44 protein-coding genes are annotated in these 49592 nt (G+C 64.3%); 17 read left to right on the top strand and 27 right to left on the bottom strand.

Annotation, left to right across the window (positions count from 1 at the left end; genetic code table 11):
- Positions 1–313: 313 nt before the first annotated feature.
- Positions 314–877, top strand: coding sequence for a calcium-binding protein (locus SPHV1_RS15180; protein ID WP_054946874.1), 564 nt, complete (start codon positions 314–316; stop codon positions 875–877).
- Between the two features lie 102 nt (positions 878–979).
- On the opposite strand, the gene SPHV1_RS15175 is transcribed toward SPHV1_RS15180, so the two are convergent.
- The gene (locus tag SPHV1_RS15175; RefSeq protein WP_054946873.1) at positions 980–1210 is read right to left on the bottom strand and encodes a hypothetical protein; all 231 of its coding nucleotides are present in this window, start codon (positions 1208–1210) and stop codon (positions 980–982) included.
- A gap of 346 nt (positions 1211–1556) precedes the next feature.
- Between SPHV1_RS15175 and SPHV1_RS15170 the strand changes: the two genes are divergently transcribed.
- Both SPHV1_RS15170 and SPHV1_RS15165 read left to right on the top strand, forming a co-directional pair.
- Positions 1557–2615, top strand: a complete 1059-nt coding sequence (locus tag SPHV1_RS15170; RefSeq protein WP_231634695.1) for a sulfotransferase — start codon at positions 1557–1559, stop codon at positions 2613–2615.
- Entirely contained in the window at positions 2612–4051 is a 1440-nt protein-coding gene (locus SPHV1_RS15165) for a hypothetical protein (protein WP_054946871.1), read from the top strand. Before SPHV1_RS15170 ends, SPHV1_RS15165 begins: the two co-directional genes overlap by 4 nt.
- Positions 4052–4087: 36 nt before the next feature.
- Here the strand turns inward: SPHV1_RS15165 and SPHV1_RS15160 are convergent, their stop codons facing one another.
- The 6 genes from SPHV1_RS15160 to SPHV1_RS15135 form a co-directional block, all read right to left on the bottom strand.
- A complete protein-coding gene (locus SPHV1_RS15160; RefSeq protein WP_054946870.1) occupies positions 4088–5347 on the bottom strand; it encodes a glycosyltransferase family 4 protein in 1260 nt (419 codons plus the stop codon).
- Between the two features lie 10 nt (positions 5348–5357).
- Complete coding sequence (locus tag SPHV1_RS15155; RefSeq protein ID WP_231634694.1) at positions 5358–5873, bottom strand: polysaccharide biosynthesis/export family protein; 516 nt, start codon at positions 5871–5873, stop codon at positions 5358–5360.
- Positions 5818–7077, bottom strand: coding sequence for a glycosyltransferase (locus SPHV1_RS15150; protein WP_054946869.1), 1260 nt, complete (start codon positions 7075–7077; stop codon positions 5818–5820). The genes SPHV1_RS15155 and SPHV1_RS15150 overlap by 56 nt, the downstream gene beginning before the upstream one ends.
- Positions 7074–9308 carry an AAA family ATPase gene (locus SPHV1_RS15145; RefSeq protein WP_082431026.1) on the bottom strand — a complete coding sequence of 745 codons (2235 nt, stop codon included), beginning with the start codon at positions 9306–9308 and terminating at the stop codon, positions 7074–7076. Before SPHV1_RS15145 ends, SPHV1_RS15150 begins: the two co-directional genes overlap by 4 nt.
- 238 nt (positions 9309–9546) lie before the next feature.
- Positions 9547–10908, bottom strand: coding sequence for an HlyD family type I secretion periplasmic adaptor subunit (locus SPHV1_RS15140; RefSeq protein ID WP_082431025.1), 1362 nt, complete (start codon positions 10906–10908; stop codon positions 9547–9549).
- Positions 10905–12707 carry a type I secretion system permease/ATPase gene (locus tag SPHV1_RS15135; RefSeq protein ID WP_054946868.1) on the bottom strand — a complete coding sequence of 601 codons (1803 nt, stop codon included), beginning with the start codon at positions 12705–12707 and terminating at the stop codon, positions 10905–10907. Before SPHV1_RS15135 ends, SPHV1_RS15140 begins: the two co-directional genes overlap by 4 nt.
- Before the next feature lie 275 nt (positions 12708–12982).
- Between SPHV1_RS15135 and SPHV1_RS15130 the strand changes: the two genes are divergently transcribed.
- The gene (locus SPHV1_RS15130; RefSeq protein ID WP_231634693.1) at positions 12983–14455 is read left to right on the top strand and encodes a TolC family protein; all 1473 of its coding nucleotides are present in this window, start codon (positions 12983–12985) and stop codon (positions 14453–14455) included.
- A gap of 13 nt (positions 14456–14468) precedes the next feature.
- Here the strand turns inward: SPHV1_RS15130 and SPHV1_RS15125 are convergent, their stop codons facing one another.
- Complete coding sequence (locus tag SPHV1_RS15125; RefSeq protein ID WP_197277734.1) at positions 14469–15452, bottom strand: endonuclease/exonuclease/phosphatase family protein; 984 nt, start codon at positions 15450–15452, stop codon at positions 14469–14471.
- 344 nt (positions 15453–15796) lie between these two features.
- Here SPHV1_RS15125 and SPHV1_RS26055 point away from each other — a divergent pair, with 344 nt between their 5' ends.
- The 3 genes from SPHV1_RS26055 (at position 15797) to SPHV1_RS15110 (ending at position 17879) form a co-directional block, all read left to right on the top strand.
- Entirely contained in the window at positions 15797–16246 is a 450-nt protein-coding gene (locus tag SPHV1_RS26055) for an acyltransferase (protein WP_054946878.1), read from the top strand.
- Positions 16247–16389: 143 nt separating this feature from the next.
- Positions 16390–17298, top strand: a complete 909-nt coding sequence (locus SPHV1_RS15115; RefSeq protein ID WP_054946866.1) for a glycosyltransferase family 2 protein — start codon at positions 16390–16392, stop codon at positions 17296–17298.
- Positions 17299–17489: 191 nt separating this feature from the next.
- Positions 17490–17879 carry a PilZ domain-containing protein gene (locus SPHV1_RS15110; RefSeq protein WP_342743662.1) on the top strand — a complete coding sequence of 130 codons (390 nt, stop codon included), beginning with the start codon at positions 17490–17492 and terminating at the stop codon, positions 17877–17879.
- A gap of 31 nt (positions 17880–17910) precedes the next feature.
- On the opposite strand, the gene SPHV1_RS15105 is transcribed toward SPHV1_RS15110, so the two are convergent.
- From SPHV1_RS15105 to SPHV1_RS15090, 4 genes are all read right to left on the bottom strand, one after another.
- Positions 17911–18927: a MarR family transcriptional regulator gene (locus tag SPHV1_RS15105; protein ID WP_054946864.1), complete on the bottom strand. Its 1017-nt coding sequence runs from the start codon at positions 18925–18927 to the stop codon at positions 17911–17913.
- Positions 18928–19011: 84 nt separating this feature from the next.
- The gene (gene hemH, locus SPHV1_RS15100; protein WP_054946863.1) at positions 19012–20034 is read right to left on the bottom strand and encodes a ferrochelatase; all 1023 of its coding nucleotides are present in this window, start codon (positions 20032–20034) and stop codon (positions 19012–19014) included.
- The gene (locus tag SPHV1_RS15095; protein ID WP_054946862.1) at positions 20034–22289 is read right to left on the bottom strand and encodes a xanthine dehydrogenase family protein molybdopterin-binding subunit; all 2256 of its coding nucleotides are present in this window, start codon (positions 22287–22289) and stop codon (positions 20034–20036) included. Before SPHV1_RS15095 ends, hemH begins: the two co-directional genes overlap by 1 nt.
- Entirely contained in the window at positions 22289–23275 is a 987-nt protein-coding gene (locus SPHV1_RS15090) for an Mrp/NBP35 family ATP-binding protein (protein WP_054946861.1), read from the bottom strand. The genes SPHV1_RS15095 and SPHV1_RS15090 overlap by 1 nt, the downstream gene beginning before the upstream one ends.
- 143 nt (positions 23276–23418) lie before the next feature.
- On the opposite strand from SPHV1_RS15090, the gene hflK reads away from it, so the two are divergent.
- The 3 genes from hflK (at position 23419) to SPHV1_RS15075 (ending at position 27090) form a co-directional block, all read left to right on the top strand.
- Complete coding sequence (gene hflK / locus SPHV1_RS15085) at positions 23419–24573, top strand: protease modulator HflK (RefSeq protein ID WP_054946860.1); 1155 nt, start codon at positions 23419–23421, stop codon at positions 24571–24573.
- Positions 24573–25412, top strand: coding sequence for a protease modulator HflC (gene hflC, locus SPHV1_RS15080; protein WP_054946859.1), 840 nt, complete (start codon positions 24573–24575; stop codon positions 25410–25412). The genes hflK and hflC overlap by 1 nt, the downstream gene beginning before the upstream one ends.
- A 91-nt stretch (positions 25413–25503) precedes the next feature.
- The gene (locus SPHV1_RS15075; RefSeq protein ID WP_231634691.1) at positions 25504–27090 is read left to right on the top strand and encodes a Do family serine endopeptidase; all 1587 of its coding nucleotides are present in this window, start codon (positions 25504–25506) and stop codon (positions 27088–27090) included.
- A gap of 171 nt (positions 27091–27261) precedes the next feature.
- On the opposite strand, the gene SPHV1_RS15070 is transcribed toward SPHV1_RS15075, so the two are convergent.
- The 5 genes from SPHV1_RS15070 to SPHV1_RS15050 form a co-directional block, all read right to left on the bottom strand.
- Entirely contained in the window at positions 27262–29472 is a 2211-nt protein-coding gene (locus SPHV1_RS15070) for a transglycosylase domain-containing protein (RefSeq protein ID WP_054946858.1), read from the bottom strand.
- A gap of 132 nt (positions 29473–29604) precedes the next feature.
- Positions 29605–30006, bottom strand: a complete 402-nt coding sequence (msrB, locus tag SPHV1_RS15065) for a peptide-methionine (R)-S-oxide reductase MsrB (protein ID WP_054946857.1) — start codon at positions 30004–30006, stop codon at positions 29605–29607.
- Between the two features lie 92 nt (positions 30007–30098).
- Positions 30099–30545 carry an NfeD family protein gene (locus SPHV1_RS15060; RefSeq protein ID WP_054946856.1) on the bottom strand — a complete coding sequence of 149 codons (447 nt, stop codon included), beginning with the start codon at positions 30543–30545 and terminating at the stop codon, positions 30099–30101.
- Entirely contained in the window at positions 30545–31483 is a 939-nt protein-coding gene (locus SPHV1_RS15055) for an SPFH domain-containing protein (protein ID WP_054946876.1), read from the bottom strand. The genes SPHV1_RS15060 and SPHV1_RS15055 overlap by 1 nt, the downstream gene beginning before the upstream one ends.
- Before the next feature lie 230 nt (positions 31484–31713).
- Positions 31714–32586 carry a dienelactone hydrolase family protein gene (locus SPHV1_RS15050; RefSeq protein ID WP_054946855.1) on the bottom strand — a complete coding sequence of 291 codons (873 nt, stop codon included), beginning with the start codon at positions 32584–32586 and terminating at the stop codon, positions 31714–31716.
- A 95-nt stretch (positions 32587–32681) separates the two neighbouring features.
- Between SPHV1_RS15050 and SPHV1_RS15045 the strand changes: the two genes are divergently transcribed.
- Positions 32682–33146 carry a protein tyrosine phosphatase family protein gene (locus SPHV1_RS15045; RefSeq protein ID WP_054946854.1) on the top strand — a complete coding sequence of 155 codons (465 nt, stop codon included), beginning with the start codon at positions 32682–32684 and terminating at the stop codon, positions 33144–33146.
- Positions 33147–33149: 3 nt separating this feature from the next.
- On the opposite strand, the gene SPHV1_RS15040 is transcribed toward SPHV1_RS15045, so the two are convergent.
- The 4 genes from SPHV1_RS15040 to SPHV1_RS15025 form a co-directional block, all read right to left on the bottom strand.
- On the bottom strand, positions 33150–34220 hold the full coding sequence (locus tag SPHV1_RS15040) for a GGDEF domain-containing protein (RefSeq protein WP_054946853.1): 1071 nt from the start codon (positions 34218–34220) through the stop codon (positions 33150–33152).
- A gap of 202 nt (positions 34221–34422) precedes the next feature.
- Positions 34423–34824 carry a VOC family protein gene (locus SPHV1_RS15035; RefSeq protein WP_054946852.1) on the bottom strand — a complete coding sequence of 134 codons (402 nt, stop codon included), beginning with the start codon at positions 34822–34824 and terminating at the stop codon, positions 34423–34425.
- Between the two features lie 68 nt (positions 34825–34892).
- Positions 34893–35747 (bottom strand): formyltetrahydrofolate deformylase, encoded by an 855-nt coding sequence (gene purU / locus SPHV1_RS15030; protein WP_054946851.1) that lies wholly within the window; start codon positions 35745–35747, stop codon positions 34893–34895.
- 11 nt (positions 35748–35758) lie between these two features.
- Positions 35759–36784, bottom strand: a complete 1026-nt coding sequence (locus SPHV1_RS15025; RefSeq protein WP_054946850.1) for a nitronate monooxygenase family protein — start codon at positions 36782–36784, stop codon at positions 35759–35761.
- A 198-nt stretch (positions 36785–36982) separates the two neighbouring features.
- Here SPHV1_RS15025 and SPHV1_RS15020 point away from each other — a divergent pair, with 198 nt between their 5' ends.
- Entirely contained in the window at positions 36983–38281 is a 1299-nt protein-coding gene (locus SPHV1_RS15020) for an acetyl-CoA hydrolase/transferase family protein (RefSeq protein WP_054946849.1), read from the top strand.
- 121 nt (positions 38282–38402) lie between these two features.
- Here the strand turns inward: SPHV1_RS15020 and SPHV1_RS15015 are convergent, their stop codons facing one another.
- Positions 38403–39647: an aspartate kinase gene (locus tag SPHV1_RS15015; RefSeq protein WP_176168005.1), complete on the bottom strand. Its 1245-nt coding sequence runs from the start codon at positions 39645–39647 to the stop codon at positions 38403–38405.
- Positions 39648–39727: 80 nt separating this feature from the next.
- On the opposite strand from SPHV1_RS15015, the gene ubiG reads away from it, so the two are divergent.
- Together ubiG and SPHV1_RS15005 are read left to right on the top strand one after the other, a co-directional pair.
- Complete coding sequence (gene ubiG / locus SPHV1_RS15010) at positions 39728–40492, top strand: bifunctional 2-polyprenyl-6-hydroxyphenol methylase/3-demethylubiquinol 3-O-methyltransferase UbiG (RefSeq protein ID WP_054946847.1); 765 nt, start codon at positions 39728–39730, stop codon at positions 40490–40492.
- Between the two features lie 26 nt (positions 40493–40518).
- Positions 40519–41736 carry a hypothetical protein gene (locus SPHV1_RS15005; RefSeq protein ID WP_054946846.1) on the top strand — a complete coding sequence of 406 codons (1218 nt, stop codon included), beginning with the start codon at positions 40519–40521 and terminating at the stop codon, positions 41734–41736.
- A 13-nt stretch (positions 41737–41749) separates the two neighbouring features.
- Here the strand turns inward: SPHV1_RS15005 and SPHV1_RS15000 are convergent, their stop codons facing one another.
- Positions 41750–42097: an arsenate reductase gene (locus tag SPHV1_RS15000; protein WP_054946845.1), complete on the bottom strand. Its 348-nt coding sequence runs from the start codon at positions 42095–42097 to the stop codon at positions 41750–41752.
- Positions 42098–42099: 2 nt separating this feature from the next.
- Complete coding sequence (locus tag SPHV1_RS14995; protein ID WP_054946844.1) at positions 42100–42405, bottom strand: antibiotic biosynthesis monooxygenase; 306 nt, start codon at positions 42403–42405, stop codon at positions 42100–42102.
- A gap of 125 nt (positions 42406–42530) precedes the next feature.
- Between SPHV1_RS14995 and aroC the strand changes: the two genes are divergently transcribed.
- Entirely contained in the window at positions 42531–43613 is a 1083-nt protein-coding gene (gene aroC, locus SPHV1_RS14990) for a chorismate synthase (protein ID WP_054946843.1), read from the top strand.
- Between the two features lie 39 nt (positions 43614–43652).
- Here the strand turns inward: aroC and SPHV1_RS14985 are convergent, their stop codons facing one another.
- Positions 43653–44633: a sulfotransferase gene (locus SPHV1_RS14985; protein WP_231634688.1), complete on the bottom strand. Its 981-nt coding sequence runs from the start codon at positions 44631–44633 to the stop codon at positions 43653–43655.
- 317 nt (positions 44634–44950) lie between these two features.
- Between SPHV1_RS14985 and ahpC the strand changes: the two genes are divergently transcribed.
- Together ahpC and ahpF are read left to right on the top strand one after the other, a co-directional pair.
- A complete protein-coding gene (ahpC, locus tag SPHV1_RS14980) occupies positions 44951–45517 on the top strand; it encodes an alkyl hydroperoxide reductase subunit C (RefSeq protein WP_054946842.1) in 567 nt (188 codons plus the stop codon).
- A gap of 137 nt (positions 45518–45654) precedes the next feature.
- Positions 45655–47253: an alkyl hydroperoxide reductase subunit F gene (gene ahpF / locus SPHV1_RS14975; RefSeq protein WP_054946841.1), complete on the top strand. Its 1599-nt coding sequence runs from the start codon at positions 45655–45657 to the stop codon at positions 47251–47253.
- Between the two features lie 451 nt (positions 47254–47704).
- Here the strand turns inward: ahpF and SPHV1_RS14970 are convergent, their stop codons facing one another.
- On the bottom strand, positions 47705–48283 hold the full coding sequence (locus tag SPHV1_RS14970; RefSeq protein ID WP_054946840.1) for a Smr/MutS family protein: 579 nt from the start codon (positions 48281–48283) through the stop codon (positions 47705–47707).
- A complete protein-coding gene (locus SPHV1_RS14965) occupies positions 48280–49545 on the bottom strand; it encodes a murein transglycosylase A (protein WP_054946839.1) in 1266 nt (421 codons plus the stop codon). The genes SPHV1_RS14970 and SPHV1_RS14965 overlap by 4 nt, the downstream gene beginning before the upstream one ends.
- Positions 49546–49592 lie beyond the last annotated feature (47 nt).

Genomic DNA, 49592 nt, shown 5'->3' with positions numbered 1-49592 from the left:
TCCTAAAGCGGGACGCTAAATTGGATTATGGGCGCGCAAGCGGCGTCCCGTCCTCCATGGCGGAAATCCCGCGCCAAAAGCAGTTCAAGTCTCGCGATCGGGGCGAGGTCGCCTAAAGAGGCCCCTCCGATACCGAGCCATCTAATCAGACAAAATATCGCGAATTTAAGAGGGTTGGGCGCGTTCAACAACGCGCCTTGTTTCGTGACGGATCGTCGCAAGACGGCCCGGCTCGCCGAAAAGACAAAAGGGACGCCGGCACCTCGAAGTCGGGGCAAATCAACTGACGGATCGATTGGAAAGGAATGTTCCCATGGCAGAAGTTCTTGGCACAGACGGCGGCGACAATATCGCCGGCACTGCGGATTCCGATGTCATCTTCGCCGGTGGCGCGCGCGATGTCGTGAAAGCCGGAGCGAGCGACGACGAAATTCATGGCGGTGCCAATGCAGACCGCCTCTACGGCGACGAAGGCAACGACTACATCGAAGGCGATTCTTCGAACGACAAGCTCTTCGGCGGCGCGGGCGACGACACCCTCGACGGCGGCGCCCAGAACGACCGCATCTACGGCGGCGACGGGAACGACATCATCATCGGTGGCGACGGTAACGACGTACTGTACGGTGACAATGCCGGTGACGGAAACGACAACGAAATGGGTCTCGACACGTTCGTTTTCGACAGTGACGACGGAACCGACAAGGTATTCGATTTCGAAGTGGGATACGACAATGTCGAACTCACGGACGGTGGCACCTACAGCCTGTCCTATGCCGGCAGCAACACGATCCTCACTTACGGCAGCACAACCATCACTTTCTATGATGAGCTTCTGACCGGCAGCGACATTTCCGGGGCGACCCTGGTCGTCTGAGGGGCGCGCCCGCCTGGCGGGCAACGTGAAGCCGGATCGGGAAACCCTACGCCCGATCCGGCGCTCGCACGTATCGCGAGAAAAACTCCGCGCGCCGTGCCTTCAGAGTAAAGCGATGGCGACAGCCACCCAGAAACATGCCGAAAAGGTCAAGGCGATGGCAAGGCCGAGCGCGGGCTTGCGCCCTTCGGATTGCGTATCGGTATCGGCCGGGGCCGCCGCGACAAGCCAGGGCGACGCTTCATTGCTCTCTCGCGCCGTTCCCGATGCAACCTTGGAGGTGGCGCCGGCGCCCCCCCGATGCATCGGCTTGCGAAGTGTTGAAGCGGCCATTTTCCAGCTCCCGCGTTGTAGCCGCGGCAATCCCCCTGTGCGCGACCTTGCAACCTTCTAACGTCAAGACGTTAATTTTCAGATAGTTCGTTAGGCGGGATTCCCTTCCAACCGCACTTACAGACATGGTTAAGTCGTGCCTTCCGGATTGCGTGACCCGGTTAACTGCAGTTGACTGAAACCTGACGCCCATCCCGGTAAGGCCCCGCAGATTTCATCCGGTTCCGGCAGAGCGCGCCGATGAAAGCCACGGGTCCGCACCGGAATGGAGCGAATAGCAGTCGATAGCGTCATTCCCGAAGCGTCTGGAATATCGGGGCATGGCTGGCCGGGTTAGGGTACCGACTTGCTCCACAACTGCACCGGGATTGCGCAATTGCCCCAGGATAGCGCCCTTCTCCTTACCGAGCCCCTGCCGGATCATGCCATTGACCGCGCGGGCGCCTTCCACGCGGGATCGCATGGATTGGCGCTGGGGTCACTCGCGCCCAACCTCTTCGTCATCGGCGCCTCCAAATCGGGCTCAAGTGCACTCCACGCCTACCTCAAACCGCATCCGGATATCTGCATGAGCAGTGAGAAGGAGCCATGTTTCTTCGTCGATCCGGGCGAACTGGAAAAGGCTTGGCCGATCATGGCCCGCAAGCCCTGCTCCCACGATCCAGCTGCCTATCTCGATCTCTGGAAGGGCGGCGAGGCAGCGCGCTACCGCGGCGAAGGCAGCGTCTATTATTCGCAGGCTCCGCATCGCAGCGGAGTTGCAGGCCGCATTGCCGCGGCCTGTCCCGACGCGCGCATCATCTACACGGTTCGTGAGCCGGTAACGCGGGCGATCGGTCATTACTGGCAGCGTTACAAGGAATTTCAGGAGCTCCGCCCCGTTGCCCAAGCCATGCGTGAAGATCCCCTCTATCGCGACACTTCGGATTATGCGCTGCAACTTCGCGAATATCTCGAATACTTCGATCGCGAGCAGATCCACGTGGTCGTTGCAGAGGAATTGCGCTCGAACCGGCGGGAAGTTTTGTCCGGCGTGCTGGACTGGCTCGGCCTTGCGCCATTCGACTATCACGAAGCGCAACTCAGCGACCGCCATCGCTCGCCGCCCACCAGTCGCCGACAGCGCTTCACCGCAGTCGGCAAGCTTCGCGATTCCGCCCTGTGGGCAGCCCTGCGCACACGCCTGCCACGCGGCTGGATCGACTGGCTGCGGGAGACATCGACCGTCACTTTCGACAAGGCGGAAGTCGACGAGACTGAGGCCCGGCAATATCTCTCGGAATATCTGACACCGCGCCGCGCCGCGTTCGAAACACTGATCGGGCGGAAGCTGGACTTGTGGGACGCACAACACCCCCAGATTAAGGCCCTGATTGATCCCCACGTGGCGCCGACGCACCGGTGATCAATCTGCTGCCCATCGCCGCATTCTGGAGCCTTGCTTTCTGGGGACTCGTCAGCCGTAAGCCGGTGTTGATATACCTGTTCTTCGCCACATTGCCCTTTGGCGCTTTCGCCGCGGTCCCGACGTTCCTGACCGGAGGGCTGACTTTCATACCCACGCCGCTCGTCACCCTGCTCATCATCCTGCGCACATTCTGCAAGCCGCAGGGCCCGGCTGCGATGCTGACCCTCGCCTTGATGCCGCACAAGCTGAAGCTGCTGTTCCTGTTCTGGCTTGTCGCCGCCGTCACGACGTTCTTCATGCCGCGCCTGTTCGAGAACGCCGTCATGATCGTGCCGATCCGCGGCATATTGAGCGATACCGCTCCCTTGCGACCGACCCTGCAGAACCTCTCCCAATTCGCCTATCTCACGATTGCTGTCTTTTCCGTGTTCGCCTTTGCAGTGGTCCTGCAATCGGCGGTCATGCGCCAGCATGCGCTCAAGGCCCTGTGTCTGGGAGGAGCGATGACTGCGGCAACCGGTCTGGTCGATCATGCCAGTCGCTACCTGCCTCTCGATCCCTTGCTCGCGCCCTTTCGCACCGCGACGTATGCGCTCGTCACCGATGTGGAAGTTCTGGGCGCGCGGCGTGTCGTCGGTCTCATGCCGGAAGCCTCGGCTTATGGCGGAATTAGCCTGGCGCTTATGGCAACCCTCTACTTCTACCGTCGCGCGATTTTCGATGACGCACTCCGCACGGTCTGGGTCCCGGTCATTCTTTCCCTGCTCGCGCTGTGCGCATGGCTTTCGACTTCATCGGGTACTTATGTAGGGGTTGCCCTGCTGGGCGGGGTCGCCGGGTTGGAATGGCTGCTTCGTGCCAATACAGATGGCCAGAGGTTCGCGATCTATCGTCGGGGCTTGGGCGGCGAACTCTGCGTCCTCCTCTCACTGATCGTGGGCGTGTCGCTGCTCCTGATCATCCGGCCCGAAATCCTCAATCCGGTATTCGAGCTGGTGGATCGCATGGTCCTGCAGAAAACCGCTTCGAACTCGTTCGCCGAACGCGGCATGTGGCGCGCGGTGGCCTGGGACAGTATTCTGGCCACACACGGTTTCGGAGTGGGCATCGGCAGCACCCGGGCTTCAAGCAGTTTCGTGGCCATTCTCAGCGGCGCGGGACTGATCGGCGGCGCGCTCTATTACGGCTTCGTTCTGCAATCGCTTCTGCGGCCGACCGCGGGTGCCTCGATCGAAAGCCAATTGCTCATTTCGGGCTTCCGCTTCTCTTTCGTTCCCAGTTTTGTCGTGACCTTGATGGTCGGCGATGCCGACTTCGGCGGGATGACGGCTTTTGGGTTCGGTTTGGTCACCGCGCTTTCGATCACCGATGCCAGGCGCCGGGAAAATCTGCACGGATCGCCTCTTCCCCACTCACTTCATGCCTATGGGTAGCTTCGTACCGAAATCGATCAGTCGACATCGTTTGGATCAAGCGCACTGATTAGTGCCTGCTTCAGTCAGAACCTGACGATATTGACTGACGACTGCGTCCGCCCAGGTTTCCTCGGAATTGCAGAGGGATCTGAAACCCGCCTGCCCGGCGCGCGATATCGCTTCGACAACACGATCGTTGCGATGCAGGGCTGTCAGCGCGCCGGCGAAGGCATCCAGATCCGCCGTATCGATGGCCAGGCCAAAGCCCGCCTGCGCGATTTCCTGTGCAACAAGGGCGCGGTCGCTGACGATGACAGGAACGCCTGAGGCGACGGCTTCCAGTGCGACGAGCCCGAATGGTTCGGACCAGCGACTAGGCATCACCGCGACGCGGGCCGATGACAAGGCGCGCGCAACGCCGGCCCGGTCCTGCCTGCCCACGAAGATCGCGGCCGGATTGCACTTGCGCACCACTTCGACTTCGCTGCCATCGCCCACGAAAGTGATCGGCAGGCCTGCCTTTTTCGCCGCTCTTGCAGCAAGGTCTGCACCTTTCTCCGCTGAAATCCTGCCAATGAAGACGATGCCGCGGTTGGCTTCGGCCGGAATGCGATCTGTCGAAAGGGGTGAAACGGGATTGCGGACTGCGCGAAGCCTGTCGGCCCTCCACCCGCTTAGCCGGAACTGCGCTTCCTGTCCCGGGTGGATCATCAGCAGGCGTGCTGCATTGGTCCCGCCATGTTGCAGGCCGCGCCGCAAGACTTCCCTGCCCACGCGCCAGAGCTTCTGCGCATGGGAAGCCTTGTCGCAACGGCTTTGCAGGCATGCCGTGCCCAGCGGCGTCAATGTGCAGTCCCGCTCACGAGGGTAATCGAAGAAAGCCCCGTTGGGACACCCATTGAAGTAATCATGGCCGTGCAGGATCAACCGATCCGAAACGTGCCGCAGGGCCGCAAATATCGCCGGGGTCAGGATCTTGGACCAGCCGTGGAGATGGTAGACTGTGCCCGGCGTATCGTTACGCGCGATCCAGTCACGGGTCTGCGCGTAGGCACGACGGTTGTACAAACCGCAGGTCAGCGCGCTCAGCTTCGAGCGTTCGAGCAAGGCCTTGCCGTGGAGTGGCAGAAACTCAACATCGCTGCGATCGAAGCGCACGCCGCTATCGCCTGCGATGAATGTCGTCGCTATGCCACGTCGGCGCAGTTCGCCGATCAAGACCTGTACCAGGTAGGAGGCACCGCCCAGAGCCTCACTGAAATCGTGCAGAACGACCACCCTTTCAGGCAAGGCTGCGACCTTGGAAGGTTTCACGAAGTTCCGATCAGAAATAGCGCTGGCCGACCCGAACCGTGTCACCGGGCAAAACGGCGGCGCCACTCGTCAAACGGTAGGCTGTTTCCTCGGTTTCGCGACCATGACGAATGTACACAACATGCTCGTTCGCACGATACGTGAACCCACCGGCTTTCGCGACAAGCCCATGGACAGACATCCCTTCTGCGTAAGGATATTCGCCCGGTTTCTCCACTTCGCCAAGGATGTAGATCGGCCGATATCCCACAACATCGATGGCGATGCGTGCATCCCGAACATATTCGCGGCTGAGCAGGGTTTGCAGGTCCTGTCGCAATCGCGCGAGCGTCTTGCCTGCGGCTTGCACATCGCCGGCCAGCGGCAAGGTAATGAAGCCCGCATCATCGATCGCGTATTCTCCGCTCAAGGCGTCTTCCCGGAAAACATCGAGACGCAGCCTGTCACCGGGAGAAAGCTGATATGCGAGACTATCGACATTGGGCAACGAACGCGTCGCGACCGTCGTACAGCCCGCGATCAGCATGAAAAGTGCGACTATCATCAAGCGAATTGCCATGATTTCCCATCCCTTGTGAAAGCCCAGTCAAAGCACCGATCGGGTCGTGACGGCCCACGCGCCGGAAATGGTCGAGCGCATCGAGGATGCCACGGGCGAAGGCATCCGGGCCAAACCGAGCCGCATTGCGGACGGCCTCTTCGGGCTGAAACTGCGGTTGCCATTTCTCGAAGCGACGGATCGCATTGACGAGGTCCATGGGCGTTTGACGGTCGAAAAAGATCCCCGTCCGCCCCTCGACGATGGAATCCGTTACACCGCCCCGACCGAAAGCTATGACCGGGCGGCCGCTGGCATTGGCCTCAACCGGAACGATGCCGAAGTCTTCCTCCGGCGTGAATACAAGCGCGCGGCACGTGGCATAGGCGTGCTGTAATTCGGGAAAGGAAAGCCGCTTGCGGACCTCCACGCTCGGCCCTGCGCTTGCGACAATCCTGTGGAACATTTCGCCATCGCCGACCATGAGTGCGGGCACACCCAGCCGATTGAATGCCTCGAGCGCCACGTCCGCGCGTTTGTAGGGGGTCATCTGGCTCACCCAAAGATACCGGTCGCTCACTTGAGTGGATGGCGCGAAAGCATCCACGGCAACCGGCGGATGCACCACGCGTGCCTCGCGCCCCCAGACCTTGGCGATGCGCCTTGCGATGAAGCCGGAATTCGCGATGAAACCATCGACCCTGCTTGCCGAAGTGACATCCCACTGACGAAGGCGGTGGAAGGCAAGGGGCATGATCCGGCGGCTGAGCCAGCCCGCGCTTTCCCGGTAGTCCTGGTAATGATCCCAGAGATAGCGCATCGGCGAATGACAGTAGCAGAGGTGCAGGGTATCGGGCCCGGTGATCACGCCCTTCGCAGGCCCGGACTCGCTGCTGATGACAAGATCGTAACCGCGCAGGTCCAGTTCCTCGAGAGCGAGGGGCATGAGCGGCAGGTACTTCTGATAGTGCCGCCGTGCGCCCGGCAGGCGGCCTATGAAGCTCTGCCTGACTTGGGCCTTGCGGATCCGGGCAGAAACCTTCTGCGGGTCGTAGACATGGGTGAACAGGTCCGCATCGGGAAAGAGGTCCAGCAGATGCTCGATCACGCGCTCCCCGCCGCGCATTCCGACAAGCCAATAATGCACAATGGCCACGCGAAGCGGTCGCGTAAGCGCCCCTTCCCTCATCATCGGTAGTATCCCTTATAATGCGCGTAGAAGCTGGCGACATCCTCTCCACCGAAGCGCACCTGCTTCTTCATGTCGACCTGGTTCAACACCACGCCGCATTGCTTGAGGGTGCGCCCGGGCAATTGCCGGATCGCCGCCTTGACGATCCGATCGACGGTCATGCGCCATCGCACGACCAGCAGCACGCTATCGGCCTGGGCGACGATCGCACGCGTTTCCGCAATCGGCAGGATCGGGGGACAATCCAGGATCACCACGTCGAACTCTTCCCGCAGGCGGGCAACCACCCTGTCGAGCCTGCCCCGCTCCGTCAGACGTTCGCCCTGCGGGAAAGCGCGGGTGATCGGAACGATCCGCAAGGGAGAACAAGCATCCTCGTATTGGGCGATATCCAGGCTTTCGTCATGAAGCGCTTCATACAGGCCGGGCTCTCCCTCAGGCGCGCAGAAGCGCTTGCTGAGCTGCGAGCGGATGACGTCGCAATCGATCACCACCACTCTTTCGTTGGCCATCGCCAGGGCCCGGCCGATGCAGGCGGCTAGCGTCGATTTTCCCTCGCCGGGAATGGCAGAGGTGATCGCCAGGACCTTGCCCGATCCCGATACCGAATGGCGCACCGAAACGATGATGTTGCGTAGCGCTTCGGAGAAAGGACCTTCCGGGTATTCGCGCAGGGTATCCATCGGCGTATTCGCGTGGGGTTCGATCGAACGGATGGCCGGAACGAAGCCCCAACCCGGCAGTCCGATGCGCGTCTCCACATCGCCCAGGGTGGTCAGCCCGCCGTAAGAAAGTTCCGAAAGTATCGCCAACATCGCGCCAGAAAGCACACCTACCACGAGCGCCAGCGCCAGATTCAGTAACAGGTTGGGCGAAACCGGAAGGACCGGAACATTGGCCGCGGATATCAGTCGCGCAGAGGGCTGCTCCGACCCGCTTCCTGCCACCACCGCATTGTAACGGCGCAGGTAGGATTCGTAGAGCGTCTTGGACGCGTCCGCCTTCTTTTCCAGATCGGCCAGTTCAACCAGCGCGCTGTTGCCCGTCTGTAATTGCGATTGCGTGCCGCCTCGGCTGCGGCGCAACGAGGCCAGCCGCTGCGCCGAGGCCATGGCCTTGGTTTCCAGCCCGCGCAGGGTCCGCGAGACTTCCCCGGAAATCTGCCGGTCGAGATCGGCGATCTGCTGTCGCACGGTCACAAGGTCGGGATTGTTGTCAAAATAGCGCTGCGAAAGATCGCGTTCGCGGATCACCAGTTGCGCGCGTTGCGACCGCAAGGTCGCGACCACAGGAGACCCTGCACCGAACCCCACACCTTCAGGGCCGCCACTGCGCAACTGAGCCCGCGCGCTGGCGAGCGCTTCGGCATCCTGTGCCGCTTCCGCCTCTGCGTTGACGATCTGCTGGTTATAGGTCGACAGTTCCTGCTCGGTCAGGCCCGTGGCCTGCGAACTGAGCAGTTGATGGCGGTTGCGATACGCCTGCACGTCGGCAAAATCATGGTTTGCCTGCACGCGCAGGGCATCGACCTTCGATTTCAGCACACGTGCGGCCGTGGCGTTGGTCTGCGCCCGTTCACGGGCATCGTCAGTCGTGAAAAGGCGCGCATAGCCATTGGCGATCGCGGCTGCGCGTGACGCTTCGGCATCTTCGAAGGCAATGCGCAGGTTGAACGAATTGCCCACCCTGGTCACATCGAGACGCTTGCTCAGGTAATTGACCGCGCGTTGGCGAAACTGCACTTCGTCCCCAGTGGCCCTGTCCGACTGCCTGATGGCGCCGAAGCCGACGGACGCCAGGATGTTGTCGAGCGCGGTGCGGGGCATCTCCACGTCGCGGCGGAACAGCCGGTCATGTAGAAGTCCCGTTGCGTCGAGCACCTGCCCGGCCATCTCCCGCGATCGGATGAGTTGGATCTGCGTCTCGACTTCTTCGGCCCGGGTCGGTGCATCGCGGGTCTGCGCATCTTCGTTCGGCACGACGTCTGTCGACCCGGTGATCATCACCACATCGGCCCAGCTGCGGAAAATGCGCGGCAAAGCGGAAGTCCAGACCACCGCCAGCCCAAGGCACAGGATCAGCGTCATGACCATGACCGGCTGCCGGCGCCGCAGCAACGAGAGCAGATAACGCACGGAAATCTGCTCATCCCTGCTACGAAAGTGCCCGGCACCGCCCGGCATGAGTGACGGCAGTCCCGTTTCCGGTTCATAGATGGCGGGGAGATTCAAGCAGCAGGCTCCTGGCAGCAAGAATTTGGGACACCGGGCGCGTCGTCAGAATTGGACTGGCTCTCTCCGAATACGAAAAAGACGCGTGCAACCCCGAACTGATACGTATACGAATAAGCCCTCATTACAGGGGCGGGAATATCCAGGTTCATCCGATCTCGTCCCTATCCCGCAATTATAGATCCATTCCGGAAGACACATCGCCAGGCATGAAAGACGCCATCAGCCTGAATTGGGTTCATTCACGCAGAGCACGTCTCAGTTGATCGCCCAAGGGGCGCAAGATGTAGTGCAACATCGTGCGCTCGCCCGTCTGGACGAAGACTTCGACAGGCATTCCCACGGCCAGACGCGTCTTGCCCAACTTGCGCAGCTCCGCTGCCGGAATCGCTATCGTCGCAGGATAGAATGCCGTATTCGTCGCGCGGTCGATTGTCCTGTCAGCGGCGAGTTGAACGACCTTGCCTTCAAGTTCGGGCGTCGTGCGCATGCTCAAGGCGGTAAAACGCAGGTGCGCCACCCGATCCTGCGCCACCTGGTCGATATCCGTGGGGCGAATGCGGGCCTTCACGACGAGGCGGTCCTGCTCCGGAACGATTTCCAGCAAAGTTTGACCTGCAGGTACAACACTGCCCAACGTCCGCACAGCCAGCTTGTCGACAATCCCGGTCTGCGGGGCGCGAATGACCGAGCGATCGTTCTGATCGCTTGCCGCTACCTGCTCCTTGCGCACTTGGGCGATGGCACTGCCCACCTGTGCCAGTTCGAGCGCCGCCTGACTGCGGGCCACGCTCTCGATCGAGGCCATCTGCGCGCGCAGTTCGGCGATCCGCGCCCGCGCCTCGGCCATGCCCGATCGCGCTGCGGCATTATCCGCCTCCACACCAACCGCGGCGCGTTCAAGCGCATTGAGCCGGTCCAGCGTCGTCAGCCGTTCTGCGTAGAGTTGGCGTGTCTGCGACAGTTCCTCATGAACAAGGTCCGATTGCCGGGCATAAGCCGCGGCGCGGCTGCTTTGCGCCGCAACTTCCGCCTGGGCTTGCGCGATGCGCCGGGCCAATTGCAGCCGTTGATCGCCGCGCGCCGCCCGTTCGAGTTCGAACGACCTGCGCTCGTCTGCCAGAATGGTCGCCACTTGCGGCTTCTCTGACCGACTTCGTAATTCGTCAGGGAATGCAATATTCGCGGCATTGTTTCGCAGGGCCCGCAGCCTCGCTTCCTTTGCAAGCAACTGATCGAGATCGAGCCCGATGTACTGGGCTGCGGCACCGGCGACGCGTGCATCAAGGCGGATCAGCGCCTGCCCCTTGTGAACGTGATCGCCGTCCTCGACCAATATCGCCTTCGCGACGCCGCCGAAGGGATGCGAAATCTCCTTCACATGCGTTTCGACGCTCACTTCGCCGGGCGCGATGACTGCGCCAGCCATTGGCAGAAATGCGATAAGCACACCGAACCCCAGAACCAGAACAGCCACGGCGCCCAACCCAAGCCGCAGAAGGGCCGAGAGGCCGCGTTCCACCCCGGCGGAGAATTCACGCCCCGCCAGTGCTGCATGGATGGGGGGCGCCAGCATTGTGGCTTGGACCAAGGCGCTCACTCACTCACCTCCACTGGCCTGGCAGCAGATTCGACGGATTTCGAGGGATCGCCCGGGGGGGCCTCACTTCCGTTTTCACCGGGACGGGATCGCAAACTGCTGTCTGACCCCGCCGGCGATGCGATGCGCGCCTCGAATTCTTGCCTTGTTTCGAACCTTTCGATCCTGCCGTTGTTCATCGCCATGATGTGACTGGCATGGGCGATCACGCTGGGGCGATGGGCAATGACGACGACGATCGCCCCGCGCTGACGGGCCTGCCTGATCGCCAGACCCAAGGCCCGCTCACCATCGTGATCGAGATTGCTGTTGGGTTCGTCGAGTACCAGCAGGAAAGGATCTGCAAACAGCGCCCGCGCGAGTGCGATGCGCTGTTGCTGCCCGGCAGACAGACCGCTGCCATGCGCCCCGATGACGTGATCGTAGCCTCCTTCCAAACGCACGATTAGATCGTGGCAGTCCGCCGCATTTGCCGCGGCCAGTATCGCCTCGCGATCGGCTTCGGGCTGGAACCGGGCGATGTTCTGGCCGATCGTTCCCTCGAACAGTTCGATCGACTGCGGCACGTAGCCGAGAATCCGCGCGATCTCGTCCGGCGACCACTGGTCCAGAGTCGCGCCATCCAGCCGAATCGCACCGCGAAGGGGCTTCCAGACGCCGCAAAGCACGCGCGCAAGTGTCGTTTTCCCGGACCCGCTTCTGCCTACTACCGCCAGTGCATCGCCCGCGCTCAACCGGAAGCTCAGATCGAGGACCGCGACTTTCTGCGTCCCCGGAGGTCCGGCAGCGAGCCCCTGCACTACGAGATCGCGCCGGGGGCCTTCCAGTCCCATGGGCGCAACGCGAAACGGTACAGCTTCGAACAGGTTGCGCAGGCGATCCAGCGCCTGCCGGGCCGAAACCATCCCCTTCCAGTTGGCGATGACCTGTTCGACGGGAGCAAGCGCGCGGGCGGACAGGATCGACCCGGCAATAATGATCCCACCGGTCGCACGCCCGTCGATCACCAGAAACGCGCCCAGAGCCAGCGTCGCCGACTGGAGCAGCATGCGAAAGGCCTTGGTCGATCCCGACAGGGTGCTGGAGATCGCCGAGAACCGATCATTGGCGCGAAGGAATTCGGCCTCGACACTGTGCCATTCGCTTTGCCGCGCGCTTTTCATGCCGAGCGCCTTGAGCGTTTCGGCGTTGCGCAACGTGGATTCTGCCAGACCGACCCGCCTTGCTCCCGAACGCATGGTCGCCAGCGCCAGCGGTTCGGTCATCCGGTTGTTGACGAGCATCAGCGTCACCAGCACCGCCACACCGAACAGGGCGAGCAGACCGATGCTCCAGTGGAATATGGCGAGAATGAGCAGATAAACCGCGATCCACGGCAGGTCGACGCAGGCCAACGGCCCCGGCCCCGACAGACAGGCCCTGACGGTATCGGCGTCGCGCACGATTTGCGTTCCATTGGGCATCGCGCCGCGCGTCAGTTCATGGCGTGACAGGACATCGAGCACCCGGTCGCTAATCCCGCGCATGAACAGCGAGCCGACCTGCACCATCACCCGCCCCCGCACCACGTCGAGTAACGCCTGGAAGGCATAGGCAAGCGCCACCATCAGCAGCAGGCTGACGAGCGAGGGACCGCTGCGGCTGGGCAGGACATCGTCATAGACGAGCAACATGAAGAACGATCCGGACAGCAGCAGCACGTTGTAAACGCTGCTGATTGCCAGGACCGGCAAGAGCACGCGCCTGAGCGGCACAAGCGCCTGCTTCAGTTCCGTATTCAACCGGGGCGCGAGGATCATGCAGTCACTTCCATGGCGAGGGCCGCATTACATATCGCCGGGCATGGTTCTGGCGATCAGAAGTAGGTCCGTTCCCGAACCAAACCGGATGCAGTCGCGGTTCCCATCTGCCTCGTATCTCCTAGGATCAGTGCAGCAATCGCGCCTTTGCCGGAGGGAGGCGGCGGAGCGAGCAACCGGAATCCGGACAGCCCGCTCCGCACGGTTCCCCCGCGCCCGGTGCGATGCCTTTCAAACCATCCCATGAGGAACCATGCGTGAAGTGCAGGGCATTCTTGCATCTGTCGATTGGCCTGTTCGCGGCCCTGTCCGCCCTCAAGGCGAAGGCGGACACGCTGGAACAGGCCATTGCCAGGGCGCATGAAAACAATCCGCAACTGAAAGGAACCAAATTTCTGGCCCGGGCCGCCGATGCCGCAGTCATCAGGGCCAAGGGTGCCTATGGTCCCAGCCTCTCGGTTTCGGTCCGTCATGAATATACTTTCGATCGCACGACGCTGGACGATCTCGCTTTTGACGATCAGGGCTTGGGCACCACCGCCTCCCTTTCGCTTTCGCAACCGCTGTTCACATCGGGGCGCCTTGCCGCTGGCCTGGATTCAGCGCGCGCGAACCGGATGATCGCGCAGGAAAACCTACGCGCCGCCAGCCAGCAACTGACGCTCGATGTCGTGAATGCCTACGCCTCGCTGCAGCGGGACATCGCCCTCTATCGCGTCGCCCGGGACATCCACGCCCTGCTTGCGCAACAACGCGACGCCACAGCCGCCCGGTTCAGGCTGCGCGATTCGACAAGATCCGATCTCGATCAGACTACCAACCGGCTGGAGATCGCTGCCGGACGGGTGATCCGGGCCCGCGCTGCCGTGGAAACGAGCGCAGCGCGCTATCGCAATATCGTCGGCGCTTATCCCGACGATCTGGCCGCGCTTCCCGACATTCCGCCCGTTCCGCCGCTCTCTGACCTCTATGCACAGGCGGACGCGAGCAATCCACAGGTCCGGGCGGCCCGCTATACGGCGCTCAGATCACGGGCCGCGGTCGCCTCGGCCCGCGCGGCGATGGGCCCGCAATTCAGCGCCTTCGCTTCGGCCGAACGCGCGCCGTTAACCCCTTACCAGAACACCCGGCGGGTTGAACGGGTAGTGGCCGGTGTCAGTCTGGCGATGCCGCTTCATTCGGGCGGACAGCTAACCGCGGCCCTGCGGGAAGCGGAGCAGCGCAACCTTGCCGACAGCCAGTTCGCCGAACAGACCCGCCGCGACGTGCGCGAAACGCTGGCGACCGACTGGAACCTCTATCGCGCCGCAGCCGAGGCACTCCCGCGCTTCGACGCGGCCGTTCGCGCGGCAGAGAGCGCCGTCGCCGGGGTGAAGCGTCAGGAAACCGCCGGCATACGAACCCTGCGCGAAGTTCTGGAGGTAACCAACGACCTGCTCACTGCCCGCACGAGCGCGGCCGAGACGCGCGCCGAACTGTTCATCCGCAAGGTCGCGGTCCTGCGCGATGCCGGAATTCTCGGCCCGGAGATGTTCGATATCAGCTCAACGCATCTTGAAAATGACGTGGCGGACGAGAGCGCGCCGCAACCGTTCATCCCGGCTGGGCTGCCCTTGCGCCCGATCCTCGATCCGTTCGACCGCATCCTGAGCAACAGTCATGTTCCGCAAGTCCCCGTCCTGATCGAGAACGATGAAACCTTCCTCTGGGACGATGGGGCGGACGGATTGAAGAAACCCTCACCTTGAGCCGTGCGCGCGCTTAATTCACTTGGCACAGGTCGGCAACGAAACCCCTGTGATCCGAACCCAGATCGGGGCTGGTCCGGATGGCTTCGACCTTCCAGTCACGACCCACCAGCAAGTGATCGATTTGCCAGAACCCGGGATAACGGTGTCCTTCGTAAGTAAGCGGCCACGTGGGCCGATCGGTACGCGTCAGGCTCATGCCGTTGCGTGCGGCGTAATCGGCCAGGAGCCGCATTCTTGGCGAAAGGTTGAAATCACCGATGATCACCGACGATGCCGGTACGGTCAGCGCCTTGCCGAGTTGCTGCAGTTCATGAGCCTGTCGCCCCAACGGCAAGGGGCGTGACAGGTGGACCGCAAAGACCTGCAGATCCCCCGCGCGCCCGGCATGATCAGAAAGTCCTTTGAACGGGAGGTCCATTCTTGCGGCCGGCAACGACTTCCGGTTGAAAGGATCGCCGTGGGTCAGCGCCTCCATCGCGGCAGGTTCGATGCTGGAGAACAGCGCCGTCGAGCATCGGCCGTTGTCGAGACACGATTGCCAGTGGGGATAGCGCTTTTCGAGCATGCCGTGCAGCGGCAGGTACCTGGGCAATTCGGCCACACCGACGACCTGCGGCGATTCAGCGTCGAGCCAGGCGGCGATGCGATCCGGCTCCTTCGGCTTGTGGGTGTTCATCCAGGCGATCCGCAGACGCGCGCCGGAGGGCGAACAGGCCGGGGATCGGGTCAGGTCCGGCCAGAACAGGCCAAGCGCCGGCAGGCAGCAGAAAGCCAGTGCGCCACGCCCCGTCCACGATCGGGCCCACATGGCGAGGACCGCGACGAGAAGCAGACTGATCCCTCCGAGCGGTGCGGCAAGAAGGTTGATGAGGTCGAGCGCAGGATGCGCATTGCCGAAGCGCGCAAGGATCAGAAGCAGAAGAATCATCGCCAGCAGGCATTGCCCCAGGCAGTACCAGCAGGAACGTCTGGTGGAGCGCGACTGGCCATCCATGCACCGCTTCTCCTTGCTGAATCGACAGGACACTGGATTGCAGCCTCCCGCCGGAACTGCAACGCCCTCACCCGATTTCGCGTCGCCCCGAAGATGAAATTGGGTCCGATTTGGCGGAGTCAGATCCGCGCATCGCGTCCCGATGGCGCTAGCCTCGTCAAGTACGCAGCGCGCGGCTGCTTGCCTGCGGCAGGAGTCGCGGACCCAATCCAGCTCGGGAGCAACGGACCTTGCGAGAATCCTTCTTTCTGGCGCTTGCCAACCGCATGCCACGCGGCCGCTTTGGAATCCGGGCGCGCCGGGAATTGCTGAGGCTTGCCGGCATCGCAGTAAAAGGAAAGGTCATGGTTCTGGGTCCGGTGACGATCGTACCGGTCGGCGGCGGCCGGCGTATACGCATCGGCGAGCGGACCTTCATCAACAATGACGTGCGCTTCGCCAGCCACGGCGGCGTAACGATCGGGCGCCATGTGCAGATTGCCGCACGGGTCAATTTCGAAACCGCAACGCACCCGCTCACCGCCACGCCGGGCTGCGCAAGGCCAAGTGTTTACGCGCCGATCGTCGTCGAGGACCATGCCTGGATCGGCGCCGGGGCCATCGTGCTGCCCGGAGTGACGATAGGTCACGGGGCAGTCGTGGCTGCCGGAGCCGTGGTGCACCGCAACGTGGCGCCGATGACTGTCGTCGGGGGCGTGCCCGCACGCTTCCTACGCGACGTGCCCACAGCAAGCGCAATCCCGACCGAAACGGCGACAGATTGTACCACGCGCGACGAACGCTGGCGCGCCTGACCAGACCTGTCTGCGCAGGGCTCAGGCCCACGCTCGATCGTCCCCGGGCATGGATCGGATTCGGATCCGCCTGACGTTCCGGCCCTGACCTTACCGTCCTAGAACAGCTGAAAAACAAAACCCAAGTTGCGGAGACGTGAGCAATGACTGCATGTGACCAGATCCCGGCCCTTGAGCCATCGGTGGCCGTTATCGTCGCCAGCCTCGGCCGCCCTGACCTCGTCCATCAGTTCCAGGACCTGATGGCACGGCAGACAAGCAGCCCGGACATGCTTCTGTTCTCCGTCGTCAGCGTGGCAGACCTTCCATCCGGCCTTGAGGAAAGCACGCGCCTGCGTGTCGTCCGGGGCAGCAAGGGCCTGTGCGCCCAACGCAATCGCGCGCTGGACTGGCTGAACGCGCGCTTCGATATCGTCGTGTTCTATGACGACGATTTCGTCCCGTCGAAGTTCAGCATCGAACATATCCGCGCATTCTTCGCCGAGCACCCGCACGTCGCAGGAGCGACCGGCACCGTCCTGGCGGACGGCATCAACGGCGCAGGCATCTCTTACGACGAGGCGCTGCAGATCGTGCGCGGACATGAGGAACGCGGGTTCGCGCCCAACTGCATCGTCAGGGAATTGCGGGGACTTTACGGCTGCAACATGGCCTATCGCACCGCCGCCATCGGAGAACACCGTTTCGACGAACGGCTTCGGCTCTATGCCTGGCAGGAGGACATCGACTTTGCCGCCTCGGTAGGCAGGAATGGCCGGATCGTCCAGACGTTCGCCTTTGCGGGGGTCCATCGCGGCGTCAAGCTGGGCCGCACGCCCGGAATGAAGCTCGGCTATTCGCAGATCATCAACCCCTCCTACCTCGTGCGCAAGGGTACGATGTCACATCGCTTCGCCGCCCGGCTGATGCTGCGCAATCTCGCGGCCAATCATCTGAAGGCCTTTCGGCCGGAACCCTGGGTGGACCGCGCGGGACGGGTGAAGGGCAACTGGATCGGCCTTTTCGATCTGATTCGCGGCCGCCTGACTCCGGAACGGATCGAAACGCTGTGATTTCAGATAATTATATCCAATGTAACCTAACCAACGTCTTCCACCGACTTGCCCGTGCAGGATCGCGGCGGGGACTACGCACCTGTTGCGGCAGGAGCAAACAGCCGCGGGTTGACGGTTCCATAACCACACAAGTTCCTCTATAAGCGCACAAACAGGTGCGTTATGTACGCTCCTCAACAGTAAAAACGATGAACGAAGGTCCGCACATATCCAGTCCCATGCAGCGGGGACGACGCGAGCAGAGTCGCTTACGCGTCCGCCTGCCCTTGCGCCTGGAAACGAGGACGATGACCTGTCGGGCGATACTGATCGATCTGTCATCGAGCGGCGCGCGGCTGGCCCTTGAGGAACTGCCCCGGGTGGGTACGGACGCGCTGATCCTCTGGGACAAGTACGAGGCATTCGGCGAAGTGGTCTGGGCCGAAAGGATGCAGTGCGGCATTGCCTTCTTCGACCCGATCCCTGCAGACGTGGTGCTGAAAACCCGCGAACTCGATGATGCCGCCCACCTGCCGCAGGACAGGGAGCTGCTGCGACAGGTGGCACGGCAATGGGTCGAGGGGTCGACCCGTCTCTGACCGAAGAGGGAAATCCCCTTGCCTGAGGGGGTCAGACAGGCGCGGGAGCGGCCAGAGAAACTTCTGAAAAATAGCGAGCCATGGCATCGACGGCCGGCTCGGTCAGTTCGATGAAGGCACGGCGGCGATCGCTGTCGTCGCACACGCGGACGAACAGGCCCGCTTCGACCATCTGCCCGATCCAGCGCAGCGCCGTCGTCGGCGGCACGCCTGAAGCGATGCACAGCGAGGTTACCGAGACCCGCTTGCGTTCCAACCGGGCAGCCGTGAGATCGAGCAGCATGTCCCACGCCGGGTCCGCGAAGAGTTCCTCGTCAAGGAAACGCCCCCGCAATTGCCGCAAGCGAATGATCTGCCGCACCATCTGCGCGTCGGGCAGCGTCGGGCGTGCAACCTCCCGCCCGGCATAAGCGCCGCGCGCTTGCCCCTGCGATCCTGCGGGTTCGAACGAGAAGGCCGATGCCGCACTGGCCGGAGCGGGACTGGCGCCGGGCGCCAGCCGCTCGATACGCCCGGCGATCTGGCTGACCTGCTCGGTGAGCCGCAAGAGCATCAGTCGATCGTTCTCGGACAATTCGCGCAGGCGCCCCTGCGGGAATTCCGCAAGGACGCGGCCAAGCGCCAGAACCCGCTCGGCCCGGTTGGGATCGACAAGCAGAATGGGGGCTGACTGATCCATGCAGGCAAAGACCGCATCGAGCGCATCGACCGTGGTCGAGACGATCAGCCGACAGCCCCCCGAGGCCGCTCGCTGGTCCAGTTCGGACAAAGTCGCCATCGCCTTCCCATCGACTTGCGGACAATCGAGCAGAACCACGTCGCCCAGGGCGCGCAACGGCGCATCGACAATGTCCTGCAACGGCCCCGCGGCTGACACCGTCAGCCCTGCGGCAGCGGCATCTTCGCGCAGGCTCGCCCGCAAGTGACCGCGATTGGCAAAAATCGAAATCGAGACCGACTGCCCGGTGTCGCCATTACCGGCCGGGCCACTGCCGCCATCCGCCTTGCCGTAGGAAAAATCGCTCTGGGCAAAGTCCGTCGCTGCCATGTCGTCCCGCCCTCATGCTCCTTGACGAGAACATAGTTGGAACAAATTGGCCTCAAGTCAATGAGGACTGGCGTTAACTTACTGTCACCAGCCGGAAAGCTCCCGCGTGACCAGAGATTTCAGCATGGTCATGCCCAGGTCGGTATCGTTGAGGCAGGACAGCACGGCGTAGCGTTCTCCACCGGCCGCCTCGAAGACTTCACGTCCGCGAATCGCCAGTTCCTCCAGCGTTTCCACGCAGTCGGCCGAAAAGCCAGGCGCAGCGATCGCCAGTCGCCGCGTGCCTGCCTTGGCCTGTTCTTCAAGAACCGTCTCGGTCGCCGGTTCCAGCCACTTGGCGCGACCGAACCGCGACTGGAAGCTGGTCTCGATCCGCAGGTCCGGGTGGCTTTGGGCAAGACGCTCTGCCAGCAGGCGCGCGGTCTTGCGGCAGTGACAGTGATAGGGATCGCCCAGGTGCAAGGTACGTTCCGGCATCCCGTGGAACGACAGCAGCAGCGTTTCGGGCGTAAAGTCGAGCCCCTCGACCTGCGCGGCGATGTCCGCCTCCAGCGCGCCGATATAGGCTTCGTCGTCATAGTAGGGCGGCAGGGTACGCAAGGCAGGCTGCCAGCGCAGGTCGCGCAGCGCAGCGCCCAACTTGTCCATGACCGAAGCCGTCGTCGCGCCCGAGTATTGCGGGTAAAGCGGGGCCACGAGGATGCGGTCGCAACCGGCGTCCATCAGCGCCTTGAGCTTCGAGGGGATCGACGGATTGCCGTAGCGCATCGCCCAGTCCACCCGCACGCTATCGCCCAGCATGTCCTGCAGCTTGCGTGACTGTGCGGCGGTGATGGCGGCAAGCGGGGAGCCCTCGTCGGTCCAGACCTGTGCATAGGCGTGGGCGGATTTCGCAGGCCGGGTGCGCAGGATGATGCCATGGAGGATCGGCTTCCATGCGATCGCCGGGATTTCCACCACGCGCTTGTCCGAGAGGAATTCGGCAAGGTAGCGCCGGACCGCATCGGGAGTGGGCGCGTCTGGGGTGCCCAGATTGACGAGCAATACCGCGACGCCTCCACTCGACACCGTGGGGTGATCGGCAGGCTGGATCTCGGGGCTGGTCATTACAGTTCCTCGGCAAAGAGCGGAAGGCGCCGGAAGCGGTATCCGGTCGCGGAGTAAAGCGCATTGGCGACCGCCGGAGCAACGGCGGCGACACCCAGTTCACCCGGGTCGGCAGGCTCGGCATCGCTGGCGATGAAAGCCACGTCGATCTCCGGGCTGTCGGCCAGGCTCGGCAAGGCAAGGTCGCCCAGACCGTCGGTATCGGGGCGGCCATCGGTATAGCGCGTACTGCTGCCCAGCGTCAGGCCGAGGCCGAAGATCAGCCCGCCTTCGATCTGCTGGCGGGCAATGTCGAAATTGACGATCCGCCCGATGTCGGCCACCGCGCTCAGCTTCTCGACCCGCACGCCGTTCTCGTCGCGCCGGGCGCTGGCGACGACGGCGATGCGCCCTTCGCCGATCATGTGGCAGGCGATCCCCTGCCCACTGTTGTCCCCGCCGCCGCCCCACTCGGCCAGCGCGGCAACGCGCTGGAGGCATTCGGCAAGGCGCGGGTTCTGTCCGAGCATCGCCATGCGGAAGGACAGCGGCTCGCGCTCGGCCTTGTGAGCGAGCTCGTCGATGAACGATTCGGTGAAGAAGGCGGTATAGCCGTGCGCATTGCCGCGCATGCGCGCCGTGGGCAGATCTATGCGCGCGGGCACGTGATCGACCGCGACATTGGCGATGCGATAAGGCGGGATTGCGCCGTCGACCGCCATGGCATCGCTTTCACCGACGACAGCGCGGATCGCCTCCTGCGGCGTATCGCCATCGAACAGGCGCCTGCCGAATTCATGCGCCGTGGGCGGAGCGGCAATGCGCGCCCGCCAGCCGACCGGATTGCCCTCTGCATCGGTTCGCGCCGCCATCACGGCAACCGCGGGCGTGCGCGGCAGCCCTGCCGCCTGCTCCTGCCGGCGCGACCACGTCAGCTGCACCGGTTTTCCCACCTCGCGAGCGATCAGCGCGGCCTCCACCGCGTGATCGAGCTCAAGGCGCCGGTCGAAGCTGCCGCCGATCGGCATGGGATATAGCACGATGTCCGCCACGCTCATGCCCAGAGCCTGTGCAGCGGCCTTGCGCGTTGCCTCGGGCGCCTGCGTGCCGACCCATAGCTCCAGCCTGCCGCCCTCGATCCGAGCCGTTGCGCTGGCAGTCTCGATGGTGGCGTGAACTGCCGGAGCGATTTCATAGCGGATCTGCAGGGGCAGCCCGCCCTTCACCTGCTCCATGTCGCCATAAGCGAAGATGCGGTGGGCCTCGCCCTGCTGCATCGCCGCGTCGAGCGCGGTATCTGCCTGGCCGCTGTCGGCTGCGCCGGACACCCGGTACCGGGGCGCTGCGCGGGAAAGCGCGGTGTCGGCCGTCCACCAGTCGCGGGCGACGGCGGCGAGCCAGGGACCGTGCTGCACGAAGCGGTCGAAGCCACGCAAGCCCTTGGCGGCATCCTGCTTGTAGCCGATGACTTCGGCGCGACCGAGCGGCGCGTGGCGGATCGCGGCGTGGACCATGCCCGGAATGCGCACATCGCCGGCGAAGGTCCATGTCCCGTCGACCTTGGAGGGAAGATCGAGGCGCGGAAAGGCAAGCTGCAGGCCAGGCACGAAATCGCCCGGATCCTCGCTCATCGGCTGCGGGTCGAGTGGCGGCGGATCGGGCGGCGAGAAACCGACCGCTTCGCTGGCGAGCGTGCCGAAAGGCAGGCGCTTGCCCTCGTGCATCACGAAACCGCCCTGTACCCGGCACTCCTCCCAGGCAACGCCCCAACGGGCGGCGGCAGCCTGCATCAGCATCGCGCGGGCCGAGGCGGCCGCTTCCCGGGCGGGGGTTTCGAAGGCGGCTAGCGCGGTGCCATCCGCAGTCACGTTGAAGCGGGTATCCTGCGCCCAGCGGCGGGTGAAGACGCTGTCCGGTTCCTCGGCGAGCTTGGGAAAGGCCGGCATCCACAGCGGCGCCCAGCGCGCGGCGAGGACCAGATTGGCATAGATCGCGCTGGTGGGGGCAGGCTCTACCGCCACCTGCCGCCAGTCGGCGCCGAGTTCATGCGCCACGATCTGCGGGATGAGGGTGGTGACACCCTGCCCCATCTCGACTTGCGGAACCGCGACCGAGACGACCCCGTCGCTGCCGATCTTGATCCAGGCATCGAAGGCATATTCGTCCCGCCCCGGCTCAAGCGGCAGCGGGAAATGGCGCGGACGCAAGGCGTAGCCGATGGCAAGTCCGCCACCTGCAAGGGCGCCGATCAGTATGCCTCGGCGCGTGATCGCCATCAGGGGCGAGCCTTGCCCGCGCCGCCGTCGAGCCACTCACCGACCTTGCGCGCAAGATCCGCGAAACCTTGCGCCTGCGGCCCTTCACCGGCAGCGGGTGGCTGTCCCGCATCGCTGTCGAGCCGAATCGACATGTCGAGCGGGATGCGCCCCAGGAAAGTCTGGCCCATGGTTTTGGCCGCCGCTTCCGCGCCGCCGGCGCCGAAGGGATCGCTCACTTCGCCGCAATGCGGGCAGGCGTAGCCGGCCATGTTCTCGACGACGCCGACGATCGGCACGCCGCCCTTCTCGAACAGTTCGATCGCGCGGGTGGCGTCCATCAGCGCGAGATCCTGCGGCGTCGAGACGATCACCGCGCCGGCCGGCTTGAACTTCTGCAGCATCGTCAGCTGCACGTCGCCGGTGCCGGGCGGCAGGTCGACGATCAGGATTTCCGCGCCGTCCCAGTGGCCCTCGAGCAATTGGGTCAGGGCACCGGCCGCCATCGGCCCGCGCCAGGCGATGGCCTGCCCGGGATCGGAAAGGTGTGCCATCGACAGCACCGGAACGCCCCAGCGGCTCGCGATCGGCACAAGCTTGCTGTCATGCGCGACCGGGCGCTGCCCCTCGGTGCCGAGCAGGCGCGCCTGCGACGGGCCGTAGATATCGGCATCGACGAGGCCGACCTTGCGCCCCTGCCGGGCGAGCGCGACGGCCAGATTGGTGGCCAGCGTCGACTTGCCGACCCCGCCCTTGCCCGATCCGACCGCGATGATCCGGCGCTCGACCTTGTCGGCCATCATCGCCACGCGCACTTCGGAAACGCCGTCGGCGCTTGCCAGCGCCTGCTTCGCCGCAGCTTCGAGCGCGTTGCGCGCCGACGAATCGAGTCCGGTCGCATCGAGCACCAGCGTGGCCCGGCCGTCTGCCAGCCGCACCGACTGCAACCGCGTTGCCGCCTCCTGCGGCAGCAGCGCTTTCAGTCCCTCGGCTTGATCGTTCGACATGTCTACTCCGGCCCTAGTTCAGGGGCTCAGGTGGCAAAGGGAATGAAAAAGGGCAAGAGAGGCACTGTTTTTGTGGGGATAGGCTTCCTATAGATGGTCCCATGAAAGCAATCGGTGGTGCAATCGCACGAGCAGGCCTTGCCATGTCCGGACGTCGCAGTCCCTGGGGCGGAAGTGACAAGGGCGGCGAAGGGCCTTCGGACGAGTCCGGCAAGGACGGCGAAGACAACGACGGGGACGGCGCGTCCGACGGGGACGCGGATCGTTCCGGGGACAAGCGCGGCCCGCGCAACCCCTGGCTGCCCAGCGGCTCCACGCCGCCGCGCCGGTCTGCCAGCATCGAAGACATCTTCCGCACGCGCGACCCGCGCCGGCCCGGCGGCGGCTCGGGCGGCCCCGGCGGCGGCGGTGGCGGCTTTCCGCGCCTGCCGCAGCGCCCTGACGGCAAATCGTGGCTACCGCTCGGCATCGGTGCAGCAGTCGCAGCGCTGCTTGCGCTGTCGAGCGTTCACATGATCGGCCCGAAGGAACAGGCCGTCGTGACCCTGTTCGGCAAGTATGCGCGCACGATCGATTCGGGCGTGAACTTCACCCTGCCCTGGCCGGTCGAGCAGGTCGACGTGGAAGACGTACGCACCTTCACCGTCGATTCGATCCCCGAGGGCGAGACCGAGAAGCTGATGCTGACGAGCGACAAGAACCTTGTCGACCTTAGCTATCTGGTGCGCTGGAACATCAAGAACCTGGTGAACTACAAGTTCCGCCTCACCGATCCGAAGGAAACCGTGCGCGAAGTGGCCGAGGCCGCGATGCGCGCCTCGATCGCGCAGATCTCGCTGAACGATGCGCTTTCGGGCGCAGGCCGCGCGCAGGTGGAGCAGGACGTGCGCGAGCGCATGCAGCGCATCCTCGACTACTACAAGGCGGGTGTGGCCGTGCAGGGCGTGGAAATCAAGAAGGCCGACCCGCCCAGCAAGGTGGTCACCGCCTTCCAGCAGGTCACCGTGGCCCAGCAGGAAGCCGAGCGCGACCGTTCCGAAGCGCGCGCCTGGGCGCAGCAGCTGCTGGCCCGCGCTCAAGGTGACGCGGAAGCCTTCGACAAGGTCTATCAACAGTACAAGCTGGCCCCAGAGGTCACCAAGCGGCGCATGTATTACGAAACCATGGAGCGGGTGCTGCGCGACAACGACACGGTCGTGGCTGAAGCCAAGGGTGTGACGCCCTACCTGCCGCTGTCCGAAGTGAAACGCCGCGCCGCGGACACTGCCCCGGATGCAACCGCCAAGGGAGGCCAGTGATGTCCAACGTCTGGCAGGACTACAAAGCCTTCTGGATCGGCGCCGGGGTCATCGTCGTCGCCATCCTGATGAGCATGATCGTCGTTCCCGAAAGCGAACAGGCCGTCGTCATCCGCACCGGCAAGCCGATTGCGGTCTACAACGGCTACGACCCCAAGGCCGCCTTCGGCCAGACCGACGCGGGCGTGCATTTTCGCATCCCGCTCGTCGACAAGGTCCAGCGCATCGACAAGCGCCTGCTCTCGGTCGACATGGAACAGCAGCAGGTGCTCTCCACCGATCAGGACCGCCTGATCGTCGATGCCTATGCGCGCTATCGCATCATCGACCCGATCAAGATGGTCGAAACCGCTGGCACGACCGAGCGCGTCACACAGCAGCTTGAGCCGATCCTGTCCTCGGTGCTGCGCCAGGAGCTGGGCAAGCGCACGTTCCAGTCGCTGCTCACCGCAGAGCGCGGCAAGGCGATGGAGAACATCCGCGACGGTCTCGACCGCGAGGCGCGCGAATATGGCGCCCAGGTCGTCGATGTGCGCATCAAGCGTGCCGACCTGCCCGAAGGGGCGCTGGCCAGCGCCTTCACCCGCATGGAAGCGGCGCGGCAGGAGGAGGCCAAGACGATCACCGCCGGGGGTCAGAAGGACGCACAGATCATCCGTGCCGGAGCCGAAGGGCAGGCCGCGAAGATCTACGCCGACAGCTTCGGCCAGGATCCCGGCTTCTACGACTTCTATCGGGCCATGCAGAGCTATGACGTCTCGTTCGCCAAGAGCGAGGACGGCAAGACCATTCTGCTGGGTTCCGACAATGCTTACCTGAAGCATTTCAAGGAACCGTGAGAGCGGCCTACTTGGCCGAAAACTGGCGGAAATCAGGCGCCATTCAAGGTCGGTTAAGCTCATGGAGCGTCAATCGGCAGGGGGTCGATGGATGGTGTCGAACACCGTCGAAATGGAGGAATCAAAGGACGTGAAGCCCGTGCGATATGCTTATGGATTGACCACAGCCCTCCTGCTTGGAGGCGCCACCCTGTCGCTCGCAACCGGCTATCCGGCAGGAGCTCAGGTCGCCCAGAACGAAGCCGGCCAGATGGCCCATGTAGTGCCGCGTGCCGGCGCTCCGGCCAGTTTCGCCGACCTGACCGAACAGCTTGCGCCGGCGGTGGTCAACATCTCGACCCGGCAGCGAATCCAGGTCCAGCAGAGCAACAATCCGTTTGCCGGAACGCCTTTCGAAGGACTGTTCGGCGGTGGCGGCGGCGGCGCCAGCCCGCAAACGCGCGAGGCGCAGTCGCTCGGCTCCGGTTTCATCATCAGCGCCGATGGCTACATCGTCACCAACAATCACGTCATCACCGCCGAAGGGCGCGGCGAGGTGGAATCGATTACGGTGACCACGCCGAGTGGCGAGGAATACCCCGCCAAGCTGATCGGCAAGGACGCGGCCTCGGACCTCGCCGTGCTGAAGGTCGAACGCTCGAAGCCCTTCCCCTTCGTGAAGTTCGGCGATTCCTCGCATGCGCGCGTGGGTGACTGGATCATCGCCATCGGCAACCCGTTCGGCCTGGGCGGCACGGTGACTTCGGGCATCATCTCGGCGGTCTACCGCAACACCGGCGGCGGCGGCGCCTACGACCGCTACCTGCAGACCGACGCGGCGATCAACCGCGGCAACTCGGGCGGCCCGATGTTCGACATGAACGGCCAGGTCATCGGCATCAACAACGCGATCTTCTCGCCCACCGGCGGCAGCGTCGGCATCGGCTTCGCCATCCCGGCGGAAACCGCAGCGCCGATCGTACAGAAGCTGATCAAGGGCGAAGCGATCGAGCGCGGCTATCTGGGTGTACGCATCCAGCCGCTTAACGACGATCTTGCCGACTCACTGGGCCTCGATCGCAACAAGGGCGAGTTCATCCAGTCCGTCGAACCGGGCGGCGCGGCTGACAAGGCCGGGATCAAGGCCGGCGACGTCGTCGTCAGGGTCGGTGGCAAGGAAGTCACCAAGGAGCAGACGCTTTCCTACCTCGTCGCGAACACCGAACCGGGCAGCCGCGTGCCCGTCGACGTGATCCGCAACGGTCGCAAGATGACTCTCAACGCTACGGTCGCCAAGCGCCCGAGCGACGACGAGCTTCAGCAGAGCTTCAACTCTGACGACGACCAGCAGAACGCCGATCCCTTCAACAACCCGCCCAAGCAGCAGGAGCAGGGCTATATCGAAAAGTCGATCGGCCTCTCGGTCACCCCGCTCACGCCGCAGATCGCGCGCCAGCTCGGTGCGTCGGACAGCGTCAAGGGCCTCGTCATCGTCGCCGTGGACCCCAACTCGGACGCCGGTCAGAAGGGCTTTTCCCGCGGCTTCATCCTGCTCCAGGCCAATGGTCAGGACGTGAACACGCAGGCCGACCTCGAAAACGCCATCCGCGCCGCCAAGGCGGACGGCCGTTCGGCCATCCTGCTGCGCGTCCAGCCGCGCGGCCAACCTTCCGCCTTCGTGCCCGTCCGCATCCGCTGACGGGCTCTAGCGCCCCGACCGCAGGGTCGGGGCAGCGGACATACAGGAACACCCGCCGGAGCGATCCGGCGGGTGTTCCTGTATGGGCCGATGGTTCGCGTGTGCCGCGAGGTCCAACCCGACCTCGGCAAGCGGCAGGCAGGATCGAAGACGATCCTGCCTGGCAGGGCCTCAGTAATTGGGCACAGGCACCGGCGTGCGCGTTGCGCCGGGTGCCGGAATGCGGGTCGCGCCCGGCGCTGGCGGGGTGACGATCTTGGGCGCAAGGCCCTGTCCGGGCCTGAGACCCGGATCATTGGCCGGGGCACGGCCGGTCGCACGGTCGAGGAAATCGTCATTGGCGGCAGGCGGATTGCCATAGTCGGGAACCATTGCCGGGCCGGGCCCCGGTCCGGGGCCGACCGTGCCGTCCTCATAGATCGGCGCGTCATCTCCGGAGCCGCTCCCCGGGTGCACCAGGTTGCCGTTCTCGTCGACATAGTAATAGTCGTCCGGGTTACCCTGGAGATACTCGTCGTCCGGCTCGAGCTGCCACTCGGGAAGCTGCAGTTCGGTATCGAAGTTTTCGACCGGTCGCTTGGCGACGGCAACCTTCATGAAGTCGGCAAACGCCCGCGCCGGGGCGTGGCCGCCGGACAGACCCGGCACCGCCTTGGCATCATCGCGGCCCATCCACACGCCGGTGGTCACGCCGCTCGAAAAGCCGAGAAACCAGCCGTCCTTGTTCGAACTCGTCGTGCCGGTCTTGCCGGCCACGGGTCGGCCGATCTGCGCCGCCCGTCCGGTGCCGGTCGCAACCGCAGACTGCAGCAGGTCGGTGATCCCGGCCGCGACGTAATGCGGCACCAGCACCTGACCGCGCACTGACTTGTGCTGGTAGAGCACTTCGCCATCGGTCTTCGTGACCTTGGTGATACCGTAAGGCTCCACCGAAGTGCCACCGGCGCTGACCGCGGCGAAGGCGCGGGTCATGTCGATCAGCCGCACTTCCGAAGTGCCCAGAACCATGGCCGGCTGGGTGTTGATCGGCGTGGTGATGCCGAAGCGGCGGGCCATGCTGGCCACCGTTCCGAAGCCCACCTCATTGCCGAGTTGCGCGGCGATGGTGTTCTTCGAATAGGCGAAGGCGGACCGGATATCGATCTGCCCGGCATACTTGCGCCCGGCATTGTGGGGGCTCCAACCGTCGATCGTCACCGGTTCGTCGACCACCGGATCGCTTGGCGTATAACCGGCTTCAAGCGCGGCCAGGTACACGAACAGCTTCCAGGCCGACCCCGGCTGGCGCTGCGCATTGGTTGCGCGGTTGTAGTTCGAATTGACGTAGTCGGTGCCACCGACCAGCGCGAGCACCGCGCCGTCGTTGTCCAGGCTGACGAGCGCGCCCTGTGCGCCTTTTGGCGCATTGGCGATGATCGCTGCGGTCGCAGCCTCCTGCATCCGGGGGTCGAGCGTGGTCCACACCTCGATCGGCTCGTTGGTCTCGGGCAACAGCATGTCGAGCTGCGGCAGCGCCCAGTCGGTGAAGTAGCGAACCGAGTTCTGCCCCTTCTCCTTGGCGAGCTTGACCTTGGTGAGGTCGGTATTGTCGGCCTCGCTCTGGGTAATGACGCCGTTGTCGGCCATCGTACCCAGTACGACCTTGCCGCGCGTGATCGAAGCCTGCACGTCGGCAGTCGGCGAATAGTTCGAGGGGGCCTTCACCAGACCGGCAATGATCGCCGCCTCTCCGGTCGAAAGCTCGGTCGCGGGATGGCCGAAGAACTTGCGGCTCGCCGCGTCGATGCCATAGGCGCCGCCGCCGAAATAGACCTTGTTCAGGTAAAGCTCGAGGATCTGGTCCTTGCTGAACTTGCGCTCCAACGCCAACGCCAGCACCATTTCACGCGCCTTGCGCCCGAAAGTGCGGGCGTTGTTCAGGAAGATATTTCGCGCCAGCTGCTGGGTGATCGTCGAGGCACCCTGCTTCCAGCGTCCGGCTTCGTAGCGGACCATGACCGAGCGCACGATGCCGATCGGATCGACGCCGTAGTGATCGCGGAAGCGGCGATCCTCGACCGAGATCATCGCATCCTTCATGATGTGCGGAATCTGGTCGTAGCCCAGCCACTTGCCATAGCTCGGCCCGAGCGAGACAAGTTCGCTGCCGTCGCGCGCGCGCACGACGATCATCTGCCCGTTCTGGCTGCTCTTGAGCGCATTGAAATCGGGCAGTTCGCGCATGGTGAACGTCACGGCCGCAGCAAGGAAAAGACCGCCCAGCAATGCCAGGGCAAGCCCCCAGATCATCAGTGAGCGGATTGCGCGGAACCAGAGCGGTTTCCTGGTCGGCTTGGAGGAAGGGCCGCCCGATGTGCGGCGCCGGCCGGTATTCTTGGCCATCTTCTAGATGCAAACCCCTTTGACGGACATTCTGGTCCGAACGCGTCGTACACCTTGTACGCCGGATTTGTAACCCGACCTTAACAACGAGATGTGCATTAAGAGGCGCCTTACCGGGCGGCGCGTTCCGGCTCAGTCTTCCTTGGGCTGGAAGTCGAGCGAGGCACTGTTGATGCAGTAGCGCAGGCCGTCGGGCCCGGGACCGTCCGGGAACACATGGCCCAGATGCCCGGCGCAGCGGGCGCAGGTCACTTCGGTGCGCACCATGCCATGCGACACGTCGCGATGTTCGTCGACAGCATCACCGGTCACGGGCGCCGTATAGCTCGGCCAGCCAGAGCCGGAATTGTACTTGGTATCGGAGGAAAACAGCGGCGCCCCGCATCCGGCACAGGTGTACATGCCTGCCTGCTTGTTGCTCTCGTACTTGCCGGTGAAAGCCCGTTCGGTGCCGGCCTGCCGCAGGACGTGATACTGCTCGGGCGTCAGCCGTTCACGCCATTCTTCTTCGGTGAGGTTGAGCTTGTCGGTCATGTCTGCACTTCTCCTTGGGCGCAGATATGGGGCGGTGAAGCGCCGGTTTCCAGTGCGCACGCCGCCGCTTTCCCGCCGAACCGGCTCCCTGCTCAGCCGATCGGCTCGACGACCAGCACCACCCCGTCATGCCCGACAACCTTGAGGCGCGTGCCGACGATGGCATCGGCGCCCTTGGCGAGCCACTCGCTGTCGCCCAGCCGCACGCGGCCCGAACCGCCCTCGATCGCCTGCGTCACCACCACGGTTTCGCCCACCACGCGCTCGCCGCGCTGGTTCATCTTGGGATCGGCGGCCACCACCGGATGATCCCTGAGCACGCGCTTGCCGGTGAACACGGCGATGATCGACAGGAGCGCGAAGATCACGATCTGCAGCGGCAGGCCGATCGGCACGATCCACGCGACCAGTCCCGTGATCAGCGCCGCCCCGGCCATCCAGATGAGGAACACCCCCGGGATCGCCATTTCGGCGATCGCCAGCACGAGGCCGATGGCCAGCCAGGTGTAATGCACCTCCAGGTTCATCAGGTCGTCCATCAGCGGTCACCGCCGGCAGAAGGCGGCACGCTCGGCGCTGCACGGCGCGGCTGGGCCGGAGGCGCCGGGGGCGAAGACGGCGGATTGCTGTTCAGCGCTTCCTTGGCCAATTCGCCGATACCGCCCAGCGTGCCGATGAGCTGGGTCGCCTCGACCGGGAACAGGATCGTCTTGGCATTGGGCGAAGTCGCGAACTTGGACACCGCCTCGGTGTACTTCTGGGCGATGAAGTAGTTGATCGCCTGCGAACCCGATTCCGCAATCGCCTGGCTGACCATGTGCGTCGCGCGCGCTTCGGCCTCGGCTTCGCGTTCGCGCGCCTCGGCGTCCCGGAAGGCCGCTTCGCGCCGTCCTTCGGCAGAGAGGATCTGCGACTGCTTTTCGCCTTCGGCACGCAGGATCGCCGATGCCCGGCTCGCCTCGGCCTCGAGAATCTCGGCGCGCTTCTCGCGCTCCGCCTTCATCTGGCGGGCCATGGCATTGGAAATGTCGAGCGGGGGACGGATGTCCTTGATCTCGACACGGGTGATCTTCACGCCCCAGGGCGATGTCGCATGGTCTACCACCGACAGCAGGCGGGCATTGATCTCGTCCCGCTTGGACAGCGTCTCGTCGAGGTCCATCGATCCCATGACCGTGCGCAGATTGGTGGTCGTCAGCGCCATGATCGAGCTATAGAGGTTGTGCACCTCGTAAGCCGCCTTGCCGGCATCGAGCACCTGGAAGAACACCACCGCGTCGACACCGACCATTGCGTTGTCCTTGGTGATGATCTCCTGCCCCGGGATGTCCAGGACCTGCTCCATCATGTTCACCTTCTGGCCGACGCGGTCGACGAAAGGAATGATGACATGGAGCCCGGGTTGCGCCGCAAGCGTGAACTTGCCGAGCCGTTCGACCGTGTAAACGTAGCCCTGACGCACGACGCGTACGCCCATCATCAGGAAGACGACCACGACGACAATCAAGGCAATAAGAAATTCAGTCACGGCGCAATCCCCTCATTACATGCCGATAAACCACGATCCTAGCGGCAGGGCCGTAACGGACAAGTAAAACCGGAAGACTGTTAGATGCGATCGGGGCGACTGGCCGCCTCGACATTCACTCGCGCCGAGCCTGTCGAAGCCGCGCAGGCGCGCCGACACATGTTCGACAGGCAACCGGATCAGAGCTTGGCGAACAGGGCCAGCATCCGGTTCCATGCCCTGTCGGCCTCGGTCGGATCCCATGACGGCGAGTCCGGCACGCACCAGCCGTGATCGGCCTGGTAGACCTCGATCTCGGCAGGGCGGCCCGCGGCGTCTGCGGCCTTGCGCAGCTCGACCTTGACCTGCGGATCGGGCGCGTCGTCGTTGCGGGCGATGGCGAAGAGATAGGATGCCTTGGTCTTCGCAAGCAGGCGGTGCGGGCTGTCCGGCTCTTCGGTCACTAGTCCCCCGCCGTGCAGCGAGGCCGCAGCCCCCACGCGATCGGGCACGGCCGCCGCGGTGCGCACGGTGAACGGCCCCCCCATGCAATAACCGTTGCTGCCGATCCTGCGGCCCTTGTCCACTTCCTGCTGGCCATCGAGGAACGCAACATAGGCCTTGGCATCGCTGGTGATCGCCGCGGGGGTGAGCTGTTCGCGCAAGGGCTCGATCTTGGCCTGCCCTTCGGGCGTGCGCCACTCGGCAAAGTTCTCCAGCAGTGGCGCCGGGCCGCCCCGGTAGTACTGGTTCACCACCAGGACCGCATAGCCTTCGGCCGCCAGGGTGCGGGCCATGATCTTCTTCGCTTCGCGCAGGCCCGCGATGTCGGGCCACATGACGATGCCGGGATGGGCACCTTCGGACGGGTGGACGAAGAAGGCATCGGCAACGCCATCGGGCGTGGTGATCGAAACCATGCGCTCGGCAACCTGGCTGCCGCCACCGGCCTCGACCGACTTCGAACAGCTCGCCAGGGCAATCGTCGCTCCCATGGCCGCAAACTGGCGACGGCTCAGACCGCGCCGGGCCAGATTGGCGTCTTCGCTCGCTTGGGTGAATTCATCGCACATCGAACCACGTCTCCCGGATTGTCGAGATTTGCCGAGAGGTTACCAAGCCGCTAGCGAGATTGCGAGCGAATGGTTTCTTCTGGAGTTATGGCCCCATGCCGAACGATCCCGACGACATCCCCTGCTGGCAGCGCATCGATGCGCGCCTGACGACATCCGGCAAGCTGTCGCCCGCCGACCCCGAGCGGCTGCGGGCTCTGGGCGTGCGGCATGTCATCAACCTCGCGCTAACGGATTCGCCCGGTGCGCTGGCGAACGAGGCGGCGCTGCTGGCCGAGGCGGGAATCGCCTACAGCCACATCCCGGTCCCGTTCGACGCCCCAGACGAGGCGCATTTCGCGGCCTTCAGCGAGACCATGGCAGCGGCGGCCGAGGTGCCGGTCCACGTCCACTGCATCCTCAACTGGCGCGTATCGGCCTTCGTCTATCGCTGGAACCGGCAGGTCCGCTGCATGCCCGAAGACGAAGCGCGAGACCTGCTGCAGGTACAGTGGGACCCGGCGCAAAGCGACCACAAGGACGCCCCCGCCTGGGCCCGCTTCATTGGCGATCCACGCTGAATATCAGGCCGCGACGATCTGGTTGCGGCCCTGTTCCTTGGCGGAATAGAGGGCGACGTCCGCCGCCTTGAGCGCATCGCGCGTAGTCGGATAGGCGAAAACGTCGGCGACGCCACCGGAGAAGGTGATCGTGCCGATCGGCTCATCGGTGCGCCGGTTCACGAACTTGCGACGGGCGAAGACCTCGCGCACCGTATCCAGCTTTTCCTTGGCTGCCGTCTTGCCCAGACCGCGAAACAGCATGACGAATTCCTCACCGCCGTGGCGCGCGACATGGCAGTTGTCGTCAGTGATCTTGGCAAGCGTGGTCGCGACGGCCTGCAGCACACGGTCGCCGGCATCGTGCCCATGGGTGTCATTGATCTTCTTGAAGTGATCGATGTCGCAGAAGGCCACGCTGAGCGCATCGAGTTCCTGCTGCGCCTCGCGATAGTGGCGTTCGAGCAGACCTTCGAAGGCGCGCCGGTTGGGCAAGCCCGTCAGGTGATCGTGCTCGGCATCGCGCCGCGCCTTGGCCAGGCTCACGCGCAGTGAATCCGCCTCGCTCTCGCTGCGGCGCATTTCCTGTTCAAGGTGGCGCGTGCGTTCGATCATCGCCATCGCAACGGCCGTCAGGTTGCGGATTTCCTCGCGCTCGTCAGCGGAATCGACCTTGTCGACCTGCGCTTGCATCTCGGTGTTGTATTGCGCGGCGGTATCGCGTGCACTGCGGCTGGTCTGGGCGAAGCTTTCGAGGGTTCGCTCCAGCTTGTCCGAGATGCGATTTATGGCCTCGTCGCCATTCTTGCGCTGCTCGTCGAGCCAGGCCTGATTGATCGGCAGCCCGTTCGCGCGACGTTCGGCTACCCGGTTGGCAAGGCCGATGTCGTTGCCCGAGCAAAGGCCGAGTGCTGCCGAAAGATTGACCTCGGAAATTTCCAGATCGTTGCCGATCAGGAACTCGCCGATGTCCTCCATCAACTGCTTGCGGACAAGATCACGCGCGGAAATGGCGCCCTCGCCTGCCTGAGACTGTTCGACGGAGTGATCGGCCGGCGAAGCTGATTCTGAGCGCCCGCCCGACAGAAACCGCATGATACTCAACGAATTGCCCCCCAACTTGCCATCAACCCCGAATTACCGTGCACCATCTATCTCGAACAGACCGTTCACTTGGGCGCTCTAAGTAACAGCCCCTATATCTAGAAAGAATGAATGAAAAATTGCAATCGATTGCCATCAACCATCTCATGAGACTATTTGGCAAGCCGGTGCCCGCTGCGTCCGCTGATCCGTCTCAGGTGTCGGCGAAATTCAACTCGAGGTTGACCGCGTTGGGGTCACGCAGGTTGATCTGCATGATATTGATATGGGACAGGTCGTTGACGCGATAGGTGCAGCCCAGTTCGTCCAGCCGCGCGCACATCGCTGCGAAGCCTGCACAGCGCAGGGCGACGTGATGCAGCGCGTTGGTCAGCTCGCCCGGCCGATAGGCGTCGTAGCGCCCCGAGACGGTCCCGCGGTCGATGAGGTGCACGATCGGGGCACCGGTCACGTCCCGCATCCAGTACCCGGCAACGCCGCTGGCGATCGCCGGGTTTTCGCTGCGCGTCAACCCCAGGACGGTCTCGTAGAACGACGCCGTCTTTTCCAGATCGTCGGTAAGGATGTTGACGTGGTCGATGCCACTGACTGTCATGACGTTGCTCCGCTGGATTTCCAGCCGAGCATGGCCTTGTGGACCGTCCCGGACAAGGGCCGCGTCGCTCAGCTGCGGAAAACCACCGTACGGCTGCCGTTGAGCAGGACCCTGTCCTCCAGGTGCAGGCGCACCGCCTCGGCCAGCACGCGCCGCTCGATATCACGGCCCTTGCGTACCATGTCCTCAGGCGTGTCGGCGTGAGTCACCGCTTCGACGTCCTGGTGGATGATCGGCCCTTCGTCGAGGTCGGCGGTCACGTAGTGCGCGGTCGCACCGATCATCTTCACCCCGCGCGCATGCGCCTGGTGATAGGGCTTGGCCCCCTTGAAGCCGGGCAGGAACGAATGGTGGATGTTGATGCAGCGGCCCGAAAGGAACGAGGCCATTTCGTCCGAGAGGATCTGCATGTAGCGCGCCAGAACCACGAGCTCGGCGCGGCTTTCCTGCACCAGAGCGCGAACCTGCGCTTCCTGTTCGGCCTTGGTTTCCTTCGTCACCGGCAAGTGGTGGAAAGGAATGTCTCCGATCATCTGGGCATTGATCGCATCGCGCGGATGATTGCTGACAATGCCGACCACCTGCATCGCGATTTCGCCGATCTGCTGGCGATAGAGCAGGTCGACAAGACAGTGGTCGAACTTGCTGACCATGAGCAGCACACGGCGTGGCCGGTCGCGGCGCACCATCGACCAGGCCATGCCGTATTCGTGCGCAATGGCACCGAACCCCTCGCGGATCTCCTCGCGATCGGCCGAACCCGGATCGAAGGCGACGCGCATGAAGAACTTGTCTTCATCCAGGTCGTTGAACTGCTGCGCCTCGATGATGTTGCCGCCCATCTGCGCGAGATAGCCGGTAACGCGGGCGACGATGCCCGGACGGTCGTTGCAGGACAGTGCAAGGATCAGGGGCTGGGCCACGCGTGCGAACCTCAGGCTGCCGCGGCGCCGCGATTGGAAAGCGCCGCTTCGCTCTCGGTCAACAGCTCGGCGATGATGTCGGCGACCGGCTCTTCCCTGGTGACCATGCCCACTGACTGCCCGGCCATGACCGAACCGCTCTCGACGTCGCCGTCGATCACGGCGCGGCGCAGGGCGCCTGCCCAGAAGTGCTCGATCTCGAGCTGGGCCGCACCCATGTCGACGACGCCCTCGTCGAGCAGGCGAGCCACTTCGAGCTGCTTGGCCGTGAACTCCTCGGTGCCCTTGTTGCGCAGCGCGCGCACCGGGATCACCGGCAGGCGCGGGTCGACTTGCACGGAGGCGATGGCATCGCGTGCCGAGGCGCGGAAGAACGCCTTCTTGAAATCGGCATGGGCGATGGATTCGCTGGCACAGGCGAAGCGGGTGCCCAACTGCACGCCGGCAGCGCCCATCTCGAGGTAGCCGGCGATCAGCTCGCCGCGACCGATGCCACCGGCGACGAACACGAGGTTGTCGGCAGCAAGATTGGGCAGGATTTCCTGCGCCAGAACCGAAGTGGAGACCGGGCCGATGTGGCCGCCCGCCTCCATGCCCTCGATCACCAGCGCGTCGGCACCCGAACGCAGCAGCTTCTTGCCCAGCGCCAGCGTCGGCGCGAAGCAGATGACCTTGGCGCCGCCCGCCTTGATTGCCTCGACGCTGCCCTTGGGCGGAATGCCACCGGCAAGCACCACGTGGCCCACGCCATGCTTCTTGCAGACTTCGATCAGGTCGAAGAGCTGGGGGTGCATGGTAATCAGGTTGACGCCGAAGGGCTTGGCGGTCAGCGCCTTCGTCCCCGCGATCTCGGCATCGAGCAGATCGGGCGTCATCGCGCCACAGGCGATCACGCCGAAACCACCGGCATTGCTGATCGCCGAAACCAGGTTGCGTTCCGACACCCAGGACATCGCGCCGCACAGGATCGCGTGCTCGGTGCCGAGGAATTCACATCCCCGCGCCATCAGCGCAGAGGTCTTGGAGTAGGCGGCCATCGATGCTCCCGTAACCCGCTTTGAACCGGGCATGGGCCATAGGCGGACGTGCCGCGGCGCACAAGCGGCGAGAACACCTCGCCTTCGGCTATTTCGCGTGTTCAGCCGCTGCGGAAGGTTCGATGCGGTCCGTCGCCGAGGCATCGTGCGGGGCCGCCGACTTGATCTTGTCGCATGGCAATGCGAGCCTTGCACGCAATGGACGTCCAGGAACTCTACCGCTCGAAGCTGATGTCCGCGCGGGACGCGGCGCGGCTTCTCGTTGCCGACAGCGACGTCGCCATGGGCATGGCCGTTGCCGAGCCACCGGCACTGCTTGCCGAAATCGCCCGGCGCATCGAGGCACGTGACCTTTCCGCCCTGCGCCTGTGGTACTTCCACTCGATGACCCACGCGGCCGGAAGCGTGCTGCGGCGCGACCTGCTCGACCGGGTACGTCCGCACTGCATGTTCCTGTCCAGCGTCGAGCGCAGCCTGATGAAGAACGATCCGGCGCGTTGCGACGATCTGATCGAATTCGTGCCCACCGCCTTCAGCGCCTCGCCGCAGCTATTGCGTGAGGACGTATCGCTCGACGCCTGCGTCACGATGGTCTCCCCCATGGGCAAACATGGCTATTTCACCTTCGGCACGGCGAACGACTACACCTCGGTTGCGGCACGCGCGGCAAAGAAGCTGATCGTCGAGGTCAATCCGCTGATGCCGCGCGTCTTCGGCGAATCGCCGCTGCACGTCTCGGAGATCGACGCGATCGTCGAGAACCGGTCACCGCTGATTGCCGTAGGCGATCGCACCGCCGCTCCAGAGGACGAGGCCATCGCGCAGATCGTCGCCGGGATGATCGACGACGGGGCCTGCCTGCAAATGGGCATCGGCAATCTGCCCGCCGCCGTCTGCAGCCGCCTGAATAGTCGCAGGGATCTGGGCATCCATACCGAACTTCTCACGCCCGCGCTCGCCGGGCTGATGCAGTGCGGGGCTGTGAACAATCGCCGCAAGGCCACCTTCCCGGGCCGCAGCATCTTCACTTTCGCGATGGGCGATACCCCGTTCTACGAATGGCTCGACGACAATCAGGCGATCTATTCGCTACCGGTCGACCTCGTGAACGACCCGCGCCACATCGCCAAGAACGACAATGTCGTCTCGGTCAACGCGACGCTCCAGGTCGACCTGTCGGGCGCGTGCAATTCCGAGCACATGATGGGGCACCAGTACTCGGGCTCGGGCGGACAGCTCGATTTCGTGCGCGGCGCCAATGCTTCGAAGGGCGGCATCTCGATCATCGCCTGCCGATCCACCGCCAAGGGTGGAACCGTCAGCCGCATCGTCCCGCGCCTCGAAGGCCCGGTGACGACGCCGCGCAACGACGTCCACTGGATCGTCACCGAATTCGGCGCGGCCAACTTGCGCGGCAAATCGCTGAGAGAGCGGGCCGAGGCGATGATCGCCCTCGCCCATCCGCACTTTCGGGACAAGCTGGCCAAGGCTATCTGAAACCCAACCCTGGCTTGGGCCGAGCCACTCACCGCACGGCCCGATGACCAACGCGATTATGCGATAGCGTTATGCCGCCACGGGGTCCGCGCAAAAGCGCGAAGCCCGGTCTGGCGGGAAATCAGGCTGCGGCGTCGAGCCCGTAGGCGGTGTGCAGCACGCGCACGGCCAGTTCGGTTTCGTCCGAGTCGATCAGCACCGAGACCTTGATCTCGCTGGTCGAGATCGCCTGGATGTTGATGCCGCGATCGGCCAGCGTCTTGAACATCGTCGAGGCAACGCCGGCGTGGCTGCGCATGCCGACGCCAACGACGCTGATCTTGGCGACCTTGTCGTCGGCGATCAGGCGGAAGAAGCCGATCGTGTCCTTGCGCTCTTCAAGCATCGCCTGCGCGCGGGCGAGGTCCGCCTGCGGCACGGTGAAGGTCACGTCGGTCTCGCCCTTGTCCTTGGGGACGTTCTGGATGATCATGTCGACGTTGATGTTCGCTTCGGCAAGCGGCGCGAAGATCGCGGCAACCGAGCCCGGGTGGTCGGGCACGCGGGTCAGGGTGATCTTCGCTTCATTCTTGTCGGCGGCGATGCCGGTGATCAGCTGGCGTTCCATGTCGCTTCCTTCCAATTCCTCATCGCTGACGATCATCGTTCCGGGCAGGTCGTCGGCCGGCGGGGCATTCTCGTCGATGAACGAAGAGAGCACCTGGACGCGTACGTTCTCCTTCATAGCAAGGGAGACCGAACGGGTCTGCAGGACCTTCGAGCCGACCGAAGCCAGTTCGAGCATTTCCTCGTAAGTGACGAGAGGCAGCTTGCGCGCCTTGGCGACGATGCGCGGGTCGGTGGTATAGACGCCGTCGACGTCGGTATAGATATCGCAACGGTCGGCCTTGACCGCAGCAGCCACGGCAACGGCCGAAGTGTCGGAACCGCCACGGCCCAGCGTGGTCACGCGGCCATCGGGCGAAACGCCCTGAAATCCCGGGAAGACGGCGATCTCGCCGCCCGCCATAGAGGCCAGCACGGCCTCGGAATCCATCTCCTCGATGCGCGCCTTGGCGTGGGCATCGTCCGTCCGGATCGGCAGCTGCCAGCCCAGCCACGACCGGGCCTTGCAGCCCATCGACTGCAGCGTCAGCGCCAGGAGACCGGCAGTGACCTGCTCGCCGCTGGCGACGACGACGTCATATTCGGCCGGATCGTAAAGGGCATTGGCCTCGCGGCAGAAGTTCACGAGGCGGTCGGTCTCGCCGGCCATCGCGGAAACCACCACGGCAACCTCGTGCCCGGCTTCCTGCTGGCGTTTGACGATGCCCGCCACGCGACGAATGCGCTCGGTCCCGGCCATAGAAGTGCCGCCGAATTTCATCACGATACGTGCCAAGGTGCCGGTGCTCCCGTCAAATTGCGCGAGTAGATAAGAGTTCGGCGCGCTGTTAGGGATGGTCCATGAACAATGCAACTGCCACGAGCACTGACGTGAACAAGCCTTCCGCAAGTGCGACGATCCGCCCTGAAGAAGCCGCACATTTCGGGGCTTTGGCTGCCGAGTGGTGGGACCCGAAAGGCTCCTCCGCGATGCTGCACAAGCTCAATCCGGTGCGACTTTCGTTCATCCGCGAGGCGATCGACCTGCATTTCGGCAGTGATTCGCACGAACTGCGCCCCCTGTCCGGCAAGCGCGTGCTCGATGCCGGGTGCGGCGCGGGGCTGCTGTGCGAACCGCTCGCGCGGCTGGGCGGACAGGTCACCGGCGTCGATGCCGCGGCCGAGAACGTCGCGACCGCCAGCGCCCATGCCACAGCCATGGGCCTGGCCATCGACTATCGCCACGGCGAACTCGGCGCGCTGGGCCTGAAGGACCATGACCTCGTCTGCTCGCTGGAAGTGATCGAACACGTGGCAGACAAGGCGCAGTTCATGGGCGAACTGGCTGGAGCACTGGCAGCGGACGGGTTGATGATCCTCTCGTGCCCCAACCGCACCCCCGCCTCGCACCTGTTGCTGGTCGAGGCCGCAGAGCGCCTCGGCAAGGTCCCGCGCGGCACGCATGACTGGAACCAGTTCGTCACGCCCGAAGAACTGCGCGAACTGCTCACCGGAGCCGGTCTCGCAATGGGCGAGCCCAAGGGGATTTCATGGTCGCCGGTGAGCGGCCTGCACCTCTCTTCGGACATGTCCCTCAACTACATCGTCACCGCGCGCGCGGCCTGACCCTTCCGGTCGGGAACGCAGCACCGATGACCGCCGACATGATCGACATCGCCATGGCCGTGGCCGGCATCGCCGTGGCTGCGCTGCTGTTCTTTCCTCCCCTGGCGAAAGCCAAGCTGTGGCGCGCCACGGTGACGCCGCTCGCTTCGATCATCGGCAGCGGCTTTCTCATCCTTGGCCCGATCCTGACCGATACCTTCGGCACCTGGGGCATCGTCGCCATGGGGATGCTGTGCCTTGCCGGTTACGCCTTCGGTTCGGCGATCCGCTACAACATCGCCCGTCTGGACCAGCCGGACCGCGACACCGATTTCGCCAATCGCGTGGAAGGGATCGCCAGCTGGGCACTGGCCTTCGCCTACGTCATTTCGGTCGCCTATTACCTCAACCTTTTCGGCGCCTTTGCCGCGCGCATCTTCGGCGCGCCTTCGGACCTGCTGGGACGCGCCATCACCACCGGCGTCTATCTGGTGATCCTGGCTGCAGGGCTGACCAAGGGCTTCTCGCTGCTTGAGCGGATGGAGCAGTTCACGGTATCGATCAAGCTGGTGGTCATCGCCGCGCTGATCGCCGCTTTGGGCGTCCATGCCGGGGTCGAATGGAACGGCCACCATCTCGAAACCAGCGGCATGAAGTTGGGCTTCATCGGCTCCGTCCAGCTGATGTTCGGCCTGATCGTGACCGTGCAGGGCTTCGAAACGTCGCGCTATCTCGGCTCGCACTACTCGCCCGACGAACGGCAGCGGTCCATGCGCCTTTCGCAGTGGATCGCGACCGGCATCTATCTCGCCTATGTCGCGCTGCTGGCGGTCAGCTTCGAAAGCGGTTCGTTCACGCTGGAGGAGACCGCGATCATCGACATGATGCGCGGCGTTTCCGTCGTTCTGGGCCCGCTGCTGATCCTGGCCGCGCTCAGCGCGCAGTTCAGCGCGGCGGTGGCGGACACCAATGGTTCGGGCGGGCTCGTGCGGGAACTGACGCAAGGCAAGGTCGGCGGCAAGACGACTTACCTGATTCTCGTCGGCGTCGGCCTCGCCATGACCTGGCTCGCCAACGTCTTCGAGATCATCGCCTACGCCTCGCGGGCCTTTGCCTTCTACTATGCGGCGCAATCGCTGCTGGCCGTCCTGCGTGCCTGGTATGGCGGCGCGCAAGACGGACGCAATCGGCGGGTTGCGACTTACTCCGCCCTCGCCGTTCTCGGGGCCGCAGCGGCTGTCTTCGGCACGTCAGCCGAAGGCTGAGCCGAGGGGCGCTTCAGCCCAGCGCGCTTTCCCATTCCGGCTGCTTGAAGCCGACGAGGATGCCGCCGGGATGTTCCACCAGGGGGCGCTTGATGCAGCTCGGATTGGCTTCCATGATCCGCACCGCCTTGGCCGCGTCGAGATCGGCCTTGTCCTCTTCAGGCAGCTTGCGGAAGGTCGTGCCTGCGCGGTTCAGGACGCTTTCCCAACCGGCTGCGGCAACCCACTTCTCCAGCTTGGCCGCATCCGCGCCTTCCTTCTTGTAGTCATGGAAGGTGTAGTCGAGCCCCCGCCCCTCCAACCACTTGCGCGCTTTCTTGACGGTGTCGCAGTTGGGAATGCCGTAGAATTCGAGGCTCAATGTCAGCTCCTTTCAAAGCGGTGGATGCGCGGCGAATCGCACGCGAAGAGAGTATAGTCCTGATAGTAGTCGGCGCGGCCGCGGCCCTGCACGGTTGCGTGCTCGGCCTGGCGCCCCCACGCCTGGGCGCTGGCTTCGTCCTCCCATTCGGACAGCGCGATGACTTCGCCGTCTTCGCTTGCATAGCTCTTGAACGAGATGAAACCGGGCTGGCTGCGGGCCAGCGCCTCCATCGCGTCGGCATCACGGGAATAGGCTTGCGCATCGATGTCGGCGCGCTTGCTGTTGCGGAAGACGACGAGGAACATCCAAGCCCCCTATCCCACTCGCCAAGTTCGCGAAAGCGGCGATGACGCAGCCCAGGTACAGGCTCAGGCCGACGGACCCCGCGAAACGCTGGACAAACCGCCCTTGTCGGGACAAAGCGCAAGCCATGAGCGTCAACACCTTCGGCCATATCCTGCGTTTCACCACCTGGGGCGAAAGCCACGGTCCCGCGATCGGCGCGGTCGTCGACGGGTGCCCTCCGGGCCTCGAGATCGACGAAGCGCTCATCCAGCCGTTTCTCGATGCGCGCCGTCCCGGCCAGTCGAAGTTCACGACCCAGCGCCAGGAACCCGATCAGGTCCGCATCCTGTCCGGAGTCTTCGAGGCGCCCGACGGCGTGCGCCGCACCACCGGCACGCCGATCAGCCTGATGATCGAGAACGTCGACCAGCGCTCGAAGGATTACTCCGACGTCGCCAAGGCCTATCGGCCCGGCCATGCCGACTATGCCTACGACGCCAAGTACGGCTTTCGTGACTATCGCGGCGGCGGCCGCAGTTCCGCGCGCGAAACCGCCAGCCGCGTCGCGGCCGGCGCGGTAGCGCGCCTCGTCATCGATGACGTCTCGATCCTCGGTTACGTCTCGGAGATCGGTGGCGACACCATCGACATGGCGAACTTCGATCCCGCCGAGATCGGCCGCAATCCCTTCTTCTGCCCCGATGCCAAGGCCGCTGCACGCTGGGAGAAGATCGTCGACGATGCGCGCAAGTCCGGTTCCTCGGTCGGCGCCGTCGTCGAGTGCGTGGCGACGAACGTGCCCGCAGGCTGGGGGGCGCCTCTCTACGGCAAGCTCGATGCCGACCTCGCCGCCGCGATGATGGGCATCAATGCCGTCAAGGGCGTTGAAATCGGCGACGGCTTTGCGGCCGCACGCCTGACCGGCGAACAGAACGCCGATCCGATGCGGCCCGGCGAACATGGGCCCGACTTCCTTGCCAACCACGCCGGCGGCATCGCCGGAGGCATCTCGACCGGCCAGCCGGTGACCGTGCGCGTCGCCTTCAAGCCCACCAGCTCGATCCTCACCCCGCAGCCGACGGTCACGCGCGAAGGCGAAGCGACCGAACTGTTCACCAAGGGCCGCCACGACCCCTGCGTGGGCATTCGCGGCGTACCGGTGGTAGAAGCGATGATGGCGCTGGTGCTGGCGGACCACAAGCTCCTGCATCGCGGCCAGTGCGGTTGAACGCGATCGGCCGGGTGAGGCGTGAAAGTGCTGCGCGGCCTAGATCACCCGGTTCCTGACCAGCGTCTTTTCGATCGTCGTGCGCTCGACCGCAGGCATGCGGATACCCTGGCTGGCTTCGAAGGCGGGCGGAACCCGGCTCATCGTGGATCGCCACTGAAGCTCCAGCCCGCGATCCGATGCGAACTGCTCGAACTGCGCCAGCACATCCCGCGGCTCGGCACAGAAGTCCACGTAGTCGATTTCGTGGAAGCGGTTATCGGGCAGGCTTTCCTGCGCTTCGCGCATGGCAATTTCGGTCATGGCGACCTGTTCGGCGACATACTCCACCGGGGGTAGATCGCCGAGTTCCTCAAGCCCCCGCGGAATGACGGAATAATGCCCGCGCGCGTTTCCGCAGCGCTCCCGGCGCGCCTTGAGCAGCGATTGCGCCACTTCCATCAGGTCGCGCCGAACGACGACGAAGAGCGCGTCGGGGAAGATCGCGGCCAACGCGGAGATCCGCAGGCTGTTGCAGGGAACCTTGGACAGGAATGGCGCATCGAACTGTTCGGTCAGGCTGGCCACCGAGTTCACCAACCAGCGCTCGCGATGGGGATCCACTTCCTCCGGTTCCACCGCCTCGTGCGTTTCGCTGGGGAAGGCGTGCTGCCAGAAAGCGATGCCCTCGCTGGGCCCGGACGGCCCCGGCGTCCTGCCGACATAGCTGCTGAACTCCGGCGGCACTCGCCAGGTATGCGTGCGCAAGAGCCTGGAAACACGTGCATTGCTCCGGGGGAAGCGCTCGGTGATGTTGTTGATGTAGGCGAAGCGCCAGACCGTCGTCATCGCCTGATAGACGACCGTGGTCCCGGACCGGGGCAAGCCGACGATGAAGATCGGGGGCAGCTTGGGCCCGGTCGCACGGACAGGCACGAATGGAGCAAGGGATGCATCCAGCAGCTTGAGAGCCGAACCGGCAACGCCGCGCGCAACGCGCTCCATTCTGGCGTGCATGTTCAGTTCTTCGTTCCCACTCACACCGCGACTCCGAAACCGCTTTTTTAATCTATAGTTACAGGGAACAGGACCGGAGCCGGGGGAGTCAATTACCCGTTCGGGATAGCGGACCGCAGCACCCCGGCCACCCAAGGTAACCCTTCCGGCATGGTCCGGGTCGGCACTTTCTGCGACCTGCGGAACCCGCAGCAACGCTTTATCGATGAAATCGGTCAATCCGGCTTCGAGTAATCGAGCAATCCGATCAAGCCAATCGAATCATCGCGCTACAAATCGTCATGCGTTGCGCCTATCTCCCTCTCGTCCATTCAACACCCAATCTAGAGGGAAACACGACCATGGGTATCATCGGCAGCACCATCAAGCCGTTCAAGAACACCGCTTTCCAGGCGGGCAAGGACTTCTTCGACGTCACCGAAGCCGACATCGCGGGCAAGTGGGCCGTGTTCTTCTTTTATCCGGCCGACTTCACCTTCGTCTGCCCGACCGAACTGGAAGACCTCGCCGACCAGTACGAAGCACTGAAGGGCATGGGCGTCGAAGTGTTCGGCGTTTCGACCGACACGCACTTCAGCCACAAGGCCTGGCACGACACTTCGGAAAAGATCGGCAAGTGCGGCTACGCTTTCCTCGGTGACCAGAACCACGCCCTGACCAACAACTTCGGCGTTCTGCGCGAAGATTCGGGCCTTGCCGACCGCGCCACCTTCGTGGTCGACCCGGACGGCGTGATCCAGATCATGGAAATCACCTGCGAAGGCGTTGGCCGCAACGCTTCGGAACTCGTGCGCAAGATCAAGGCCGCCCAGTACGTGCGCGCCCACCCCGGCCAGGTCTGCCCGGCCAAGTGGGAAGAAGGCAGCGAGACCCTCGCTCCCTCGCTCGACCTCGTCGGCAAGCTCTGATTTCCTCCGGGTCGTACCGGAGAACGGCGGCCTGAGGGCCGCCTGAAGGACGCGGCTCGGGGCGGATCCCTCCCCCCGAAAGCCCCGGGCCGCGGACCTTCGCAACCTCTCCCAACATTCTCACAGGACCCAACACGATGCTTGATGAAAACCTGAAGCAGCAGCTCTCGCAATATCTCGGCATGCTGCGCGAACCGATCGAACTCGTCGCCTCGCTCGGCGATGATGCCAAGTCGGCCGAAACCCGCGACCTGCTGACCCAGATCGCCGCGCTTTCCGACAAGGTTACCGCCCGTTTCGACGGCGACGACGCGCGCAAGCCCAGCTTCATCATCCGTCGTGCCTCGAACACCGAAGTATGGGTCCGTTTCGCCGGCGTGCCGCTCGGTCATGAATTCACGTCGCTGGTGCTCGCGCTGCTGTGGACCGGCGGCCACCCGCCCAAGGTATCGGACGAGGTCCTCGACCAGATCCGCCAGCTGGAAGGCAACTTCGATTTCGAGATGTACTTCTCGCTCTCGTGCCACAACTGCCCGGACGTCGTTCAGGCGCTGACCCTGATGGCCCTTTACAACCCGCGCATCAACGCCACCCTGATCGAGGGCGGCGCGTTCAAGGACGAAGTCGAAGGCCGCGGCGTCCTCGCCGTGCCCGCCGTCTTCCTGAACGGCGAGATGTGGGGCTCGGGCAAGATGAGCATCGAGGAAATCCTCGGCAAGCTCGACAAGGGTGCGAACGCCAAGGCTGCAGCCAAGCTCGCCGACAAGAAGCCCTTCGAAGTTCTCGTCATCGGCGGCGGTCCCGCCGGCGCCTCGGCCGCGATCTACACCGCGCGCAAGGGCTTCAGCACCGGCATCGCCGCAGAACGCATGGGCGGCCAGGTGATGGACACCATGGGCATCGAGAATTTCATCTCGGTTCCCTACACCGAGGGCCCGAAGCTTGCCGCCGCGCTGGAACAGCACGTGGGTGAGTACGACATCGACACGATGAACCTGCTGCGCGCCGAAAAGCTGATTCCGGCCACCGAGGCCGGCGGCTACCACGAAGTGCAGTTCTCGAACGGCGCCTCGCTCAGGGCCCGCTCGCTGATCCTCACCACCGGTGCGCGCTGGCGCAACCTGGGCGTGCCCGGCGAGGCGGAATACCGCACCAAGGGCGTGGCCTATTGCCCGCACTGCGACGGCCCCCTGTTCAAGGGCAAGCGCGTGGCGGTCATCGGCGGCGGCAACTCGGGCGTCGAGGCGGCGATCGACCTGGCCAACATCGTCGGCCATGTCACCCTGATCGAGTTCGACGCCAGGCTGCGTGCCGACCAGGTCCTGCAGGACAAGCTGCGGTCTATGAAGAACGTCGACATTATCGTCTCCGCCCAGACCACCGAAGTCACCGGCGACGGCGAGAAGGTCAACGGCCTGACCTACAAGAACCGCGAGAGCGGCGAGGAACACCACGTCGAACTCGAAGGTGTCTTCGTCCAGATCGGTCTCGTGCCCAATACCGAATGGCTCAAGGACTCGGGGCTGGAGATGACCCGCTTCGGCGAGATCGTGATCGACGGCAAGGCGGCGACCAACCTGCCCGGCGTCTTCGCCGCAGGCGACGCTACCACGGTACCCTACAAGCAGATCATCATCGCCATGGGCGAAGGATCGAAGGCGGCACTCTCCGCGTTCGACTACCTGATCCGCAACGAGGCGCCCGAAGAGATCGCGCAGGCCGCCCAGGCAGCCTGATCGCACGGCAGCGGTGCCCGGATCGTCCGGCGCACCGCACGGGAAAACCGGACGCGGGCGGGGATCGCAGGATCCCCGCCCGTTTTCGCATTTCGGTCAATGCCGAACGAAAGGCATCAAGCGCAGGGGAAATGAGCATAGGAACCGGCGAAAAAAATCGTGCTGAAATCGCGCATGCGAACGGCAAAATAATGCAAACCCTTGCGGTTGAAAATTTCGCAATCTTCGTATATACTTCGCCACATGACCAACAATATATCGGACTTTCACCGCTTTACGTATAGAGAAGACAAATTCCACGAACTTCGTGACTATTGCGAAGATCATGGCATCTGGATTTGCCAGTCTTTGAGAAGATCTGGACCCATGACTTTCGCGCTCGCAAGAACTGACACAGTCGCGTCGGATCTGCACAGTCGATTTGGGTGAATTTGACTGAGCCCTTTCGGGCTCAGCGCCTTCTTTTCAACACCACGTAGATAGCCCCCTGCCCGCCATGGCGGCGATGCGCGCCGCGAATGGCGACGATGTCGGAGGCATGTTCGCTGGCGGCCAACCAGTCATTGATCTTGGCCCTGATAGCCCCGCGCCGCTCACCGCGATCCATCGCGTCGACCGGCCGGGGTTTTCCCGTCACCACCAGAACCACGCGCGCGCCCATGGCCTTGGCCTGCCCCAGCCCATGCATGAGGCGATGATAGGCGCTGTCCAGCGTCGAGCCATGCAGGTCGAGACTGAAGTCCGGCACAAGCGTACCCTTGGCGATGCGTTTTTCCCATGACCCGTCGAGATGCAACTGCGTCTCGCCCTTCGGCCTGGCCGGTTGGGGTTTTGGCGGCAGCGGCGGCGGCACACGCCCCTTCACCTTCTTCGGCGTCGGTATCGGCGGAGACGAAATGCCGGAACGTTCCGCAGGCGCAGTCGGGACAACCGGGATCGGCTTGCGCTTCTCCAGCGGCGTGACCGTGCGCGCGACACGCGCCCACACTTCCGCCTCGTCGGGCGATAGCTTGCGGCTGGGGCGCCTCATTGCGCGCCGATGCGCTTGAGCGTTCCCTTGGGCAGGAAAATCAGCGCGCTACCCCGGCTGCTCATGCCACCGGCAGTCAGTCGGGCCTGCTCACCCGCACCCCAGAACGTATCGAATCGATTGGCGCCCTTGATTGCCCCGCCAGTGTCCTGTGCGATCCACAACCCACCTGCCTCGCGGCGATCGAGGTCCAGCCAGACCGGCGCCCCGAGCGGCACGAAACGCGGATCAGCCGCAAGCGAACTGAGCGGGCGCACCGGCACATTGAGAGCGCCGAGCGGACCCTCGCCCTTGAGTTCCCTGAAGAAGACCCACGAACGGTTCTCCCGCATCAGGGCCGCACCCTCGGCCGGGTAATCGCGGATGTACCGGATGATCCCCTGCATCGAGCCGGGATACTGACCCGGACCGGAACCGATCAGGCCGCGTTCGCGCATAAGCCCGCCGATGCCGGTGTAAGGCTGGCCGTTCTGCCCGGCATAGCCGATCCGGACAACCGAACCGTCGGGCGCACGCAAGCGCCCCGAACCCTGCACCTGCAGGAAGAACACTTCGACCGGGTCGGCCGCCCAGGCGATCTCCAGCCCGCGCCCCATAAGCGCGCCCTGCTCGATCTCCGCCCGGTCGTAATAAGGCACGAAGCGGCCGTCGCGATCGTAACGGCCCAGCGGCATGCGACCGCTCTCCAGCGGCTGCGCATCGCCCGGCCGCGCCCGTACGAGGTCGGGCGGCAGGCCGTAGATCGGTACGTCATAGCCCGGGCGGCGAATGCGCGAGCCTGCAATCTCCGGTTCGTAGTATCCGGTCGCGAAAGCAGATCCGTCGCCGACGCGCGCGGCTTCGAAGAACGTGGTGAAAAACTGCGGCGCGGTCGCAGGCGCCCAACTGGCCGCAGCGACACAGGCCTGGCGCCAGTCCTCCGGCCGGGTGAGCCCGCTGCCATCGGCGCGCGCCGTTACCCGCGGGCAGCTTTCACGGAACGAGGCCAGCGCGGAAACCGCGTCGGACTGCCCGAGTCGCAAAGCGGCGATGGCCGGCCCTTGCCGCACGCCGAGGGCGAGGGCCGATTCGGCGGTCGGTGGCGCAACCGGCGGCGTCACCGGTCCGCTCACGCTGCCGCCCGGGATCAGTCGCACGCACGAGGCCAGCAGAACGGCGAGCGAGAGAGCGGCGATCTTGCGCGCGGGAGCGCCGATGCTGCCCGATGCGCGCTTGTCCTCCGGTGCTTTACCTGCGGTATGAAATGCCTGCCGCAAGACCATGCTCCCCAGACGGAACGGGGCCGGGGAAACCGCCCCCCCCCCCCCCC

The organism is Novosphingobium sp. KN65.2, from assembly GCF_001368935.1.
GTDB classification, from domain to species: domain Bacteria; phylum Pseudomonadota; class Alphaproteobacteria; order Sphingomonadales; family Sphingomonadaceae; genus Novosphingobium; species Novosphingobium mathurense.
Note: the sequence above shows the minus strand (reverse complement) of the source record. Positions and strands in the feature narration are given on the sequence as shown.

Excerpts from the sequence above, each read along its gene's own strand:
- msrB (WP_054946857.1), bottom strand. The coding sequence starts at position 30,006 with ATGACCGACAAGCTCAACCTCACCGAAGAAGAATGGCGTGAACGGCTG.
- SPHV1_RS15110 (WP_342743662.1), top strand. The coding sequence starts at position 17,490 with ATGAACGAAGGTCCGCACATATCCAGTCCCATGCAGCGGGGACGACGC.
- SPHV1_RS15115 (WP_054946866.1), top strand. The coding sequence starts at position 16,390 with ATGACTGCATGTGACCAGATCCCGGCCCTTGAGCCATCGGTGGCCGTT.
- SPHV1_RS15090 (WP_054946861.1), bottom strand. The coding sequence starts at position 23,275 with ATGTCGAACGATCAAGCCGAGGGACTGAAAGCGCTGCTGCCGCAGGAG.
- SPHV1_RS15050 (WP_054946855.1), bottom strand. The coding sequence starts at position 32,586 with ATGTGCGATGAATTCACCCAAGCGAGCGAAGACGCCAATCTGGCCCGG.
- SPHV1_RS14970 (WP_054946840.1), bottom strand. The coding sequence starts at position 48,283 with ATGAGGCGCCCCAGCCGCAAGCTATCGCCCGACGAGGCGGAAGTGTGG.
- SPHV1_RS15095 (WP_054946862.1), bottom strand. The coding sequence starts at position 22,289 with ATGGCGATCACGCGCCGAGGCATACTGATCGGCGCCCTTGCAGGTGGC.
- SPHV1_RS15040 (WP_054946853.1), bottom strand. The coding sequence starts at position 34,220 with ATGCGGTTTCTGTCGGGCGGGCGCTCAGAATCAGCTTCGCCGGCCGAT.
- SPHV1_RS15005 (WP_054946846.1), top strand. The coding sequence starts at position 40,519 with ATGACCGCCGACATGATCGACATCGCCATGGCCGTGGCCGGCATCGCC.
- SPHV1_RS15135 (WP_054946868.1), bottom strand. The coding sequence starts at position 12,707 with ATGATCCTCGCGCCCCGGTTGAATACGGAACTGAAGCAGGCGCTTGTG.
- SPHV1_RS15060 (WP_054946856.1), bottom strand. The coding sequence starts at position 30,545 with ATGGACGACCTGATGAACCTGGAGGTGCATTACACCTGGCTGGCCATC.
- hflC (WP_054946859.1), top strand. The coding sequence starts at position 24,573 with ATGTCCAACGTCTGGCAGGACTACAAAGCCTTCTGGATCGGCGCCGGG.
- ubiG (WP_054946847.1), top strand. The coding sequence starts at position 39,728 with ATGAACAATGCAACTGCCACGAGCACTGACGTGAACAAGCCTTCCGCA.
- ahpF (WP_054946841.1), top strand. The coding sequence starts at position 45,655 with ATGCTTGATGAAAACCTGAAGCAGCAGCTCTCGCAATATCTCGGCATG.
- SPHV1_RS15125 (WP_197277734.1), bottom strand. The coding sequence starts at position 15,452 with ATGGATGGCCAGTCGCGCTCCACCAGACGTTCCTGCTGGTACTGCCTG.
- SPHV1_RS15150 (WP_054946869.1), bottom strand. The coding sequence starts at position 7,077 with ATGATGAGGGAAGGGGCGCTTACGCGACCGCTTCGCGTGGCCATTGTG.
- ahpC (WP_054946842.1), top strand. The coding sequence starts at position 44,951 with ATGGGTATCATCGGCAGCACCATCAAGCCGTTCAAGAACACCGCTTTC.
- SPHV1_RS26055 (WP_054946878.1), top strand. The coding sequence starts at position 15,797 with ATGGTTCTGGGTCCGGTGACGATCGTACCGGTCGGCGGCGGCCGGCGT.
- SPHV1_RS15155 (WP_231634694.1), bottom strand. The coding sequence starts at position 5,873 with ATGCTGATCGCGGGCTGTACGACGGTCGCGACGCGTTCGTTGCCCAAT.
- hflK (WP_054946860.1), top strand. The coding sequence starts at position 23,419 with ATGTCCGGACGTCGCAGTCCCTGGGGCGGAAGTGACAAGGGCGGCGAA.
- SPHV1_RS15075 (WP_231634691.1), top strand. The coding sequence starts at position 25,504 with ATGGTGTCGAACACCGTCGAAATGGAGGAATCAAAGGACGTGAAGCCC.
- SPHV1_RS15015 (WP_176168005.1), bottom strand. The coding sequence starts at position 39,647 with ATGAAATTCGGCGGCACTTCTATGGCCGGGACCGAGCGCATTCGTCGC.
- SPHV1_RS14965 (WP_054946839.1), bottom strand. The coding sequence starts at position 49,545 with ATGGTCTTGCGGCAGGCATTTCATACCGCAGGTAAAGCACCGGAGGAC.
- SPHV1_RS14995 (WP_054946844.1), bottom strand. The coding sequence starts at position 42,405 with ATGTTCCTCGTCGTCTTCCGCAACAGCAAGCGCGCCGACATCGATGCG.
- SPHV1_RS15105 (WP_054946864.1), bottom strand. The coding sequence starts at position 18,927 with ATGGCAGCGACGGACTTTGCCCAGAGCGATTTTTCCTACGGCAAGGCG.
- SPHV1_RS15025 (WP_054946850.1), bottom strand. The coding sequence starts at position 36,784 with ATGGCCGCCTACTCCAAGACCTCTGCGCTGATGGCGCGGGGATGTGAA.
- SPHV1_RS15020 (WP_054946849.1), top strand. The coding sequence starts at position 36,983 with ATGGACGTCCAGGAACTCTACCGCTCGAAGCTGATGTCCGCGCGGGAC.
- hemH (WP_054946863.1), bottom strand. The coding sequence starts at position 20,034 with ATGACCAGCCCCGAGATCCAGCCTGCCGATCACCCCACGGTGTCGAGT.
- SPHV1_RS15175 (WP_054946873.1), bottom strand. The coding sequence starts at position 1,210 with ATGGCCGCTTCAACACTTCGCAAGCCGATGCATCGGGGGGGCGCCGGC.
- SPHV1_RS15070 (WP_054946858.1), bottom strand. The coding sequence starts at position 29,472 with ATGGCCAAGAATACCGGCCGGCGCCGCACATCGGGCGGCCCTTCCTCC.
- aroC (WP_054946843.1), top strand. The coding sequence starts at position 42,531 with ATGAGCGTCAACACCTTCGGCCATATCCTGCGTTTCACCACCTGGGGC.
- SPHV1_RS15035 (WP_054946852.1), bottom strand. The coding sequence starts at position 34,824 with ATGACAGTCAGTGGCATCGACCACGTCAACATCCTTACCGACGATCTG.
- SPHV1_RS15045 (WP_054946854.1), top strand. The coding sequence starts at position 32,682 with ATGCCGAACGATCCCGACGACATCCCCTGCTGGCAGCGCATCGATGCG.
- SPHV1_RS15055 (WP_054946876.1), bottom strand. The coding sequence starts at position 31,483 with ATGGGCGTACGCGTCGTGCGTCAGGGCTACGTTTACACGGTCGAACGG.
- SPHV1_RS15180 (WP_054946874.1), top strand. The coding sequence starts at position 314 with ATGGCAGAAGTTCTTGGCACAGACGGCGGCGACAATATCGCCGGCACT.